At 64.7% G+C, this 57671-nt stretch carries 49 protein-coding genes, 1 tRNA gene and 2 pseudogenes (2 of these 52 cut by a window edge); 26 read left to right on the forward strand and 26 right to left on the reverse strand.

Going from position 1 to position 57671, the window contains the following annotated elements; all coding sequences use genetic code 11:
- The 5 genes and pseudogenes from GXH28_RS01700 to rnc form a co-directional block, all read left to right on the forward strand.
- Positions 1–962: the 3' portion of an MFS transporter gene (locus GXH28_RS01700; RefSeq protein ID WP_169237279.1), read on the forward strand. 403 nt of this gene lie to the left of the window's left edge; 962 of the gene's 1365 nt are visible here — the last part of the coding sequence; the start codon falls outside the window, past its left edge; it ends in the stop codon at positions 960–962.
- A gap of 128 nt (positions 963–1090) precedes the next feature.
- Positions 1091–1781: pseudogene (locus GXH28_RS01705) on the forward strand (transposase).
- A gap of 193 nt (positions 1782–1974) precedes the next feature.
- Positions 1975–2718, forward strand: coding sequence for a dolichyl-phosphate beta-glucosyltransferase (locus GXH28_RS01710; RefSeq protein WP_240550113.1), 744 nt, complete (start codon positions 1975–1977; stop codon positions 2716–2718).
- Positions 2719–2831: 113 nt separating this feature from the next.
- On the forward strand, positions 2832–4079 hold the full coding sequence (fabF, locus tag GXH28_RS01715) for a beta-ketoacyl-ACP synthase II (protein WP_169237281.1): 1248 nt from the start codon (positions 2832–2834) through the stop codon (positions 4077–4079).
- Positions 4069–4836, forward strand: a complete 768-nt coding sequence (gene rnc, locus GXH28_RS01720) for a ribonuclease III (RefSeq protein ID WP_169237282.1) — start codon at positions 4069–4071, stop codon at positions 4834–4836. The genes fabF and rnc overlap by 11 nt, the downstream gene beginning before the upstream one ends.
- 346 nt (positions 4837–5182) lie before the next feature.
- Here rnc and gatB read toward each other — a convergent pair whose 3' ends face one another.
- The 7 genes from gatB to GXH28_RS01755 form a co-directional block, all read right to left on the reverse strand.
- Complete coding sequence (gene gatB, locus GXH28_RS01725) at positions 5183–6667, reverse strand: Asp-tRNA(Asn)/Glu-tRNA(Gln) amidotransferase subunit GatB (RefSeq protein ID WP_169237453.1); 1485 nt, start codon at positions 6665–6667, stop codon at positions 5183–5185.
- A 75-nt stretch (positions 6668–6742) separates the two neighbouring features.
- Positions 6743–7822, reverse strand: a complete 1080-nt coding sequence (tsaD, locus tag GXH28_RS01730) for a tRNA (adenosine(37)-N6)-threonylcarbamoyltransferase complex transferase subunit TsaD (RefSeq protein WP_169237454.1) — start codon at positions 7820–7822, stop codon at positions 6743–6745.
- Between the two features lie 65 nt (positions 7823–7887).
- Complete coding sequence (locus tag GXH28_RS01735; RefSeq protein WP_240550114.1) at positions 7888–8463, reverse strand: Uma2 family endonuclease; 576 nt, start codon at positions 8461–8463, stop codon at positions 7888–7890.
- A gap of 40 nt (positions 8464–8503) precedes the next feature.
- Positions 8504–10504 carry an aldo/keto reductase gene (locus GXH28_RS01740; protein WP_169237283.1) on the reverse strand — a complete coding sequence of 667 codons (2001 nt, stop codon included), beginning with the start codon at positions 10502–10504 and terminating at the stop codon, positions 8504–8506.
- A gap of 181 nt (positions 10505–10685) precedes the next feature.
- Positions 10686–11267, reverse strand: coding sequence for a hypoxanthine phosphoribosyltransferase (gene hpt / locus GXH28_RS01745; RefSeq protein WP_169237284.1), 582 nt, complete (start codon positions 11265–11267; stop codon positions 10686–10688).
- A gap of 98 nt (positions 11268–11365) precedes the next feature.
- The gene (gene trxB / locus GXH28_RS01750) at positions 11366–12310 is read right to left on the reverse strand and encodes a thioredoxin-disulfide reductase (protein WP_169237285.1); all 945 of its coding nucleotides are present in this window, start codon (positions 12308–12310) and stop codon (positions 11366–11368) included.
- 137 nt (positions 12311–12447) lie between these two features.
- Complete coding sequence (locus tag GXH28_RS01755) at positions 12448–12663, reverse strand: hypothetical protein (protein WP_169237286.1); 216 nt, start codon at positions 12661–12663, stop codon at positions 12448–12450.
- Positions 12664–12914: 251 nt separating this feature from the next.
- On the opposite strand from GXH28_RS01755, the gene GXH28_RS01760 reads away from it, so the two are divergent.
- Positions 12915–14369 carry an ATP-binding protein gene (locus GXH28_RS01760; protein ID WP_169237287.1) on the forward strand — a complete coding sequence of 485 codons (1455 nt, stop codon included), beginning with the start codon at positions 12915–12917 and terminating at the stop codon, positions 14367–14369.
- On the opposite strand, the gene GXH28_RS01765 is transcribed toward GXH28_RS01760, so the two are convergent.
- Complete coding sequence (locus GXH28_RS01765; RefSeq protein ID WP_169237288.1) at positions 14355–14822, reverse strand: GNAT family N-acetyltransferase; 468 nt, start codon at positions 14820–14822, stop codon at positions 14355–14357. The genes GXH28_RS01760 and GXH28_RS01765 overlap by 15 nt on opposite strands.
- 104 nt (positions 14823–14926) lie before the next feature.
- Positions 14927–16324, reverse strand: a complete 1398-nt coding sequence (locus GXH28_RS01770) for a cystathionine beta-synthase (RefSeq protein ID WP_169237289.1) — start codon at positions 16322–16324, stop codon at positions 14927–14929.
- Positions 16325–16442: 118 nt separating this feature from the next.
- Here GXH28_RS01770 and GXH28_RS01775 point away from each other — a divergent pair, with 118 nt between their 5' ends.
- Positions 16443–17819, forward strand: a complete 1377-nt coding sequence (locus tag GXH28_RS01775) for an MATE family efflux transporter (protein WP_169237290.1) — start codon at positions 16443–16445, stop codon at positions 17817–17819.
- Positions 17820–17867: 48 nt separating this feature from the next.
- On the opposite strand, the gene GXH28_RS01780 is transcribed toward GXH28_RS01775, so the two are convergent.
- From GXH28_RS01780 to GXH28_RS01790, 3 genes are all read right to left on the reverse strand, one after another.
- Positions 17868–19535, reverse strand: coding sequence for an ABC transporter permease subunit (locus tag GXH28_RS01780; RefSeq protein ID WP_169237291.1), 1668 nt, complete (start codon positions 19533–19535; stop codon positions 17868–17870).
- Positions 19532–20602, reverse strand: coding sequence for a branched-chain amino acid ABC transporter permease (locus GXH28_RS01785; protein WP_320447892.1), 1071 nt, complete (start codon positions 20600–20602; stop codon positions 19532–19534). The genes GXH28_RS01780 and GXH28_RS01785 overlap by 4 nt, the downstream gene beginning before the upstream one ends.
- A gap of 90 nt (positions 20603–20692) precedes the next feature.
- Positions 20693–22018 carry an ABC transporter substrate-binding protein gene (locus GXH28_RS01790; RefSeq protein ID WP_169237293.1) on the reverse strand — a complete coding sequence of 442 codons (1326 nt, stop codon included), beginning with the start codon at positions 22016–22018 and terminating at the stop codon, positions 20693–20695.
- A 139-nt stretch (positions 22019–22157) separates the two neighbouring features.
- Between GXH28_RS01790 and GXH28_RS01795 the strand changes: the two are divergent.
- The 3 genes and pseudogenes from GXH28_RS01795 to GXH28_RS01800 form a co-directional block, all read left to right on the forward strand.
- A pseudogene (locus GXH28_RS01795) lies at positions 22158–23927 on the forward strand (propanediol/glycerol family dehydratase large subunit); the annotation flags it as partial.
- 99 nt (positions 23928–24026) lie between these two features.
- Complete coding sequence (locus tag GXH28_RS16145; protein ID WP_320447898.1) at positions 24027–24518, forward strand: glycerol dehydratase reactivase beta/small subunit family protein; 492 nt, start codon at positions 24027–24029, stop codon at positions 24516–24518.
- A gap of 56 nt (positions 24519–24574) precedes the next feature.
- Positions 24575–24886 carry a diol dehydratase small subunit gene (locus GXH28_RS01800; RefSeq protein WP_169237295.1) on the forward strand — a complete coding sequence of 104 codons (312 nt, stop codon included), beginning with the start codon at positions 24575–24577 and terminating at the stop codon, positions 24884–24886.
- Between the two features lie 74 nt (positions 24887–24960).
- Here the strand turns inward: GXH28_RS01800 and lepB are convergent, their stop codons facing one another.
- Entirely contained in the window at positions 24961–25545 is a 585-nt protein-coding gene (lepB, locus tag GXH28_RS01805; protein ID WP_169237296.1) for a signal peptidase I, read from the reverse strand.
- Between the two features lie 117 nt (positions 25546–25662).
- Here lepB and malQ point away from each other — a divergent pair, with 117 nt between their 5' ends.
- Complete coding sequence (malQ, locus tag GXH28_RS01810; RefSeq protein ID WP_169237297.1) at positions 25663–27144, forward strand: 4-alpha-glucanotransferase; 1482 nt, start codon at positions 25663–25665, stop codon at positions 27142–27144.
- Between the two features lie 52 nt (positions 27145–27196).
- Here malQ and GXH28_RS01815 read toward each other — a convergent pair whose 3' ends face one another.
- The 5 genes from GXH28_RS01815 to GXH28_RS01835 all read right to left on the reverse strand — a co-directional run bounded on the left by GXH28_RS01815 (position 27197) and on the right by GXH28_RS01835 (position 31480).
- The gene (locus GXH28_RS01815) at positions 27197–28546 is read right to left on the reverse strand and encodes an amidohydrolase (protein ID WP_169237298.1); all 1350 of its coding nucleotides are present in this window, start codon (positions 28544–28546) and stop codon (positions 27197–27199) included.
- Entirely contained in the window at positions 28546–29220 is a 675-nt protein-coding gene (locus GXH28_RS01820; protein ID WP_169237299.1) for a diacylglycerol/polyprenol kinase family protein, read from the reverse strand. The genes GXH28_RS01815 and GXH28_RS01820 overlap by 1 nt, the downstream gene beginning before the upstream one ends.
- A gap of 10 nt (positions 29221–29230) precedes the next feature.
- Positions 29231–30181, reverse strand: a complete 951-nt coding sequence (locus tag GXH28_RS01825) for a carbohydrate kinase family protein (protein ID WP_169237300.1) — start codon at positions 30179–30181, stop codon at positions 29231–29233.
- Positions 30182–30183: 2 nt separating this feature from the next.
- Positions 30184–31017, reverse strand: a complete 834-nt coding sequence (locus GXH28_RS01830; protein WP_169237301.1) for a DUF5656 family protein — start codon at positions 31015–31017, stop codon at positions 30184–30186.
- Between the two features lie 100 nt (positions 31018–31117).
- Complete coding sequence (locus tag GXH28_RS01835; RefSeq protein WP_169237302.1) at positions 31118–31480, reverse strand: hypothetical protein; 363 nt, start codon at positions 31478–31480, stop codon at positions 31118–31120.
- A 100-nt stretch (positions 31481–31580) separates the two neighbouring features.
- Between GXH28_RS01835 and GXH28_RS01840 the strand changes: the two genes are divergently transcribed.
- Genes GXH28_RS01840 through GXH28_RS01855 form a run of 4 tightly spaced genes read left to right on the forward strand, consistent with a single transcriptional unit; the run spans position 31581 to position 35835 of the window.
- Complete coding sequence (locus GXH28_RS01840; RefSeq protein ID WP_169237303.1) at positions 31581–32810, forward strand: YgeY family selenium metabolism-linked hydrolase; 1230 nt, start codon at positions 31581–31583, stop codon at positions 32808–32810.
- 43 nt (positions 32811–32853) lie between these two features.
- Positions 32854–33999, forward strand: coding sequence for a pyridoxamine 5'-phosphate oxidase family protein (locus GXH28_RS01845; RefSeq protein ID WP_169237304.1), 1146 nt, complete (start codon positions 32854–32856; stop codon positions 33997–33999).
- Positions 34000–34002: 3 nt separating this feature from the next.
- A complete protein-coding gene (locus GXH28_RS01850; protein WP_206156680.1) occupies positions 34003–34812 on the forward strand; it encodes an ABC transporter permease in 810 nt (269 codons plus the stop codon).
- 27 nt (positions 34813–34839) lie between these two features.
- The gene (locus GXH28_RS01855; protein WP_169237306.1) at positions 34840–35835 is read left to right on the forward strand and encodes an ABC transporter substrate-binding protein; all 996 of its coding nucleotides are present in this window, start codon (positions 34840–34842) and stop codon (positions 35833–35835) included.
- Between the two features lie 143 nt (positions 35836–35978).
- Here GXH28_RS01855 and GXH28_RS01860 read toward each other — a convergent pair whose 3' ends face one another.
- Complete coding sequence (locus tag GXH28_RS01860; RefSeq protein ID WP_169237307.1) at positions 35979–36461, reverse strand: methyltransferase family protein; 483 nt, start codon at positions 36459–36461, stop codon at positions 35979–35981.
- 67 nt (positions 36462–36528) lie between these two features.
- Here GXH28_RS01860 and GXH28_RS01865 point away from each other — a divergent pair, with 67 nt between their 5' ends.
- Positions 36529–37143 carry an IMPACT family protein gene (locus GXH28_RS01865; RefSeq protein WP_169237308.1) on the forward strand — a complete coding sequence of 205 codons (615 nt, stop codon included), beginning with the start codon at positions 36529–36531 and terminating at the stop codon, positions 37141–37143.
- A 45-nt stretch (positions 37144–37188) separates the two neighbouring features.
- A complete protein-coding gene (locus GXH28_RS01870) occupies positions 37189–38589 on the forward strand; it encodes an MFS transporter (RefSeq protein WP_169237309.1) in 1401 nt (466 codons plus the stop codon).
- On the opposite strand, the gene GXH28_RS01875 is transcribed toward GXH28_RS01870, so the two are convergent.
- Entirely contained in the window at positions 38586–39419 is an 834-nt protein-coding gene (locus GXH28_RS01875; RefSeq protein WP_169237310.1) for a DegV family protein, read from the reverse strand. The two genes, GXH28_RS01870 and GXH28_RS01875, sit on opposite strands and share 4 nt — an antisense overlap.
- A gap of 89 nt (positions 39420–39508) precedes the next feature.
- Between GXH28_RS01875 and GXH28_RS01880 the strand changes: the two genes are divergently transcribed.
- The 5 genes from GXH28_RS01880 to smpB all read left to right on the forward strand — a co-directional run bounded on the left by GXH28_RS01880 (position 39509) and on the right by smpB (position 48964).
- On the forward strand, positions 39509–41926 hold the full coding sequence (locus tag GXH28_RS01880) for a hypothetical protein (RefSeq protein ID WP_169237311.1): 2418 nt from the start codon (positions 39509–39511) through the stop codon (positions 41924–41926).
- Between the two features lie 12 nt (positions 41927–41938).
- Positions 41939–42670, forward strand: a complete 732-nt coding sequence (gene rlmB, locus GXH28_RS01885; protein WP_169237312.1) for a 23S rRNA (guanosine(2251)-2'-O)-methyltransferase RlmB — start codon at positions 41939–41941, stop codon at positions 42668–42670.
- A 290-nt stretch (positions 42671–42960) separates the two neighbouring features.
- Positions 42961–43032, forward strand: a tRNA-Met gene (locus GXH28_RS01890).
- A 112-nt stretch (positions 43033–43144) separates the two neighbouring features.
- Positions 43145–48322, forward strand: coding sequence for a DUF2298 domain-containing protein (locus GXH28_RS01895; protein ID WP_169237313.1), 5178 nt, complete (start codon positions 43145–43147; stop codon positions 48320–48322).
- A 156-nt stretch (positions 48323–48478) separates the two neighbouring features.
- The gene (gene smpB / locus GXH28_RS01900) at positions 48479–48964 is read left to right on the forward strand and encodes an SsrA-binding protein SmpB (RefSeq protein ID WP_169237314.1); all 486 of its coding nucleotides are present in this window, start codon (positions 48479–48481) and stop codon (positions 48962–48964) included.
- Between the two features lie 262 nt (positions 48965–49226).
- Here smpB and GXH28_RS01905 read toward each other — a convergent pair whose 3' ends face one another.
- Positions 49227–49730, reverse strand: coding sequence for a universal stress protein (locus tag GXH28_RS01905; protein ID WP_169237315.1), 504 nt, complete (start codon positions 49728–49730; stop codon positions 49227–49229).
- 233 nt (positions 49731–49963) lie between these two features.
- Between GXH28_RS01905 and GXH28_RS01910 the strand changes: the two genes are divergently transcribed.
- The 4 genes from GXH28_RS01910 (at position 49964) to GXH28_RS01925 (ending at position 53288) form a co-directional block, all read left to right on the forward strand.
- Positions 49964–50749 (forward strand): DUF309 domain-containing protein, encoded by a 786-nt coding sequence (locus GXH28_RS01910; protein ID WP_169237316.1) that lies wholly within the window; start codon positions 49964–49966, stop codon positions 50747–50749.
- A 66-nt stretch (positions 50750–50815) separates the two neighbouring features.
- On the forward strand, positions 50816–51595 hold the full coding sequence (gene fabL, locus GXH28_RS01915) for an enoyl-[acyl-carrier-protein] reductase FabL (RefSeq protein ID WP_169237317.1): 780 nt from the start codon (positions 50816–50818) through the stop codon (positions 51593–51595).
- Positions 51596–51607: 12 nt separating this feature from the next.
- Entirely contained in the window at positions 51608–52123 is a 516-nt protein-coding gene (gene cas4 / locus GXH28_RS01920) for a CRISPR-associated protein Cas4 (protein WP_169237318.1), read from the forward strand.
- A 157-nt stretch (positions 52124–52280) separates the two neighbouring features.
- Entirely contained in the window at positions 52281–53288 is a 1008-nt protein-coding gene (locus tag GXH28_RS01925) for a prenyltransferase (RefSeq protein WP_169237319.1), read from the forward strand.
- Between the two features lie 53 nt (positions 53289–53341).
- On the opposite strand, the gene GXH28_RS01930 is transcribed toward GXH28_RS01925, so the two are convergent.
- The 5 genes from GXH28_RS01930 to proB all read right to left on the reverse strand — a co-directional run.
- The gene (locus tag GXH28_RS01930) at positions 53342–54250 is read right to left on the reverse strand and encodes an SDR family oxidoreductase (RefSeq protein ID WP_320447893.1); all 909 of its coding nucleotides are present in this window, start codon (positions 54248–54250) and stop codon (positions 53342–53344) included.
- Positions 54222–55307 carry a histone deacetylase family protein gene (locus GXH28_RS01935; protein WP_169237457.1) on the reverse strand — a complete coding sequence of 362 codons (1086 nt, stop codon included), beginning with the start codon at positions 55305–55307 and terminating at the stop codon, positions 54222–54224. The genes GXH28_RS01930 and GXH28_RS01935 overlap by 29 nt, the downstream gene beginning before the upstream one ends.
- A gap of 34 nt (positions 55308–55341) precedes the next feature.
- A complete protein-coding gene (locus tag GXH28_RS01940) occupies positions 55342–55680 on the reverse strand; it encodes a hypothetical protein (RefSeq protein ID WP_169237320.1) in 339 nt (112 codons plus the stop codon).
- A gap of 294 nt (positions 55681–55974) precedes the next feature.
- Positions 55975–56655 (reverse strand): N-acetylmannosamine-6-phosphate 2-epimerase, encoded by a 681-nt coding sequence (locus GXH28_RS01945; RefSeq protein WP_169237321.1) that lies wholly within the window; start codon positions 56653–56655, stop codon positions 55975–55977.
- A protein-coding gene (proB, locus tag GXH28_RS01950; RefSeq protein ID WP_320447894.1) for a glutamate 5-kinase crosses the window boundary here: on the reverse strand, positions 56652–57671 show its 3' portion. Its footprint extends 96 nt past the window's final position; 1020 of the gene's 1116 nt are visible here — the last part of the coding sequence; its start codon lies beyond the right edge, outside the window; it ends in the stop codon at positions 56652–56654. Before proB ends, GXH28_RS01945 begins: the two co-directional genes overlap by 4 nt.

Raw genomic sequence — 57671 nt, forward strand, 5'->3', positions numbered from 1 at the left:
TGGTCGGGTGTCTGACCATCTTCAACGTGTGCGATGCGTTGGCCGGCGTGGCCTGGTTCGATATGATGAGCCGGGCGCTCTCGCCGCGCATGCGCGCGCGCAGCGTCTCGATCGGCCAGTTCATCGGCGGTCTCTTCGGCATGGGCGCCGGACTGATCGTGGAGCGCGTGTTACAGCCGGACGGATTGCCCTTCCCGCAAAACTACGCGTTCATTTTTGGCTGCACCTGGCTCTGCATGGCGATCTCGCTGGCCATCATCAGCCTGCTGCGAGAGAACCCGATGACCGAAACGGAACACGCCCACACACAAAACGCGGGTTTCATCGCCAGCTTGAAAGCAGCGATGCGCACCGATCCCGTCTTCCGGCGCGTCATGATCGTGCGTCTCCTTACCGGCATCGAGCTCATGGCGGCCTCGTTCTATCTGGTCTTCGCCAAGGATCAACTCGGCCTCGACGATTCAGCCACCGGCATCTTCAACATCGCGTTGATCATCGGCGGCATCGCCGGCATCGTTTTGTTCGGCTGGCTGGCCGACCGATTCACGGCGTTGAGCGTGGTGCGCGCAGCCGCGCTCATGCAGTTCGCTGCGCCCGTGCTGGCGCTGCTCTTCGCGCTGGCGGTTTTGCTGCGCGGCGCGCCGGCTCGTGACGTGGCGATTGCCGGTTTCATCGCGATCTTTGCGCTGCGCGGGGCGATCGAACATTCGCTGGTGCTCGGCGCGCTCGGCTATCTGCTGGATAGCGCATCGGAACGACACCGCGCCATGTACATCGGCGCCATCAACACGCTCGGCGGCGGAGTCGCTTTGTCGCCGGTCGTGGGTGGCGTCTGGATAGATACACTTGCAGCGCGCAGCCAGGCCGCAGTCGCCTATGCAGTCATGTTCGGCTTCATTGCTGTGCTGGTGGCTTGCGGTGCATGGTTGAGCTTCCGACTACCGCCGCTCAAGAAAGGTTAAGGCCTATCCTAAAACTGGGAAAACATGGGGCATGAGCAGTGAACACCCGCCCGAAGTGCAGCGCACGGCTAGCCAGCGCATACGATGCAGCGTAAAGCGGACCGCCGGTTACCGCCGTGCCCGATGACCTGTGGGAGCCGCTGATTCCCAGACATGTCAATACGCATCCCTTCGGCGACGGACGCCCGCAGGTGTCTGATCGGCAGTGTGCCGACGGCATCTATATTGTGCTGCGCACCGGTTGTCAGTGGAAGTCGCCGGATGAAACGGGGGTGTGTTCGGGTTCGGTAGCTCACCCACGCTTCTATGGCAGGCGGCGTTGGAACACCACGACGCGTTGAAAGGCTTGGACTGGGACTGGTTGAGTTTGGGCGGGGGAGAGGAGTGGCAAGAACCCGACCGACCGGGGCAAGCGGGGAGTCAAACGCAGCGCGCTGACCGAAGCCAACGGCATGCCGGTAGGTGTTGCCGTGGCCGGGGCGAACCGCCACGACGGGGTGCGCGCAACACCGGACAGCATCCCGGTGGCGCGTCCGACGCCGACGGCGGCCCGCCCGCAAGGGACGTGTGAAGCACGCAAGATGCTGGCGGAGTTCGGCTGTACGGCGCATATTCGTGCGCGGGATAAAGAAGCGCAGGCGATCAAGCGTGAGGCGGGGGTTCAAATCTCGACGGTGGGTGGGGGTGCGCACGCATCGCTGGCTGAATCGCTTTCGGGGTATTCTGATTTGTTGGGCGAAGCAAGCCGTGACCCATCCGGCACTGCTGCACATCGCGACGGCGGCCATTACCGCCCAAGCAGCAGGGTGTTCAGGATAGGCTCTAAGTTTAGGCCGGATTAATCTGGCCAGTAGCAGGCCGCCCGTTGTAGACGATCTTCGTTCGAGCGTGATAATTCCGCGGCGATGGACGCTTACTGAGCGGACGAGGACAGGTGCACAGCGCATCTCAGCAAGAGCGTTCTATGGCTATCAGTCAACCGTATCAGAAAGATATAATGGCCGTCGTTGCAATGGCCAATCCGATCGCCGCACAGTCGTCGAAGACGCTCGACGTCGTGATCCCCGTCTATAACGAAGAGCGTGACTTGGAGCCCAGCGTAACTAAGTTGCGTGACTTCCTGAAGCAGAACTGCCCATACCGGTGGCGCATCGTGGTTGCCGACAACGCCTCGACGGATCGCACGCTGGAGATTGCCAAAGCGCTGGCGCGCGAGTACCCCGGCGAGGTGACCTACATCCACCTTGACCAGAAGGGGCGCGGCCGAGCGCTCAAGCAGGCATGGCTGGTGTCGGATGCCGATGTGGTGTGTTACATGGACGTGGACTTGTCCACCAATTTGAACCACTTGATGCCGATGGTGGATCCGCTCTTCGCCGGCGAGTATCATGTCGCCACCGGCTCGCGACTGATGCCTGGCGCCCGCGTCACCCGCCAATTCAAGCGCGAGGTGATCTCACGCGCCTACAACCTGATCGTCAAGCTGATGTTCCCCCGCCGGCGCTTCTCCGACGCGCAGTGCGGCTTCAAAGCCCTTTCGCGCCAGGCGGTTAAGGACCTCGTCCCATATATTCAGGATAATTGCTGGTTCTTCGATTCGGAATTGCTCATACGCGCCGAGCAACAGGGTTATAAAATCTGGGAGGTGCCGGTAGAATGGATCGAAGACCTCGATTCCCGGGTGAAGATCATCCCCACGGCCATCGAAGACCTGAAGGGGCTGTGGCGCGTTCGAACGTCCAAGTTTCGGGAGTAGGCTGTCGGTTGGCGGTCGGAGAGATTGGAAGACGGGGCAGCGCTCTCCCGCGTTCCAAATTTCTGTTCTTCAACCCCCTTACGCCCGATTCGCCATAACCGCTGGGAGAAAGCATGCAGCATCATCGAAGAGTTGTCGTGACCGGCATCGGTGCGATTACGCCGCTCGGGTTAGACATGGAACGCACGTGGGAGGCGTTGATCAACGGCGAGTCCGGGGTCGCACCGATCACTCGGTTTGACCCTAACCTGTTGCCCGTGCACGTGGCATGTGAGGTCAAGCATTTTGACCCGGCCAACTTCATTGACCCGCGCGAGGTGCGCCGCACCGACTTGTTTGAGCAGTATGCCCTCGCTGCTGCGCGACAGGCCATCCATCAGGCGAACTTCATCATTACGCCCGACATCGCCGACGATGTCGGCGTGGTCGTTGGATCGTCGGTGGGGGGCTTCCACACTATGCTGGCCCAGTATGAAGTGCTGCGCGAGCAAGGGCCGCGCCGGATCAATCCATTCGCGATCCCAATGATCATGAGCAACGGCGCATCGGGCATGATCGCCATCGAACTGGGTGCACGCGGCCCGTCGTATTCACCCGCCTCGGCCTGCGCCACCAGCAACGATAGCCTGGGCCAGGCGTTCGAGATCATCCGGCGCGGGGCGGCGATTGCCATGATCGCCGGCGGCGCCGATGCTACGGTGAGCGCGCTGGGCATGGCTGGCTTCGACCGATTGGGCGCGCTCAGCCACGATAACGCGTTGCCGTCCACCTCGCCCAAGCCTTTCGACAAGCATCGGGACGGCGTGGTGATGGGCGAGGGGGCATGTGTCATGGTGCTGGAGGAGTTGGAATTTGCCCTCCGGCGCGGCGCGAACATCCTGGCGGAGATCGCCGGCTTCGGTCAGACCACCGACGCCTTCCATGTCATTGCGCCTGCCGAAGGCGGCACCGGCGCAGCCAAGGCCATTCGCCGCGCGATGGCGTGCGCCAACGTTCGCCCAGAGGACATTGACTACATCAATGCGCACGGCACAGCGACGCCGCTGAACGACATCGCAGAAACGCAGGCCGTCAAGACTGCGCTTGGCGACTACGCCTACAAAGTGCCCATGAGCAGCACAAAGAGCATGACCGGCCACATGATGGGCGCAACGGGCGCGCTGGAAGCCGCAGTGTGCATCTACGCCATCCAACGCGGCGTCATCCCCCCCACGCGCAACCTCGTCGAACCCGACCCGCTGTGCGATCTGGACTATGTGCCGGGCGAGGCCCGCCAGCACCGCGTGAACGTGGCGATGAACAACTCGTTCGGCTTCGGCGGACACAACAGCGTGCTGATCTTCAAGCGGTATGACGGTTGAACTACCAGCCTTCCGCGACCCAACGCTCCTCGAACGTGCGCTCACGCACACATCCTACGTCAACGAGCATCCCGAAGAACACGCTGCCGACAACGAGCGTCTGGAGTTCCTCGGCGATGCGGTGTTGGATTTCATCGCCGGGGCATGGCTGTTCGAGCAGTTCCCGGAGTATGACGAAGGTCGGCTGACTAGCGTCCGCGCGGCGCTGGTGCGCGTGAGCACACTGGCGAAGTTCGCCTATCAAGTGGGATTGCCGGAACGGCTGCGGCTGGGCAAAGGCGAGATTGACACCGGCGGCCGTGAACGCGCCAACATCCTCGGCGACGCCTTTGAGGCGCTGCTCGGCGCACTCTACCTCGATCAGGGCATCGAAGCTGTGCGCGACTTCGTCGTGCCCTTGCTTGCCCAGGCCACACCGGAAATCGTGCAGGCCAAACTCGACCGCGACGCCAAGAGCCGCTTGCAGGAGTGGAGCCAGGGCGTGTTGGGCGTCACACCGCGCTACAAGCTGGTGGCCGCCGAAGGGCCGGATCATGCGAAGGTGTTCACCGTCGAAGTGCGACTGGGTGACCGCGTGGCCGGCATGGGGCGAGGCTCCAGCAAACAGATGGCCGAGCAACTCGCGGCGAACGATGCGCTGGCGCGCGCGAGCGAGCTGGTGCCGCGCACGGAGAGCAGCGAAGCACAGAAGGGGAGCGAAGCGGAAGGGCAGGGCCGCGACGCCCGGCTGCCCTCCGCCTCCGCACCTATGGCTTGACCGTGACCGCCTTGAGTTCGGCGAAGGCATCCACGCCTGCCCAGCACCATCGCCAACTTCGCTTCAACCGTGCAGGAATTAAGAAATCGAAAGCCGCTTCTGCGACGTGCTGCGGGTGTGCGAAGCGATGAACCTGCTCGGCGGTGCGTCTCTCAACCGTTGACGGGTGTTGACGGGCGCAAAAAGGCATCTCAACTTTCAGGGCAAATGGTGACGTGTTGCCGGCGGAGGCCGACACGGCTGCTTTGGAGATTCTCCATCGCAACGCTGCGCGGCTGTACTTGGGCCAAGAACATATCGAGCCAGTTTAGGCGGAGTCGTCCTCGCACAATGGGCGACGCGCTTTTTAAGGCTGCAACGCCTCGCGCAGCAACTGATTGATCACCTGGGCGTTGCCTTTGCCTTTGGTCGCCTTCATCACCTGGCCGACGAGGAAGCCGAACACCTTCTCCTGCCCATTGCGGTATTGTTGTACTTGGCCAGGATGTGCCGCAATCACCTCGGCGACGACCCGGCGAAGCACGTCCACATCGCTCACCTGCGCCAACCCTTTGGCTTCGACGATGGCCCTGGGAGACGCGCCCGTGGCAAACATCTCCTCAAACACCTGGCGAGCCGTGTTGATGTTGACGACTTGCTCATCTACCAAGTTGATCAGCTCGGCCAATTGGCGCGGACTGGGCTTAATGCCAGCGATCTCGGCGTTGGGGATGCCGTTGGCCTTCATCAGGCGGAAGACCTCGGTCTGAATCCAGTTGGCAGCCGCCTTAGCGCGGGCGCGCAAGTCGGCCGCAGAGGCAGCCGCGATGACCTGCTCGAACCATTCGGCAACGGCGCGGTCGCTCGTCAACTGCACAGCGTCATAGGCGCTCAGCCCGAAGTCGCGGCGGTAACGGTCTTGACGCGCCAGCGCCAGCTCCGGCACGCGCCGACGCACGTCCTCTAACCAGGCGTCATCCACCTCCAACGGCGGCAAGTCCGGTTCGGGGAAGTAGCGGTAATCGTGCGCGCTCTCCTTCTCGCGCTGCACCACCGTCACGCCACGGCTCTCGTCCCACCCCAGCGTCACCTGCTGCACCGCTTCGCCGCGCTCGAGCAGCGCCGTCTGCCGACGAATTTCGTAGGCGATGGCATCGCGCACGGCGCGCAGGGAGTTGAGGTTCTTGATCTCGACCTTGACGCCAAACGCGTCGCTGCCTTTCGGGCGCAGGCTCATGTTCGGCTCGCAGCGCATGGCGCCCTTTTCCATGTCGCCCGTGCTCACGCCCAGGTAACGCACGATCTGCTGCAGCGCGCTGAGATAGGCATAGGCTTCGTCGGCGCTGCGGATGTCCGGCTCGGTCACGATCTCCAGCAACGGCACACCGCTGCGGTTGTAGTCCACATACGACTTATCGCCCACGTGGGTGAGCTTGCCGGTGTCCTCTTCCAAGTGGGCGCGTCGAATGCGGATGCGCCGGCGCGTGCTTTCCTCCGTCCAGTTGCCGGTGCTCAGGTCGCGCACGTCCACGTCCAGCCAGCCGTCGTAGGCCAGCGGACGCTGGTATTGTGAGATTTGGTAGCCCTTGGGCAGGTCGGGGTACCAATACGACTTACGCTCCCAGAAGGTGTGGCGGGCGATCTGGCAGTTCAGCGCGAGGCCCACCATCATGGCGAACTCGACGGCGCGCTTGTTGATCACCGGCAATGCGCCGGGCATCCCCAGGCACACGGGGCACACGTTCACGTTCGGCTCCGCGCCGAAGAAGCGCGCGCTGCATGCGCAGAACATTTTGCTGTTGGTGTCCAGCTCGACATGAGTCTCCATGCCGATGACGACTTCGTATTCCATTTCACCCTCTAGCTCGTCCTGTGTTTCGGGCGTGATGCGCTCCAATTGGGGAGCGACCGAGCCTTTCACGCGGAATCAGCCCAGCTTCAAATCCGGCGCAACGTCCATCGTCAGATCATCGCGCACGCCGCGCATGAAGGCATAGTAACCGGCCGCGCCGATCATCGCGGCGTTGTCGGTACACAGGGCCATCGGCGGAAAGGAGACCCGGTCGCCGAAGCGCGCCATCATCTTCTCGCGCAGCAGCTTGTTGGCCGAGACGCCGCCGCCCACCAGCACTGCTTTGACGTCGAAGGCTTCCGCCGCGCGCGCCGTCTTCTCCACCAGCCAGTCGGTCACGGCGTCCTGGAAGGAGGCGGCGATGTCGCTGACCGGCGCGCGAGGCGCGAGGTCGCCGTCTGCGTTGAGATAGTCCTGCACTAACCGCAGCGCGTGCGTCTTGGCCCCGCTGAACGAAAACATGTATGCGTCGCTGGTTGCGCGGACCGTCTTCGCCCCCAGCGACACGCGCGGGCGCGAGAACGTGAAGCGTTGTGGATCGCCGTCTTGAGCCGCCTTCTGAATGGCCGGGCCGCCGGGATAGCCCAAGTGAAGCAGGCGCGCCACTTTGTCGAACGCCTCGCCCACCGCATCGTCCACGGTATGACCGAGGAGCTGATATTGCCCGTGACCGCGCATCAGCACCAGCTCGGTATGCCCGCCGGAGACGATGAGCGCAAGCAACGGAAAAGGCGATGCCGAGCGCAGCAGGCGACGCACGAACGATGCGGGCTCACCGACGGTGTCCGTCTCCAACCAATGCGAGTAGATATGCCCTTCCAGATGGTTCACCCCGATCAGGGGCAGATCGCGCGCCAAGCAGATGCCCTTGGCGGTGTTGACGCCGACCACCAGCGCCCCCGGTAATCCCGGCCCTTTAGTCACGGCAACGGCGCTGAGCGAATCCCAGGCGGCCTGTGCGTCGGCCATCGCCGCATCAATCACCGGCGCAATCGCCTCGACATGCGCCCGCGATGCCATCTCCGGGAACACGCCGCCGTAGCGCCGATGCAGATCAGCCTGCGAAGCGACCACGTTGGAGCGGATGAAGCGACCGTCGTCAATCACGGCGGCCGCAGTTTCATCGCACGAGGTTTCAATGGCCAGGATGCGCATCGGCATGGCGCAGCGATTATAGGATGCGCGGCCAAACTGTCAGGAGAGCGGCCGATGCGGAAGCCTCAGCCGATGATCTCTTCGACGCGCACCGATAGATCGAGCGCAGGAGAGTGAAGCGTTTCGCCGCGCTGCAGCGTGACGACCTCGGCATATCGCCCATGCATCGGGCGGGCGTGTCGCTCGATCACATCATGATTCAGGTCCACCAGCCACGCCACGCCAATGCCGGCAGCCGCGTAGTGGGGCAGCTTCACTTCGCGGTCGAACCCAAGCGATGCATCGGCCACCTCGACGACCAGCAGCACATCCCGACCGCACGGCAGCGCGCCGGCGTAGAAATCGTCGCGCGGGCGCAACACGGTGATGTCGGCTTGTGGCTCGGTGTCGTCGGATAGGCGTATTGGGTCCTGCGCGCCAATGATGACCTGACGACCTAACCGCTCGGTCAAAACGGCGATCAATCGCTTGACGCAGGCGGCGTGTCTGCTGCCGATCGAGCTCATCGGGCGAATTTCTCCGTCAATCAGTTCCAGGCGCTCGTCCTCGGCCAGGATGCCGGCCGCGATCATGCGCTCGTATTCGTCGGCGCTGAACCGTCGGCGTACCGCCGGCGCGGTTGCTTGAAGAGACGTCATCATCGCCTCGTTCGCCCTCTACGCCCTGCATGGTAGCACAGGCTCATGCCTCCAGGTTCAACCACTTCACCTCGTCGGGGGTAAGCGTCACGTCCAGCGCCGGCAGCGACGTGCGCAGCTCATAGAGCGTGCGCGGGCCGATCAACGGGAAGGTGGGGAAGGGCTGATGCAGCACGTAGGCCAGCGCGATGTTGATCGGCAGCACGCCATACTTCTTCGCCAATTCGCGCGCCCGGCGCAGCCGCTCGAAGTTGTCGTCGCTGAACCAGCAGCGCACCCGCTCCGGGTCGGCCTTGAAGTCCGGCGCGGTGTCGTCCAGGAAGAAGCCGCGCGCCTGCGACGACCATGGAAACAGCGGCGTCTGCGTGCGCGTCAGCCATGCGCGGAACTCCGGCGTGCCCGCGCTCAGGCAGCCTTCCCATGGCGGCTCGACCATGCGCGCCAGGCTGAAGTTGTTGCTGATCGCGCTAAAGCCCTGCAAGCCATGCGCGGCGGCGTAGGCGTTCGCCGCCTCGATGCGCTCGATCGTCCAGTTCGACCCGCCGAAGGCGCGCATGCGGCCGGCGCGATAGTGCTCGTTCAGCGCCTCAACGAATTCGCCCACCGGCACCTGCGGGTTGTCGCGGTGCAGCATGTAGATGTCCACATAGTCGGTTTGCAGGCGCTCCAGGCTGATGGCGAACTGGCGGTTCAGATCCTCCGGCGTGCAGAACGGCGTGTGCGCGCCCTTGTCGAGGATGACCACTTCCTCGCGGATGCCCCGGTTGCGGATCCACTGGCCGAGCAGCGTCTCGTGCTTGCCGCTGCCGTAGATGAAAGCGGTGTCGAAGGCGTTGCCGCCGTGCTCGAAGAACGCGTCGAACATCACCGAGGCGTAGGCGATGTTCTCCTGGTTATCCACGCCCAGCACCAGGCGCGAGACCGGCTTGCCCACGCCGGCGATCTGGCCGTAGCGCATGCGAGGGTCGCTGCGCCGGGTCAGCGGCCGGCGGCTGACCGTCAGCTTCATCTCCGGCGCGTCCGGCTGCTCTTGGGCATAGGTCAGGCCGATGGCCTGTCGCCAGCGGTCAAGCGTATGCATGTTGCCCAGCGAGTCGTCCCAGCTCATCGCCGGCGGGGGCGCCTGGCGTCGCCCGATATTGCGCGCCACGGTGTCGGCCTCGATGGCGTAGAGCCATTCGTTGCATTCGACCTCGACGATGTGCTTCGGCTCGCTGCGGCGCTGCACGATGATGTCGGCCACGCCGCCGTGAAGCGCAGGGATCCAGGGTGAGGTGAGCAAGATATCCCCTTCTGTGCCGAAGATGTGGACGACGTTGCGCATGTTCAGCATCACGCCGGCCGCGATTTGCGCGACGATGCCGCCCGCGAATTCGAGCGTGCCAACGGCGTACTCATCCACACCGGTGGTCGGGTTCAGCCTGCCCGCGCCGAACACCCTGACCGGGTTGGCGAAGTCGCGCCCGAGCGCCACGCCGGCAATCAGGCGCGCCATCGAAACCGGATAACAGCCGACGTCGAGAATAGCGCCGCCGCCCAGCGCGTTGCTGAGCAAGCGATGTTCCGGGCCGACGCGCGCGTGAAAGCCGAACGCGGCTTGGATCATACGCACGTCGCCGATGACGCCCTGCCGGATCAGCTCGACCAGCTTGGCGGTCTGCGGATGGCAGCGATACATGAACGCTTCCATCAGGAAGACGTCGTGTTCGCGGGCCGCCTCGACCACGGCTTGCGCTTGCGGATGGTTCAACGCGAGCGGCTTCTCGCACAGGATGTGTTTGCCGGCCTCGGCCGCTTTGATCGCCCATTCCGCGTGCAGCGGGTGCGGCGTGGCGATGTACACGGCATCTACGTCCGGGTCGGCCAGCAGCGCCTCGTAACCGGCGTAGCGCTTGGGGATATCGAACGCATCGCCGAACTGATCGGCGGCTGCTTGCGACCGGCTGGCGACGGCGATCAGGACGCCCGTGGACGAACGTCGCACGCCGGCGGCGAAGGTTTTGGCGATATTACCGGTAGAGAGAATGCCCCAGCGGAGTGTCATCGGTTTGAGTTGTGAGTTTTGAGTTTTGAGTTTTGAGTTTTGAGTTGTGAGCTATGCGCTTTGCGCTTTGCGTTTTACGCCTTGCGTCTAGCGTCCTACGCCTTGTGTCCTTCGCCCAACTTCCGACTCCCTGAATCCCTAATCTCTAATCTCTAATCTCTAATCCCTAATCCCTGACCTCTCACTGATACTCCTTCTTCACCACGCCGATGAAGGGCAGGTTGCGGAAGTATTCGTCCAGATCGAGGCCGTAGCCGAACACGAATTCATCGGGGATCTCGAAGCCGAGGTAGCTGATCGGCACGTAGACCTCGCGGCGGGCCGGCTTGTTGAGCAGCGCGCACACGCGCAGGCTGGCCGGCTCGCGCGTCTGCAACAGGCGTAGCACGTGGTCAATCGTGTGGCCGCTGTCAATGATGTCTTCGACGAGTAACACGTGGCGCCCGCGCACGTCGGTGTTCAGGTCGAGCGTGATGCGCGGCTGACCGCGCGTCGCCCGCGCGCCGACGCCGTAGGACGATACCGCCATGAAGTCCACATGGTGCGGCGCACTGATGTGTTTCATCAGGTCGGCGAGGAACATCACGCCGCCGCGCAAGAGGCACACCAGCAGCGGCGTCTTGCCGGCGTAGTCTTGCGAGATTTGCGCGCCCAGTTCGGCGACGCGCCGGTTGAGCTGTTCCTCCGTAATCAGCACGCGGTCGAGCAGCGCTGAATAGCCGCCGCGCGCAATCGCATCTTCCAGGCGAGAGAGGTTGGCCATAGGCTGCTACGCAGCGAAATTGTAGCCGCGCCTGCCGAGCGGGAAAGCACGCCTCACCATCGTTGCGCTGCGCAGCGCCGGGCAAGACGTGCGTCGCCTCACCGCGCCGCAGCGCCGGTCCGCTCGCTTTCGAGGGCGGCCAGGAACTTCTCGGCTTCCATGGCAGCCATGCAGCCGAAGCCGGCGCTGGTGATCGCCTGTTTGAACCAGTTGTCATGCACCTCGCCAGCAGCGAATACGCCGGGCACGCTGGTGTGCAGGCGCTTATCCACGATCAGATAGCCGTCGTCGTCCATCGCCAACTGACCTTTGAACATCTGCGTGTTTGGCTCGTGGCCGATGAAGACGAAGAAGCCGTCCACCGGCTCCGTCCACGTCTCGCCGGTCTTCGTGCTCTTCAGCACCACTTCGCTCACCTTGCCGTTGCCGATGATGCGCTCCACGACGGCGCTCTTGATGAACTCGATCTTGGGGTTCTGCATGGCGCGCTGTTGCAGCACGGCGCCGGCGCGGAACTCGTCGCGGCGATGCACAATGCGCACGCGCCTGCCGAACTTGGTCAAGAACAGGCCTTCCTGGAAGGCGCTGTCGCCGCCGCCGACCACCATGATCTCCTTATCGCGGAAGAAGAAACCATCGCACGTGGCGCAGTAGCTCACGCCGCGCCCGATGAATTCTTCCTCGCCGGGGATGCCCAGCTTGCGCGGCGTGGCGCCCGTAGCCACGATGACGGCCTCGACTTCGTATTCACGGCTGGATGACCACAGCCTGAACGGCCGCCGCGAGAAGTCCACCTTTTCGATGGTTTCCTCGACCATGCGCGCGCCAAATTTCTCGGCCTGTTCGCGCATCAGCGCGGTCAGTTCCGGCCCTTGCAGGCCGTTGGGGAAGCCGGGAAAGTTCTCCACCTCGGTCGTCGTCGCGATCTGCCCGCCGAACGACGGGCCGACGAACACCAGCGGCTCGAGGAATGCGCGGCCGGCGTAGAGGGCCGCAGTCAACCCAGCCGGCCCAGCACCGATGATTGCTAATTTATCGGCCATCCTGCATGCTCCCTAGAATTGCAAATCACTCACCGTTATCCATTCTACCGAAGTAGCCGCTGACGGGTTGACCCCGCGCCCACGCATCAAGCAAAAAGCCCCCGCAGCACATGCGGGGGCTTTCACGCATCGAATCATCACTCGGCGGCCAGGCCCTTGCGCATGGCCGACACCGGCGCCGATTCGGCCGACGCGCGGTTAGGCGCAAAGACGCGCGCCAACGCAGCAAACGCGCGCTGCAGCGCGCCCGGATTCTGCGCGGTGGCCCGCGCGATCAGGCGGTGTTCCTCGGCCTCCTTCAACATCTCCTCGTAACGCAGCTTCGCGTATGTAGTGTCTAAGTAGGTAAACATGTCCTTACCTCCTGTTTTCGCTTTCAGGTGGGCGCGTATCGCCCACAACGCTTTTATAGGCGATTGCGCGCGCGAAAAGTTGACCTTTCCTGCCAGCGCCCTTGCCGGCGTCGGCGACAAGATTTGACAAGTCGGCTCGACGTGCGCCGATCAAGTCCGGCGTGCTAATCGAAGCGCTCATGCGCGCTCGTTCATAGGCCCTTCATGTGACGTCAGTAGAATGTGAGCGCTGCCTTGTTTACAATGCCAGCATGACGGAAACGCCGTCTCCCGCTGCATTCACCGTGTTCGGTGAATACTTGCGTTATTTGCGCCGCCGCGCCCGGTTGACCCAGCGCGAGCTGGGTGCTGCCGTCGGCTACTCCGAGGCGCACATCGCGCGACTGGAGGGCGGCCAACGCGTGCCTGATCCTGCGGTGGTCCGCGCTCAGTTCATCGAGGCGCTAGGATTGAAAGATGATCCAGAAGCGGCGCAGCAGTTGATCCGGCTGGCCGAGTCGGCACGCGAGACGCGCCATGCGCTCAAAGCGGGCGCGCCGGGCGCTGGACAGGGGCCGCCCACCAATCTGCGCACCCAATTGACCAGCTTCGTCGGTCGCGCCGAGGAAATCGCCGAAGTGAAAAGGCTGCTTGGCGAGGCACGCCTGTTGACGCTGACCGGGCCGGGGGGCGTGGGCAAAACGCGCCTCGCTGTGCAAGTCGCCTCTGAGGTGCTGTCGCTGTATCCAGACGGCGTATGGGTCGTGCCGCTGGCGTCGGTTCAGGATGGCGCGCGCGTGCCACATGCGGTAGCGGCTGCGCTCGGCTTGCCGGCTCAGGATGTCGTCACCGTCGAATCGCTGCGCAACCGGCTGCTGGACGCGCGCGCGCTGATCGTGCTGGACACATGCGAGCACCTGATCGGGGCATGCGCGACGTTGGCCGTGCGCCTGGTGCAGATGTGCCCCAACCTGACCGTGCTCGCCACCAGCCGCGAGCCGTTGAACGTGCCCGGCGAAGTTATCTGGCAGGTGCCGCCCATGCGTTGCGATGAGGCGATGCAATTGTTCGTCGAGCGGGCGCGGGCCGTCCGGCCGGAGTTCACGCTGGACGCGAACGACGAGGCGTTGCTCGTGCAGATGTGTCAGCAGCTCGACGGCCTGCCGCTGGCCATCGAGCTGGCGGCGGCACGGCTGCGCGTGCTGTCGCTGGAGCAGATCGCCGCACGGCTGGACGACCGCTTTGGCCTGCTCATTGGCGGCAACCGGCTCGCACCGCCTAAACAGCAGGCGCTGCGCACGATGATGGATTGGAGCTACGACCTGCTCTCCGAGGCCGAGCGCGCGCTGCTGCGCCGGCTTGCCATCTTCCCCGCCGACTGGACGCTGGAGCTGGCGGAGGCCGTGTGCGCTTGGGAGCCGGAGGGCGAAGCGACGACGTCGGTCATCTTGCGCAGGGAAGACGTGTTGGGCCTGCTCACACAACTGGTGAACAAGTCTCTGGTGGTTGTGGACGAGCGCGGCGGGCAACTGCACTACAGCCTGTCCAACACCATCCGGCAGTATGCGCATGAAAAGCTGGTCGAAGCCGGCGAGTTCGACGCCGTGTATCGGCGCTATCTGGCGTATCTGCCGCTCACGCCGCCGCGCGAGGCACCCGCAAACGCAGCGCCCAGGCGCGCCCGCCAGAAGCGGCCGTCGCAATCCCCCGCATCACACACCGCCTAGCCATTTCTCCATCACGAGGCCGTCTTCGCCATCGGGGTAATACCGGCGATAGGTGTTCACCCAGGCGTAGCCGCAGCGTTCATACAGCGCAAGCGCGCGTGTGTTGCTGCGCCGCACGGTCAGTTTGATGTGCGACGCGCCAAGCGCCTGCTCCGTCGCCAGCAAGAGCGCTGTGCCAATGCCCCGCCCCTGCGCGTGCGGATGCACGGCAATGGTGATGATCCAGCCGCAGCCCTCGCGCGCGTTGATCTCGCCGGCGACGAAGCCGACCACCCGCCCGCCGGCCGTCGCCTTCAGGCGCACCATGCGCGGCGTGAGCGCCAGGCCCAGCAGCGTGAGCAGGTCGTAGGCATCGCTGCCGAAGGCGGCCTGCTCCACGCGCCGAATCGCCCATAGGTCAAGCAGGCTGGCCGGCGCGATCGCAACGGGTTCGCTCGCGGCAATGGCGTTCATCGAAAGGTTTGAGTTTCAAGTTGTGAGTTTTGAGTTGTTGGTCATCCCCACTCAGAACTTAACACTCAAAACTCACAGCCCACACCTTACAGTTCACCGCCCACTCACGCCGCTAGAAAGTCAATCACGTCCATCATGGTGATCACGCCGTTCACGCGGCGCTGATCGTCCACCAGCACGGCGGCCTTGGCCTTTTGCAACACGTCGCTGAGGGTGTTGAGCGGGGTGCTCTCGTCCACGGTAGCCGCATCGCGAACCAGCGCGGCGATGGTCACCTCGTTGAACGACGCGTGCGAGTTGTCCAGCATGTAATTCAGGATGTCGCTCTCGCTCACCATGCCCTGCAGCTTGCCGTCGCCGTTGACGACCGGCAACTGCGAGAAGTCGTGCTGCTTCATGCGCTTGATCACCGCGCTCAGCGTCTCGTCGGCGTGCGCCGTGACCACCGGCCGCAGCGGGCTGGCCTGGATGAAGTCCCCTACCGTGCCCTGGTTCCAGTCGGTGTTCAAGAAGCCGTTCTCGCGCATCCAGTTGTCGTCGAAGAACTTGGTGAGGTAACGCGCGCCGTTGTCCGGCAGCAGCACCACCACGGTGTGGTCGGCAGTTAATCCAAGCTGGGGAATGGCCTTCAACGCGCCGGCGACTGCTGCGCCGCATGAGCCGCCGACGAAGATGCCCTCCTCACGCACGATGCGCCGGGCCATCAGGAACGATTCACGGTCGTTCACCTGCACCACTAGATCGCACACGCTCAAGTCGAGCGTGCTGGGGATGAAGTCTTCGCCGATGCCCTCCAGCTTGTAGGTCTTGAGGACGGGATGTTCGGGCACCTTGCCTTGCTTCCATGTGTCGAGCAGCAGCGAGCCGGCCACGTCCACGCCGACGATCTTGACGTCCGGCTTGCGCTCGCGCAGGTAGCGCGCCACGCCGGTGATGGTGCCGCCGGTGCCCATGCCGGCGACGAAGACATCAATCTGGCCGCCGGTCTGCTCCCAGATCTCCGGGCCGGTGGTGGCGTAGTGGATGGCCGGGTTGGCCGGGTTGTGATACTGGTTGCCGAGGATGGCGTTGGGCGTCTCGCGCACCAGGCGCTCGGCCACTTTGTAGTAGCTGCGCGGGTCGTCCTTGTCCACGGCCGTCGGGGTGATCACCACCTTGGCGCCATAGGCGCGCAGGGTGCGGATCTTCTCGTCGCTCATCTTGTCGGGCATGACGAAGATGCATTTGTAGCCCTTCACGGCTGCTGCGATGGCCAGGCCCACGCCGGTGTTGCCGCTGGTGGCCTCGACGATCGTGCCGCCCGGTTTGAGTTTGCCGGTGCGTTCGGCGTCCTCGATGATCGCGATGCCGATGCGATCCTTCACGCTGCCGCCGGGGTTGAAATACTCGACTTTCGCCAACACGTCCGGCGCGACGCCGCGGGTCACCTTGTGCAATCGCACGAGCGGCGTGCGGCCGATCGTGTCTACGATCGAATCGCGCACGTCGGGATAGGTCTTCATGCGCGGTATTCTAGAGCGAAATTAGGCGCCGAGAGCGCCAACAGGCCTGCAGACTGTTGATTTCTAGCGACGAGGCGCGGGGTATGATGCGCCCATCTCCCCTTTGAGGACGTAACCCTTGTCTGCCGTCGAAGAAACGATCGAAGTTCCTGCACGCGCCGGCGCAATCCAGGCGCGCCGGCGCGTGTTCGCCCTAGCCTGGCCGGTGATCGCCGAGAATTTCCTCGAAACGCTGCTCGGCATCGTGGATACCTGGCTGGTGGCCCAGCTCGCTATCAGCGCGCTGGCGCTGGCCGGCGTGGGCGCCGCCGTGCAGGTAATGCAGTTCCTGCTGGCGGCGCTGGCAGCGCTGTCTATCGGCGCGTCGGTGCTGGTAGCGCAATCGGTCGGCGCGCGCAACTTCTCGCGCGCCAATAATCTAGCCCGCCAGTCGCTCGTCTGGAGCCTGATCATCTCCATCCCGCTGGCCCTGGCCGGCTTCTGGGCTGCCGGGCCGGTCATCGGCCTGTTCGGCATGCAGCCGGCCGCCGCCGAGATCGGCGTGAGCTACATGCAGGTGACGATGGGCACGGTGGTCGTGCTGATCGGGCTATTCATCGGCAGCGGCGTGTTGCGCGGCGCGGGCGACTCGCGCACACCGCTGATCGTCACCACCATCGCCAACCTGATCAACATCCCGCTGACGTGGGCGTTGATCTTCGGGCGGCTGGGCTTGCCCGAACTCGGCCCGGTCGGCAGCGCGTGGGCGTCGTTCATCGCGCGCGCTGTCGCGCTGATGATTCTGCTGGCCGTGCTGTGGCGCGGGCGCAACGGTATTCGCATCGGCGGGCCGGGCGCGTGGCGGCCAGATGCCGCGGTCGCCAAAGGCGTGTTGTCCATCGGCGTGCCGGCGGCGTTGGAACAGATCCTGGCCAGCGGCGCGTTCTTCGTGCTCACCGTCGTGGTCGGGCAACTGGGCACGGCGATGCTGGCCGCCAACCGCATCGCCATCAACGCCCTGGCGCTGGCCTTCCTGCCCGGCTTCGGCTTCGCGATTGCAGCCACGGCGCTGGTCGGCCAGAGCGTGGGTGCGCGCAACATCCGCGAGGGCGAAGCCGCGACGCGCATCGCGGCAACGTGGGCGCTGATCTGGATGAGCGGCTTCGGGTTGATCCTGTTCATCTTCGCGCCGCAGGTGCTGCGGGCGTTCACCGCCGATCCGGCGGTGGTGGGCGCCGGCATGAACGCGCTGCGCGTGATGGCCTTCAGCATGCCGCCGCTGGCGATCTTGTTCGTGGCAGCCGGCGGCCTGCGCGGCATGGGCAACACGCGCATCCCATTGGTCATCTTCGGCGGCGGCTTGTGGACGATCACCGGCCTGGCTGCGCTGGCGGTGAACACGATCGGCGGCGGGCTGATCGCGGTGTGGAGCATGTTCGTGATCGGCACGCCGGTGATGGCCTGGCTGATGGTGCGCAGCTTCCGCAGCGCCGCGCGCGAGTTTCAGTATCCGTAGAGGTCAGCCGAGCAGGCCGGTGGTGATTGGGGACATGAATATGCCGGGCTAGGATGCCCGCTCCGCCGCGGCGTCAGCTTCGCCGTGCAGCTCCATGCGGCGCCGTTCGGAGGGCAGTAACCCTTCTGGGCGCGCGATCATCATCACGACGAGCAGCGCGGCGAAGAGGACAATGCGGTATTCGTCCACGCCGCGCAGCACTTCCGGCAAGCCTTTTAGGGTGATCGCGCCCAGCACCACGCCGGGGATGCTGCCCATGCCGCCCACGATGATTAACGCCAGCGCGTCAATCGAAACGAACAGCGAGAAGTTGTCGGGAAAGATGTTGACCTGGCGCGCGGCGTAGAGCTGGCCGGCCACGCCGGCGAAGGTCGCGCCGATGGCAAAGGCCATCAACTTGGTGCGCACCAAGTCAACGCCCATGGCCTGGGCAGCGTCTTCGTCCTCGCGGATCGCCACCCACGCGCGGCCGATGCGCGAGCGCTCCAACCGAAACGCCACGAAGGCAATGACCGCCGTGCCGAGCAGGGCCAGGATGAAGATGTCGCGCGGGTTGCCCAGGTTATAGCCGAACAGCGTCGGCGGCGCCAGGTTCAGCAGCCCACGCGGGCCGTTGGTCAGGTCGGCCAGGTTCAGCATGAACAGCCGGATGATCTCGCCGAAGCCGAGCGTGACGATGGCGAGGTAATCGCCGCGCAGCCGCAACACCGGCGTGCCCAGCAGGACGCCGCCGATCGCCGCCAGGATCATGACGATCGGGATGGATTGCCAGAAACTCAGCAGCGGCTGATCAGTGGGTAGTCCCAGCGCGCTCAGTTGTTGGCTGAACCACGGCGACGAGAACGGCGCGGAGAGGAAGGCGTATGCATACGCCCCGATGGCGAAGAAGGCTACATAGCCCAGGTCGAGCAAGCCGGCATAGCCCACCACGATGTTCAGCCCCAGCCCCATCATCACGAAGATGAACACGATGCCCATCACCGCGTTCTGGAACTGGTCGAGCATGAACGGCAGCGCCGCCAGTCCGGCCAGCAGTGCGAAGGAGACAGCCGTTCGCTCTTTGCCGGGGGTCGCTGCGCGCATGGCGAACAGCCCGGCAGCGACGGCCAGCATCACCAGCAACAAGCGAAGCGTGCCCTTTTGGGCGCCGCCGAAGGTCACAGCGGGTTGTCCAAGGACAAATACGGCCAGCAACAGGATGAAGGGCAACCCAATCACCACCCAGCGCGCCTGCGATGGCGCGGACCTGGCGGTAAAGCGCCGCAGGCCAATCGCCAACCCACCACCGGCGAGGCTGCCCAGCAGCACCAAGAGGGCCGGGCGCAAGAAGTCGAACGCGGCGAGCTGGCCGCGCGCGACGGCGAGCGTGGGCAGGCCATACCACGCAGCGACATTCGGCGGCGTGATCTTGTCGAGCACCGGCTGGATGCGCACCCCGCCGCCCAACAGCGCCGCGAAGACTCCTACCAGGATGGCGATGAGCGTCCCACCAATCACGCCGGCGATCAGCGCCTGACGCAAGACCGTCGCCGGCGGATGACGCTGCGCTTCGCTGCGCAACGCCAGCGCGACAATCGCCGCGGTCACAATCGCCATGACGAACGGGGCGCTTGCTTCAAAGCGACCGGGCAACCCGATCAGCGTCAGATAGGCCAGGATGCCGAACCCGATCAGCCCGATGCGAATGCCGCGTGGATCGCGCTCAACCGCAGTCATACTTTCTTCTCGGCGAGCGCTTCGCCCAGCAGACCCTGCGGCCGGAAGATCAGCACCAGCACCAGCAGGACGAAGGCGATGATGTCCTTGTACTCCGCCGGAATGCCGAGCGCGCTCGGCCCGATGGATTCGGCGATGCCCAGCACCAGCGCGCCGACCATCGCGCCGGGGATGTTGCCGATGCCGCCCATCACGGCGGCGGTAAAGGCTTTGAGGCCGGGGATGAAGCCGCTGTTGAATTTGATGACCGAGTTGTGGAAGCCCAGCATCACGCCCGCCGCGCCGGCCAGCGCCGAGCCGAGCAGGAAGGTGAAGGTGATGATCTGGTTCACGTCCACGCCCATCAACGCAGCGGTGTCGCGATCGGCGGCGACGGCGCGCATCGCCCGCCCCAGCCGCGTGCGTTGGACGATGACGAACAGCGCCCCCATCAGCGCCAGCGACGTCACGAAGATGATCAGGCCGGTGTAGGGGATGAAGACCGGCCCGATGCGGAAGCCGCCGGAGATGAGCGCCGGCCGCTGATACACAAGCGGGCTGACCCCGAAGATGAGCAGGACGGAGTACTGCAAGAACAGCGACGCGCCGATTGCACTGATCAGCGGCACCAGCCGAGGCGCATTGCGCAGCGGGCGATAGGCGATGCGCTCCAGCGCGACGCCAGTGAACATCGCGCCGATCATGCCGATCCCCATCACGATCAACAGCGCGGCCACCACCAGGCCGGCCGGGCCGCGCATCCACCCCAGCGCCTGGGCGAGCTGCAGCGCAAAGAAGCCGGCCACGCCGCCGATCATCATGACTTCGCCGTGCGCGAAGTTAATCATCAACAAGATGCCGTATACCAGCGTATAGCCCAGCGCCACTAATGCATACACGCCGCCCAACACCAGCCCGTTCACCAACTGCGACGCCCAAAACGTCAGGGGGTAGCTCTCGGCCAGGCTGACCGTAATGGCGCGCGCGACCACCAAGGCGCAGATCAGCAGCGCGATCGCGCGCGCGATCCAGCGCGTGGTCTGCGCGCGGCGCTGCAAACTGGTTGCAACGGCAAGGGATTGGGACACGATGTCGCTTTGAAACTGTCTTCCACAGTCACATGTCCCTCTCCGGCCTGTGCCGGAGAGGGACATTGAAGGGGGAGATGAAGGGCGGGCTTACTGCAAGCCGAAGCCGAAGACCTGCTTGAATGCACCGTTCTCGACGGTGAACACCTGCACGCCGCCGGCGCCGCACTCGCCGATCGGGTTGCAGGTCAGCGTGCCGGTGATGCCTTTCAGGCCGGACGTCCCGCGAATGGCCTTGATCAGCGCCTCGCGGTCAATCACCAGGTTGCCGGCCGAGTCGGTCTGCGCGACCTTCTTGATCGCCTCGACGATGAGCAGCACCGAATCGTACGACTGGCCGTGGAACGGGCCAAGCTTCTCCGGCTCGACGCCGAACTTGGCGATGTATTTCTCGCGGAAGACATCAAACTTATCCTTCTGCGTGTCGCCGGCAACGAAGGACATGTAGGCCCCTTCGGCAGCAGCGCCGGCCGTGTCGAGGTACTGCTGGGTGTAAGCGCCGTCCACGCCCATGAACTTGGCGTTCTCCAGGCCGGCCACTTCCTTCATCTGCTGGGTAATCAGCGCCGCCTCGGTGGCGTAGCCGCCGAAGAAAATCAATTCCGGCTGGCTGGACCCGATCTTGGTCAGCGGCGCGCGAAAGTCGGTGTCGCCCACTTTCGCCCCCTCAAACGCGACCACTTCGCCGCCCAACTTCTGGAAGGCATCCCGGAAGATTTCAGCGACGCCTTTGCCGTAGTCGGAGCTGTCGTGCATCACAGCGACTTTTCTGAAGCCCAGCTTGTTGTAGACGAAGTCTGCGTCCACCTCGCCCTGCAATCCATCGCTCAAGGCCACGCGGTTGCACACGTCGCAGTCTTCGCTGGTCACAGCCGGGTTGGTGGCGCTGGGCGAGACGAACGGGATGCGTGCCTTCTGCAGGATGGGCTTTAATCCGAAGGTCTCGCCGGAGCACGTGCCGCCGGTCACGGCGACGATGGTCGGATCGGCGGCGAATTTGTTACCCACCACCGTGCCCTGATCGCCCGAGCAGGCGCCGTCTTCGGCGACCAACTCGAAGAGGAAGCCGTTCACGCCGCCGGCAGCGTTGGCATCATCAATGGCGATCTCAGCGCCCTGGCGGATGTCCTTGCCGGGGTCGGGAATCGGGCCGGTGAGCGCAAACGAGCCGCCGATGCGGATCTTGCTGCCGGGCGGGATCACCACCGTGCCCGGGCTGGCGGCTGGCGCGGGTGCTTGCGTCGGTTCGGCCGGCGCCTGGGTCGGCTCGGCGGGTGGCTGGGTGGGCTGATCCGGTGCCGGTGTGAGCGCAGCGGGCTGCGCCGGTGCTGCCGGTTGTGCTGGCGCAGCGCACGCAGCCAACAAAGCGCAGGCCGTCAGGCTGGTCGCGAATAGAAGGAAGGATTGTCTTGTCATCGTTTTCTCTCCTAGGTGACGAATGTCCGAATCCGATTGTGCCTACAAGGACAGAAGTGTAATCGCAGTCGTCGCGGCGCACAAATGGATGAGCGGACGGCGCAACGCGCCTGCCGACTGCTCGTACACTACGCTTGCCATGACTCAGTCCAGACGCTTCGCTCTGCTGGCCGCGCGCGACATCAACAAAGAGACCTTTGTCGAAGCATGGCCCGACGCCGGCCTGATCGTCGCCGACGGGCCGAACGATCCCCAGCCGTCGTTGACCCTCGTCCCCACCTCTCGCCGAGAGAAAGTAGTGGTGGAGATGGATGGCAAACCACGCGCGCAGTTCGATGCGCTCGACACGTTCATCGCCGATCATTTCCTCGACCTGAGCGTCGCCGAGGAGGCCATGGCGACGCCGTCGCTGCACATCGCGCGCATGCTCGTGGATATCAACGTCTCCGCCGGCGCGGTGCGCCGTCTGGCCCTGGGCTGCACGCCGGCCAAGCTGTGCGAGATCGTGCGCCACATGAGCGTCCTGGAGATGATGATGGGCCTGGCCAAGACGCGCGTACGTAGGACGCCGGCCAATCAGGCGCACGTCACCAACCGACGCGAGCATCCCGCCTTGCTGGCCGCCGACGCTGCCGAGGCGGCGTTGCGCGGCTTCGCCGAGATCGAGACCACCGTTGGCATCGCGCGCATGGCGCCGCTGAACGCGTTGTGCGTGCTGGTCGGCTCACAGACCGGTCGGGGCGGCGTGCTCACCCAGTGCGCCATCGAGGAAAGCATGGGCCTACGGCTGGCGATGAAGGGACTGACCAGTTACGCCGAGACGCTGAGCGTGTACGGCACAGAACGCAGTTTCGTGGACGGCGACGATACGCCGTGGAGCAAGGCCTTCCTGGCCAGCGCCTATGCCTCGCGCGGTGTGAAGATTCGCTTCACCAGCGGCACCGGCAGCGAAGCATTGATGGGCAGCAGCGAGGGCAAGAGCATGTTGTATCTGGAGGCGCGCTGCCTATGCGTGGTGCGCGGCGCCGGCAGCCAAGGCGTCCAGAACGGCTCGATTTCGTGCATCGCGCTGCCGGAGAGCTTGCCGGGCGGGGTGCGCGCGGTGCTGGCCGAGAACCTGATCGCTGCGATGCTCGGCCTGGAGGTCGCCAGCGGCAACGACGCGTTGGCCAGCCACAGCGCCATTCGCAAAAGCGCCAAACTCATGCTGCAGTTCATCCCCGGCACGGACTTTATCTTCAGCGGCTACAGCGCTGTGCCGCGCCGCGATAACCTGTTCGGCGGCGGCAACTTCGACGCCGAAGACTTCGATGACTACAACGTGCTCCAGCGCGACATGCAGATAGACGGGGGGCTGCGGCCGGTGCGCGAGGCGGAGGTGCTGGCGGTGCGCCGCGAGGCCGCCCGCGCGGTGCAAGCTGTCTACGCCGAGTTGGGCTTCCCGGAGATCCGCGACGAGGAGGTCGAAGCGGCCGTCGTCGCCCACGGCAGCGATGACATGCCGCCGCGCGACATCGTCGCCGACCTGGTCGCTGCCGATCGCTTCCTGGAAGGGCCGCAGGACGTGCGCGATGTGATCGCCGCGCTGCGCCGGCGCGGGTTCGCGCGCATCGCCGCCAACTTGGCTGAGATGCTGCGCCAACGCGCATTGGGCGACTACCTGCAACCGGCGGCGATCTTCGTCTCCAGCCACCCCGGGCGCGCAGCAGGCGATGGGGTAAAGGCGTTCGAAGTGACCGTTGGCGCAAACGATGCGCTCGCTCACCCATCGCCCCCAGACTCCCCATGCCCGACTCCCTCGTTTCGCGTGCTCAGCGCCCTCACCGATCCGAACGACTATGCCGGCCCGGGCACGGGCTATCGCATGAGCGAGGAGCGGTGGCGCGAAATACAGCGGCTGCCGCAGGCCCGGTCGCCGCGTGACTTCATCGCCGACTGCATCGGCGCGCCGTTAGAAAATCTGCGCGAGATCGGCGAGGCCAAAGCGGGACGTTTCAACGAGGTGATCGTGTGCGTCGGCCCAGCCTTTGGCGCGGCGCTGACCAAGACGATTAACGGCCTTGACCATGAAGACGTGCTCAAAGCGATCTTCACCGGCGTGGCCAAGGAAGGCATGACCGCCCGGCTGATCAAGGCCTATCACACCAGCGACTGCGCGCAGCTCGGCTTCACTGCGTCGAGCTACAGCGGCAGCGGCATCGGCATTGGCCTGCAGAGTCGTGGCACGGCGGTCATCCACAAGCGCGGCATGCCCCGGCTGCACAATCTGGAGCTGTTTTCTTTTTCACCCAGCCTGACGCTCGAGACCTTCGAGCAAATCGGGCGGAACGCGGCGAAGTATGCGAAGGGCGAAGTGGTCAAGCCCGTGCCGGTGACGGTGGACAATTGGGCGCGCCTGCGCCTGATCGTCAAGACGGCGTTGATGCACCGCCGCGAAACCGAGGAAGTGCGAGACAAGCCGCCACAGGAGCTGTTCTTCGACTGGGAGCCGGATGTGTGAGCCGAGCCGATGAGCTGGAGCCGAGAAGAGCAAGGCGCGAGGCTTGAAGGCGAAAGATGAAAGACGAACGATGGGCTGACGACTGCCAGATTTCTCCCGACACGCTGCACCGGCAAGCCAGCGCAGCGCAGGCAGCCGGCTTCACCCAACTGGCCGACAACCTGCGCCGCGCTGCGGAATTGACCGCTGTGCCGAAGGAGGAGCTGCTGCGCATCTACGAAGCGCTGCGCCCTGGGCGCGCCACCGAGGCCGAGCTGCTCGCCATCGCCGAAGCGCTGGAGCGCGACTACGGCGCGCAACAGACGGCCGCCTTCATCCGCGAGGCGGCGGCGGAATACGCCAGGCGCCGGCTGTTCCGACCGAAGTGAACATTCTCTGGTCGCGGCTATATCGGGCGGCCGGGCGGCGCCCGCTGGTGGACTGAGCGGCGCTCGCGCGCCAATCAGGGCTCGCCGCGCGTCGGCGGTGTGTGGGCGACGGCAGCGAAGTCCTGCGGCGGCCAATAGATCAACCAGGCGCGACCGACGATCTGCTCGCGTGAGAACGCGCCGAACGAGCGGCTGTCGCCGAGGTCAGCACGATTGTCATTGAGCAGGAAATAGTCATCTGGGCCAAGACGATATCGCCCTACGGTTGTCGCGCTGAGGTTCAGGCGCTCACGCCCTTCGAGCAAGTAGGGCTCGCGCAGCGGCAACCCGTTCACCGACACCTGTGCGCCGCGAATGTCGAGCACATCCCCCGGCAAGCCGATCACCCGGTGCAACTGGATGCGAGCAGGGTCAATGCGGTTGCGCACGGCGACGACGTCGCCGCGCTGTGGCACGGTCAATCGGTAGGGCAGCCGGCTGACCAGCACGCGCTGGCCCGGGCGCAATGTGGGCGTCATGTGCTCATCCCTCACCTCGACGGAGGTCAAGAAGAAGCTGTAGAGCCACACAACGATGCCGGCGGCGATGAGGATCTCGAGCAAGCTGCGCCCCAGCGGCTGGCCGCGCGGCAAGACTGCCGCAGCGTCGTCGTCCGTCATTGCTATCGACGCGTAGGTGGAGCGTTGCACGGTGGGATTGTAGTGCGAAACCGTTGCGACAACCGTGGTTACAATAGCCGGGCGTCTCTTTGAAGCGCTGTAGTGATCAGGAGCATCATGGAAAGAGCAAGCGGCATTCTCCTTCATCCCACATCGTTGCCGGGTCGCTTCGGGATCGGCGAATTCAACGACGACGCCTATCGCTTCGTTGACGTGTTGGCCGAGATGGGTCAGAAGCTGTGGCAAGTGCTGCCGCTCGGCCCAACGGGTTACGGCGATTCGCCCTATCAGTGTTTCTCCGCCTTTGCCGGCAATCCGCTGCTCATCAGCTTAGAACACCTGGCGCGCGAGAACGCGCTGGCTTGGGACGATTTGAAGGATGTGCCGGCCTTCCCGGCCGACCGGGTGGAGTATGGCGATGTCATTGACTACAAGTTTGACCTTCTGCATCGCTCGTATATCCACTTCATGCAATATGCCTCCACGCAGCAGCACGAGGCGTTTGAAGCGTTCTGTGCGGCGAACGCCGCCTGGCTGGATGACTATGCGCTGTTCATCGCGCTGAAAGACGCTCACGCCGGCGACCCCTGGACGACCTGGCAGGACGACGTCGCTCGCCGCGCGCCCACCGCGCTCGCACGCTCGCGCAACCAACTGGCGAACGCAATACACAAGCAGAAGTACTACCAATTCCAGTTCTTCCAGCAATGGGCTGCCCTCAAACGCTACGCCAATGCGAAGGGCATCAAGATCATCGGCGACATTCCCATCTTTGTCGCTTTCGACAGCGCGGACGTATGGTCGCACCGCGAGTCTTTTCACCTCGACCAGCGCGGCAACCCGACGGTGATCGCCGGCGTGCCGCCGGACTACTTCAGCCCGACCGGCCAGCGTTGGGGCAACCCGCTCTACCGCTGGGAGGTGATGGCGCAGCAGGGTTACACTTGGTGGATCGAGCGCTGCCGCGCGGCGTTTGCCCTGTTCGACTACGTGCGCATTGACCACTTCCGCGGCTTCGAGTCTTACTGGGAAGTGCCGGCCGACGCGCCAACCGCCGAGAACGGGCGTTGGGTCAAGGGGCCGGGTAAAGCCCTGTTCCAGGCGATTAAAGCGGCGTTGGGCGATTTGCCTATCATCGCGGAAGACTTGGGCATCATCACGCCAGAAGTCAAAGCGCTGCGCGACGCGTTCGGCTTCCCCGGTATGCGCGTGTTGCAGTTTGCCTTCGTCGCCGATGCGTCATCGGAATTCCTGCCGCACAACTACGTGCGCAACACGGTGGCCTACGCCGGCACCCACGACAACGACACCACGCGGGGCTGGTTCGAGAAACTCGACCCACAGACGCGCCAGCAGGTGTTGGACTACACCGGCACCGACGGCAGCCAGATCACCTGGGACTTGATCCGCCTGCTGCTCATGTCGGTGGCCGACACGGTCATCCTCACGCTGCAGGACGTGATCGGGCTGGGCAGCGAAGCGCGCATGAACTTCCCCGGCCGCGCTGAGGGCAACTGGCAGTGGCGTTTCACCTGGGATCAGTTGACCCGCGAGGTGCAGGCGCGCTTGCGCAAGATGACAGCGACGTACGGCCGGTAAGCCGCGGATCACGCGGAGACTGCGCTGAGTTGCCGGGCAACATCGGCAGGTGCTACTCAATTCCCGCGCGACGTGCAAGGTGTCGGGCGCGGTCGCGACACTCGGCGATCAGCGCCGGTTCGTCCACCACAAGCACGCGCTTGCCCTGAATCAGCAGGCGACCATCCACGATGAGGGTATCCACGTCGCTGCCGCGCGCGTTGTAGACGATGGCAGCGAGCACATCATTGACCGGCTGGATGTGCGCGGCGTCGAAGTCCAGCAGGATCAAATCGGCTGGGTCGCCTGGGCGCAGCAATGGGCTCGCGGCGGCGCGCGCGCCGGCGACTGTCGCCATCTCGATCACCTGGCGCGGCGGCATGGCGCGCTCGTCCAGCGTGGTCACGCGCTGCAGATAAGCGGCCAGCCGCATCATCTCCAGCATGTCCTGGCCGTCGTTGCTGGCCGGGCCATCGGTGCCTAGCGCCACGTTGAGGGTGGGTTGGCCCAGTCTTTCCTGCGCGCACTTCATGGTCAGGAGCTTCCAGATCGGCGCGACGCCAGAAGCGAGGATCATGTTGGCGGCTGGGCAGTGCGTGACCGTTGCGCCGTGCTGCGCCAGCAGCGCTATCTCCTGGTCGCTGAGCCACACGCCGTGCACGGCGTGGAAGTCTGCGCCCAGCAGACCGAGCGCGGCGAACCACTCGACCGGCCGCAGGCCGGTCTCCTCCAGCGTCATCGCCACCTCGGCCCGCGTCTCGTTCATATGGCAGTGGGTGATCGCGCCGTAGCGACGGGCCAGTTCGGTCGTGCGTTGCAGCGTCTCGGCCGAGCAGCGCCATGGCACGAGCGGCCCGTTGGCGATGCGGATGCGGCCTTCCGCCGCGCCGTGCCATTCGTCGAACAGACGCCGCAAGTCGGCCAGGATGGCATCGGGCGATTCGGCGTCTGCGCCTCGGTCGGCCCACGCGCGCGCTAACACCAGCCGCGCGCCGAGCCTTTCCGCTGCCTCCAGCACGACATCGGTGTGGCGTTTGGAGAAAGGGACTTTGTGATGGTCAATGATCGTGGTCGCCCCGCCGCGCATGGCCTCGACCAAACCCAATGTGACCGCTAACCGGACATCCTCCGGCGTCATGGCGCCCTGGAGCTTCCAGATGTAGCGCTTCAGCCAATCCAGCAACGCGCGGCCGGCGCTGTAGCCGCGCATAAAGGTCTGCTCCAAATGGGTGTGCGCGTTGACCAGGCCGGCCAGCAGCACCCGGTGCGTCCCATCGAGGATGCGCTGCGCAGAAGCGACGAGCGCATCGGGCGGCGCGCCCTCGCCGATGGCTGCAACGCGTTTGTTCGCGATGAGCACATAGCCGGCCGGCGCGACGCGGTCGGCCAGGACCAGCGTGGCATTGCGGATGAGCAGCGCCATTAACTCGCGAGCGGGCCGAGCAGGGGGATGAGCAGCGGATAGACCAGCGCGCTCGATGCGGGCACCAGCAGGTTGTCCAGGCCGGCCGGGCTCACCGCTTCGACGAGGGTGGCGAAGAGCGCCATGAGCAGGGCGGCCGTCAGGGCAACGCCAAACGGTGTGCCGAAGGCCAGCAGGGCACCCCCGGCGCTGAGGAACGAGCAGCCGAACATGGCAGCCGAGCCTTCGATGCTGCGCTGCGCAAATCGGGCGTAACGCCGCCGGCCGTAGCGCCGGCCGATGATCGCGGCAAACGCATCGCCCCATGTCAACGGCATCAGCGCGGCGACCATGAACGGCTTGCTGACGTCGAAGAACAACACGATGATCGCTGCGAAGGCGATGGGGAAATACACCGTGCCGAGGTTGGATTTGTCGCCGGTTTCCATCGCGGTAAACAGCGCGCGGCGATACGAGAGGTAGTTCAGCGCAACGAAAACGAGCGGCGGGGTAATCGCGAACCATTTGTCGCTGAACAGCGCCGCGGTGCCGAAGGCCCACATCCCTACGCCGATGTGCACAACCTTGCGGGTGAACTCGACCGGCAGCCGGAACACGCGGCGCAGGGCTTCGGCGATCCCAAGCGCCGCAAAGACATAGACGAACGAGATGACGATGGCAAGCCCGTTGTTCATGCGATGTGTGTCAGGGAGATGCCTGGTCGTCCGAATGCGCATCCTCGCCGAAGCCATAGAGGCGATCGAGGCTCAATTCGGGCGCGACTGTTTCGTTGGAGCGCAGCGTGAGCGCAGCAGCGCGCAGGCCGAGCTGCAGCGTATCGCTCATCGGCAGATCGTTCAGGTAGCCGAAGATCACCACAGCCGTCAGCGCGTCGCCGGCCCCCGTGGTATCTACGATGTCCACGCGCAACGCGGGGAATTGACCGCTTTCTTCCTCGGTGGCATAGCATGCACCGCGTTCGGCTTGTGTAATCACGGCGACTTCCACACCCTGGCTCACCAGCCGGCGTGCGGCGTTGAGCGCCTCGATGGGCGTACGAATCGGGTCGCAACGCAGCAACGCCTCGGCCTCGGCGAGGTTGGGCGTGATGATGTTGATCATCGGCAGGTGCGGTCGCAGGCGGCCGGCCAGCACGCTCGAAGTGGGGTCCACACAGATCGGCTTGCGATACTCGTGCGCGAGGTGGATCGCCGTCAGCATCGCTGCCTCGCTGAGATTGAGGTCGAGGGCGACGATGTCGCATTCGCGAAAGGCGTCTTTGTGCAGGCGCAGGTAGTCCGGCGTGATGTGTCGCAGCACGCGCAGATCATCCAACCCGAGGTAGAGGTCGCCGCTTGCGTCAAGCGCAGCCAGGTAGGTGCCGGTCGTCTCGTTCTCGACGATCAGCGCACGCGATACGTCCACCCCCACGTCGTCTGCGCTGCTCAGGATATCTTCGCCGGCGTAGTCGTCGCCGACTGCGGTGAGCAACGTGACCGGCGCGCCGAGTCGCGCCAGGTTCTCGGCGACGTTACGCGCAACGCCACCGAAGCTGGTGCGGATCGCCGATGCGTTCGACGAGGCGAGCACCGGCCGATGCAACATCCGCCCTTTGATGTCGAAGTTCGCTGCGCCGATGACCAGAGCGCCTTTCACCGCTATCGCACCCCCGCCAGTTGCCAGGCCACGATCAGCGCAATGCACGTGACGACTGCGAATTCGATCAGCACGCTGCGCGAGAGCCGGCCTTGGAAGTGTTGCTGCGCAACGCCGGCGGATACGTAGAACACCGTCAACAACACCACGCCGGCGCTCCAGTTCGAGACGTTCCAATAGTTCAGCGCCCACGTCGCCTGGCCGACCAGCCAGCTCACGATGACAGCGAACAAGGTTGCTTGGCGCAGGCCGATGATGTGCGGCGCAAGCAAATCCAGCGCCAGCGCCAAGGCCACGAGCGACGCGCTAGTGGCTGTAATCACGCTGCGCTCGCGCGTGCTGTAGATGAGGGTAAATAGGCTGAACGCGATGAGATAGCTCAGACCGGTCACGGCCAGGCGCGCAATCGGATAGGTCGGCGTATTCGGCGTGATGGTGTAGTACTCGGCCACGATCAGCACACCCAGGACGACGACGCCGCCCAGCAGCGCGCCGATCCACACCGGCCAGCTTGTCAGCCGGGTAAGTAACAGGGCTAAGGCAAAGGCGGTGAGTCCGGGCGCCATCCAGAACGGGAAGAGGAAGGGCACCTCGCCGGCCTGCACGTCAGGGTGGTCGCGCAGCGCCCAGTCCACGCCGGCGATGGTGAGCACCGGCAGAAACAGGATCAGCAGCGAGTCCGCGTTGAGGTTAATCGAGAGGGGGGAGCCGAGGAAGGTCAACGACGCATTGCGCGAGGGCAGCTCGACCACAAGCAACAGCACCGGCGTGAGCGCCAACAGCGCCACCAGCACCAGGATGCGATTGGCGACGGAAGTGTGAAGCGATTGCGTCATCGGTTGGTCGTTGCGTTGTCAATGCTGACTCGCCAGCCGGAGCCACGCCCGGCGTCAAGGCGCTCGCTGCCCGCGCATCAGCACACGCCGTGCCGCGCCCCTACGTTGGTGAACGGCGGCGCATCGCCCACGGCCCATTCGATGCTGGGGTCAACGAAGGTGAGATTGGCATCGAATTCGGAGGTGATTGTACCCTTGCCAGCAATTTTGTAGCGGTGCCATCGTCCATGCGGAGGTGCGCCCACAGCGCCTCTACGTCGCGCACGGGCTTGCCTTCCAGGCTCGGCAGCCACAGCATGACGCATCGCACTGGCTGCGCGCCCATCTCGCCGTCCAGCACGAACGTCCCCACCGATGGCGTCTTGCGAATGACTTCGACGATGCGCGCCACGCACAGGCACGGGAAGGCCGCATGGGCAGAGGGACGCAGCAGAGCGGTGCACGTCAAAAACTGTAGCGCCAAGGCTAGAATTGGCACCGTAGTCTAGGCGGCGACTTACCCTCGAACGGCCATGCCGGGGACGCCGATCCCGATTCGAACGACCAATGACGCCGGAGGCAGAATGAACCCCATCGCTGAGCAACTGACCGAACTGCGCGCTCGCGTCGAAGCTCACCGCGCCGACATCACGCGCTTCATGCGTGAACTGTGCGCCATCCCCAGCATGGATTCGCAAATCCGGTCCGTAGGTGAGCGCTGCGCTCAAGAGATGCGCCGGCTCGGCTTCGCCGAAGTGCGCTTTGACGTCATGGGCAATGTCCTGGGACGCATCGGCCAAGGCCCTCGCATCATCGTCTTCGACTCGCACATTGACACGGTCGGCATAGGCGATCCGGCGCAGTGGGCTTGGGACCCGTTTGTGGGCAAAGTGGAGGATGGCGTGCTCTATGCGCGCGGCGCGTGCGACGAAAAGGGCAGCACGCCCGGCATGATCTACGGCCTCGCCCTGGCCCGCGACCTGGGCTGGCTCGACGGCTGGACGGCTTACTATTTTGGCAACATGGAAGAGGCCTGCGATGGCATTGCCCCTCGCGTGTTCGTCGAGCACGATCCGAAGGTGCGGCCGGATTTCGTTGTGATCGGCGAGCCGACGCGCATGCAGGTCTATCGCGGCCACAAAGGGCGCGTCGAAATGAAGGTGACGGCCAAAGGACGCAGCGCACACGCCGCCAGCAACTGGCTGGGCGACAACGCTATCTACAAACTGCTGCCCGTCATCGCCGGCATCCGCGACCTGGACCCGCGCCTACGCGCCCACGATTTCCTCGGCAAAGGCACGATCACCGTCAGCGATATGCGCGTGAGCACCCCCAGCATCAACGCTGTGCCGGACGAGGCGACCCTCTTCATTGACCGGCGCATCACCTTCGGCGACACGCTGGAGAGCGCACTGGCCGAGGTGCAGGCCATCGTGGATGCGGCGCAGGCCGATGCTCCGCGCGCCGACGCGATTCGGCTTGAGTTGCTGCAATACGACACGCCCAGCTACACCGGCTTCTCGTTGGTCGTGGATAAATACTTTCCTGCCTGGGCGCTGGACGAGTCCCACCCGTTGACCCAAGCGGCGCTCGCCGCCACCGAGCTGGCCTTCGGACAGCGCGCTGCGACCGACAAGTGGGACTTCTCCACCAATGGCACATACTGGGCCGGCATTGCCGGCATTCCCGCCATCGGCTTTGGCCCCGGCGACGAGCGCCATGCACACAGCGTGCTCGACCAGGTGCGCCTAGACGACGTGGTGCAGGCCACGCAGTTCTACGCCCTGCTGCCCGCGATGCTTGAGGCTGCGTGACAGTTATCCATGAATAGATTAGAATACTGGACTACAGTCCAGTATGAAAGACTATGAAGGTGACCTCGATTTCATCGGCAGCGCCAGGCGCGTGCTGCGGTTAATCGAGGCGGTGCTGGCTCACCCCGAAGGATTAACTCCGAACGCGCTCGCTCAGGCAGCAGACCTCCCGCGTTCCTCGCTCTTTGCCTTGCTCAGGGGGCTCAAGGCGTTGGGGTACTTAGAGCAATCTGAGCGGCGGGGGCGCTACTTCGCCGGCCCGCGCCTTTCGTCATGGCGCGCGCGCCCCGCTTCGATCCACCGCGAGCTGATCGCGGCGTTTTACCAGGAAGCCGTCACAAAAACCTGGCCGGAGACCGTGGCGCTCGTCGTTCCCGTCGCCGATGGGCTATTGGTGTTGGCCCAGGTGGAGGGCAGCCCGGAGACGCGCCGCGTCTTCCAGATCGGTCAGACGTATCGCCAGATTGACGCCGCACAGGCGCTGTTTGCGCCGTCCACCCAGCCGACAAACCTCGTGAACGGGCTCTCGCTCGCCGCTGCGACGGAGACGCTCGACCTGGCGGCGCCGATCTGCCCCGACGGCGCTGAAGCGCGCGCGGCGGTTGTGCTGAGCGCGCTGGCCTATCGCTGGGAATCGCCGACGCTATACGAACAGCTCGGGCCTGAGTTGCGGAACTTGGCGGCGCATATCTCCTACCGCCTCGGCGCCTTGACTTACGCACCGTTTGCTCCCGATTCGACGGCCGAACTGCAACCCTTGGAGGCGCTCACCCCCAGACAAGTCGAGACCTTTCTACATCAGCCGGTCTCGGCACGCCTGGCTTGCGTGCGTCCCGATGGGCGCCCGCACGTCATCCCGCTCTGGCAGGAGTGGGACGGACATGCCTTCACGGTGATCGCCTGGCAAGGGTCGCGTTGGCCGGATTACGTCTTTCAGAATCCGCTCGTCTCGCTAACGGTGGATGAACCCTGGCCGCCGTTGCGCCGCGTGGTGGCGCGAGGCAAAGCCCGCCCGGTCAGCAACCTCGGCGAGGACGAGCGGCGACGCCTGCTCGCGCGGCTCACCCAGCGCTATCTGGGACATCCTCTGGCGCCGTCCTATGCCCGGCAGGTTGCGCAGATTTTCAGAGTCGAGGTGGAGCATCTGCGCGGCTGGCGCGGTTTGGCTGCGCCACAGCCGGCTGCCTGAACCATGGTCTCTCGGACACCACGCGCTGCCACCTTGCGCCGCTCGACGCATCCTGCGCAGCCGCTCCCGCGACGCGATCGTGGGACTACTGCCGGAGCGCTCGTCGTTGCGCTTGCGAGTTGGGAGGTGCTCGTCCGCGTGAGCAACACGCCGGTTTATCTGTTGCCGGCCCCCAGCCTGGTATTCCATACGCTGGCCCAGCACCTGCCGACTTATCTCCAGGCCGCGTTGATCACCTTTGGCGAGGCGTGGCTGGGGTTGTTGCTGGGCGCCGGCGTGGCCCTGTGCACGGCCATCTTAGTCACCTTGTGGCCGCGCGTCGAGCAGGGGGTGATGAGCCTGGCGATCCTGGTGAAATCCACACCGCTGGTGGTGATTGCGCCGCTGCTGACCATTTGGCTCGGCTTTGGCTGGCAACCCAAGGTGATCATCACCGCGCTGGTGACCTTCTTCCCCATCTTGGTAAACGCCCTGGTGGGCCTCCAAACCATCACGCCGAGCCTGCACGATCTCTTTCGCGTCTGGCGCGCCAGTCGCTGGGAAGCGCTGTGGCACTTGCGGCTGCCGCATAGCCTGCCGCACCTGTTCGCCGGCCTGAAGGTGAGCGCGCCCCTGGCCCTCATCGGCGCGATCGTCGCAGAGTGGACCGGCGCCTCGGGCGGGCTGGGGCGCACCATGTGGCTGGCCTACACCAACCTGAATTTGCCCTTCTTGTTCGCCGCCATTTTCGTCGTCACAGCGGCCGGCATTGCGCTCTATCAAATCATCAGCCATGTCGAACGCCGCATGGCCTACTGGCGGCCTATCCCTTGAATCCAACACATGTGGAGGTACACAATCATGCTACTTCGTCATTTGCTGTTTGTCTCACTCACGCTGCTGGTCGCGGCATGCCAAGCCTTGCCTGCGCCGCCGCCTCGAACCTCGCCGATCCAGCTCACCTTTATGGCCGGCTATAAGCCGCAGGCCAATTTGCCCTTCGTCGGGGCCTATGTTGCCCAAGAGAAGGGCTACTTTCAGGCTGAAGGGCTGGAGGTGACCATTGAGCATTCGCCTGGCCAAGGCCAGCACTTGCAATTGCTGGTCGCTGGCAAGGTGCATGTCACCACTCAGGACGCCGCGACGCTGTTGCAGCGCCGCGCTGATCCGGGTCTTCCCCTGGTCTCGATCGCGCTCATCGGTCAGCGCGGCCAACAAGCCTTTGCCGCGCTCAAAGGCTCCGGGATCAACAGCCCGAAGGACTGGGAAGGGCGCTTGGTGGGCTACAAAGGCACGCCGCCCCCCGACCTATTCGCGCTGTTGTCCGCCGCCGGCGCCGACGTGAACAAGGTCAAGCTCGTCAACGTCGGCTTCGACCCGCGCGTGTTGGTCGAGGGCAAGGTGGACGTTTACCCGCTCTTCAAATCGAACGAGCCGTTCCTGCTGCGCAGCCTGGGCCATGAGATCACGCTGTGGGACGCAGCGGACTACGGCGTGCCGACCCTAGGGCTGACCTATACCACCAGCGAGTCGCTGCTGCGCGAACAACCGGAGATGTTGGCGCGCTTTCTGCGGGCTGCCTTGCGCGGCATTGCATACGCGGCGGAGCACCCCGATGAAGCTGTGCAGATCGTGTTGAAATACGCCGGCCCGGAGACCAACCCCGACCACATGCGCTACATGTTGCTCACCGAGCTGCGAGACGCACAGAGCAATGTGACTGAGGGGCGCGGTTGGGGTTGGCAGACCAAAGAGCAGTGGCAGGCCCTGGCCGATATGCTCTACCGCTACAACGCGCTGCCTTCGCTCGACGTCGCCGGCGCCTTCACCACCCAGATCCTCGAGCTGGCCAAGTAGCGCGGATAGTCAGATCGAAAGTTATAGATTGGGTAGGCGAGGGCAATACCTTCGCCTACCCCGGGATTTGGCCTTTTTGCCGCGCGGGGTGACGCAGCAGGGCCGGACATTGCTTTCCCCAAGGCCCGCGATGTTGCCGCACGTCAGTAGACGAATGGGATGAGCTTGCGCGTCCGCCGGCAATAGTCGGCATATTCAGGATATTTCTCCCGTAGCCAGCGTTCCTCACGGCGCGACTTCAGGTCGAAGAAGATGAACAAGACGACCGACGAAAGCAAGCCGACGATGCTGTTGAGGAAGAGGCCGATGGCCAACATGCCAAAGATCACCCCCGCGTAGATCGGGTGGCGCACCAACGCATATGCGCCGGTGCGCACCAGATGACCATCCTCCAGCGGCTTGGGATTGGGGGTGAGGTTGCGCCCCAGCGCCGCTACGCCCCAGGTGAACAAGCCGGCTGCGCCGACGGCGATGATTGCCCCTAAGCCGCGCGCAAGCCAGCCAAGCGCCAACGGCCAGGGCGCGCCGCTCGGCGCCAGCCATGTCGCCGCCAGCAGGAGGGGCAGCAAGGTAAACTGCACGACGACCCACCCTTCCCCGCGCGACCCAAAAGCGGTGCGTTTCATGCATCGGGATGATACCCTGCTACATGTCGTGTTGCGCGTTTTCAGGTAGACTTCCCTTCGGCCGAAGATGTCCGCGCGCTATCCCATCCCGGCGGCCGAAACGCGCGTCGAGACCCGCGTGCTGAATTCGCGTTTCATTTGCACAGTGGCCGAAGCGCGCACTGTAGCGGAGGCGCTGGCGTTCATTCGTCGCGTCAAGACGGAGCTGTCCGATGCCAACTCGCACGCTTACGCCTATCGCATCGGCTTTGGCGCCAGCGTGATGGATGGTTGCAATGACGGCGGCGAGCCGGGCGGCACAGCCGGCCGCCCGATGCTGGCCGTGCTGCAGGGCAGCGGGCTGGGCGATGTCGTCGCCGTCGTCTCGCGCTACTTCGGCGGAACCAAACTCGGCACCGGCGGATTGGTGCGCGCGTTCGGCGGCGCGCTACAGGCGGCGCTGGATGCCCTGCCGCGCGCGGAACGCGTCGAGCGTCGGCAGTGCCTGCTCGAAGTCCCCTATCCACTCTACGAGCGCGTCAAACGGCTCATTGCTGCGCGCGACGATGTATTGCCCGAAGATGAAACGTTCGGCGCATGCGTGCTGCTCACGATGAGCGTCGCCGAGGAGAGCATCGCGGATCTGCGACGCGCACTGAGCGACCTCAGCGCCGGCGCGTTAACGCTCGTGATAGCCGCATGAGCACACGAACGAAGGACTCAGCATATCGCTTGAAGCGCACTCCCCATGAACGCCCCAACATCTCCCACCCCTGAAAAGGTCCCTTTGCTCACCAAGTTGGCCTTCGGCAGCGGCGACGTCGGTCCGGCTATCGCCACGGCCATCATGAGCTTCTTTCTGCTCTACTTCTTCACCGACGTCGCACGGCTCGCACCCGCTGCAGCCAGCGTCATCCTGCTGGTGACCAAGACCTGGGATGCGGTGAATGACCCATTGATCGGCTTGCTCTCCGACCGCATCAACACGCGTTGGGGGCGGCGGCGACCGTGGTTGCTGTTCGGCGCCGTGCCGTTCGGCTTGGCCTTCTTCCTACTGTTCCAGACCCCGCAGCTCGGCGACGCCGGCAAATTCGCCTATTACCTGGTCGTGTCGTTGCTGCTGGATACGATGTTCACCGTGGTCAATGTGCCCTACACGGCGCTGACGCCGGAACTCAGCCGCGACTACGACGAGCGCACCAGCCTGAACTCATACCGCTTCGCCTTCAGCATCGCCGCCGGATTGATCGCCGCAGTGACTCACCCGATCATTGTGGATGCCGTCGCGGCCAACTCGGATGTGCAGACCGGTTATGCGGTCTCGGCGTTGATCTGGGCCGTGGTGTGCGCGGCGCCGTTCTTCTTCGCCTTTTGGGGCACCTATGAACGTCACACCCCCGAAGAAGCCGAATCGCTGCCTGTCCTCGAGAGCCTGAAGCGGACCGTTCGCAACCGCGCCTTCCGATATGCTGCTGGCATCTACTTGCTCTCCTGGCTGGTGGTGCAGACGGTGAGCACGTTGATCGTATATTACTTGACCTACTGGCTGCGCCGGCCAGAGATTACGCCGTTGGTGCTGCTGGCGGTGCAAGGCAGCGCGTTGATCTGGCTGTTCATCTGGAACGTGATCAGCCGACGCGTCGGCAAGAAGGGCGTGTACTTCATCGGCATGTCGGCCTGGGTAGCGACGTCGCTCGCGTTATTCGCCGTGCAGCCCGACTGGCCGACATGGAGTGTGATTGCACTGGCGGCGCTCGCCGGCGTTGGCGTCGCCGTAGCGTATCTGATCCCATGGGCCATGCTGCCGGATGTGATCGAGCTGGACGAACTGGAGACCGGTCGCCGGCGCGAAGGCGCGTTCTATGGGCTTTTCGTGCTCCTGCAAAAGCTCGGCCTGGCGCTGGGATTGTTCGCCGTCGGCCAGGTGCTGAGCGCAACGGGCTACATCACCCCACCACCCGGCGCGACGGCGCCGATCACTCAGCCGGATAGCGCATTGCTTGCCATCCGGCTGATGATGGGGCCGGTCGCCGCCGTGATTCTGCTCGCGGGCATGGTGTTGGTCGCGCGCTTTCCGATCACCAAAGCCAGCCACGAACAGACGCTGCGCGAGCTGGAAGCGCGCCGCGCCGCATCGGAACCGGCTTAGATGATGTAGCCGACGCCCACCGCGCCAGGGCCGGCATGCGTGGCGATGGTGGGGCCGGCTTCCAGGATCACTGGCGACTGGATGCCCAACGGTCCACTCACCTCTTGCGCTAGTTGTTCGGCCAGTTGCGGCGCTGCGGAATGCATGAAGAACACTTTGGGATCGCGCGAAGCGCCCAGCTCGTGCAGCACGATCTCCTTAAGGCGCGCGACGGCCTTGCTGAAAGTCCGCACGCGCTCGAGCGGCTCGACCCTGCCGTCCTTGATGGTCAGGATCGGCTTCATTTGCAACACGCCGCCGATGAGCGCCTGCGCGCCGCCGATGCGCCCGCCGCGCTTCAGGTTCTCCAGCGTCTCCAACACAAAGTGCATGCGCGTGCGCGGGATGAGCGACTCGATGTGCGCCTTGATCTCCGCCGGCTTCGCGCCTTCCTTCGCCAGTCGCGCGCCTTCCGCGACGAGCAAAGCCATCGCGGCGCTCACCATGCGCGTGTCCACCAACGTCACCGACGGGTCGCCGCCCATCGTCATCGCTGCCGATTCGGCGCTGGCATAGGTGCCGCTCAAGTCGCGCGAGATGTGGATGGAGACGACCTCTTCGCCCTTGAAGCGTTGGTAAATCTCCACAAAATCGCCCACCGAGGGTTGCGAGGTCTTCGGAAAGTTCGGGTCACTCTTCAGCATGGCGTGGAACTGTGCGGGCGATAGTTCCATGCTGCGGAAGCTCTTGTCTCCGAAGATGACGTAAGTAGAGGCGATGGCAGCGATTCCCAGATCGCGAGCCAATTCAAGGGTCAGATCAGCGTTTGAGTCGGTGACGATGTGCACCATGGAATTCCGGGTCTCCTTCCTTACGCAGCTTACGTAATAAGTAACACCGAAACCGGTTTGACGATGCTGCGCCTGCGCTATTATATGAAATGAGGTTTATTTTGCAGCGCATCACTCACTGGACGCTCGTTGCCATCTTAGCCCTCTACATCGCCGCCGGCGTGATCTACGCTGTGTCCGCGCCTCTGCTTGATGTATCGGACGAGGTGCGCCACTACGCCATGATCGAGCATCTTGCGCAGGGGCGCGGACTGCCGGTGCAGGATGAGGCGTACAATCGGCAGATTACCGAGCAGGAGCGCCGGGCGTTGCGCCCGCTGACCTACTACGCCCAAGAGGGCAGCCAGCCGCCGCTCTACTACGCACTCATGGCCCTGGTGGCGCTGCCGTTCGACCGGAGCGATCACGCCGACCTAGTTTGGCCTAACCCACATGCTCGGCTGGGGCGCGCCGACGCGACGAACAACTGGAATCAGCTCGTCCACACGCCGGCGGAAGCCTTCCCCTGGCGTGGGACGACCTTGGCGGTGATGGTGATGCGCTTGATCGGCGTCACGCTGGGCGCGATAACCGTGGCCTGCACGTACGCGCTGGCGCTAACGCTATGCGCAAGCCGCCGGGCCAGCAACCGGAAGGCGGATGAGGCGGAAGCACCCTGCAACCAGTCTCCCCTTTTGACGCCCCTGGCAGCCGCCTTCGTCGCGTTCAACCCGATGTTTGTACACATCATGGCGTCGGTGAACAACGACACGCTGGCGACGACGCTGGCCACGTTGGCCCTGCTTTTCAGCGCGCGAATGATTCGCCATGGCGCACGCATGGGCCAGGCGATCGTGCTCGGCGTGATCTTGGGTGGGGCGGCGCTGACGAAGGCCTCCGGCCTGGCACTGGCCATCGTTGCGCCGTTTTTCGTGCTGGTCAGCGAGTTTGTGCGCCGAGCCCGGCCAACGGCGATGGCGGCGCAACCGGATCCCCGCTCGCTCGCTCGCGCCCTACCCTTGCTGCTCGGCATGGCGCTGCCGGCGCTCGCCGTCGCCGGGTGGTGGTACTGGCGCAACCAGATGCTCTACGGCGACTTTACCGGCACGACGATGATGGCGCGCATCGCCGGGCCGCGCGAGGTCACGCCGTCGGCGCTTGAGCTGATCGGCGAGTGGGACGGCTTCTTCAAATCGTACTGGGGGCTGTTCGGCGCGGTGAACATCCCGATGGACGTATGGATCTACGCTGCGCTCCAGTTTTTGCTCATCCTCGCCGGCTTCGGGCTGTTATTCGCACTCCTCGGATGGCTGCGCAGGATGCGAGATGTTGCGCGCCTGTCCGCTATCCTCGACGCGCGCGCTTTGATGCTGCTCATGCTGTTCAGTGCCTTCTTGGTGGCCTTCGTGGCGCTGGTGCGCTGGACTTCGCTTACCCTGGCCAGCCAGGGGCGCTTGCTCTTCCCCGTCATCGCGCCGATCTCGATCTTCCTAGCGCTGGGGTTGCTGAGCGTGGCGGCGCGCGCATCGCGCGTTGCGCAGATGCGCCATGCGCCACGCACTCTCGCTATAGCCATCCCAACTGCCCTTGCGGCTCTCACGCTGCTTGCACCGTTCGTTTACATCCGGCCCGCCTACGCCTTGCCGCAGCGGCTGTCCCCCGACGCGCCGCTTGCGCTGGATCGTCAGACCGAGCTGATCTTCGAGGACAAAATCCGCTATCTGGGCTTTCAGGTACACAATCCCAAGCAGCGCGTCGCGCCGGGCGAAGTGCTTGACGTGACCCTGTACTGGCAGGCGCTTCGCCCCCTCGACCACAACTACAGCGCATTCATCCGCGTATATGCCAAGGGCGAGCAACTCGCGCACGTGCTCGACACTTATCCGGGCGGCGGCATGTGGCAGACAACGCTCTGGCAACCCGGCGAGATCATCGCCGACCGCTATCGCCTGCGCCTGGAGGACACTTTGACGACGACCCGGCTCGCGCCCAGCACGTTGTGGCTCGATGTGGGCTTCTGGGACTTCACCGCGCAGCGATTCCTGCCCACATTTGATCCGGCCGGACAACCGACGGGGCGGCAGCGTTACGAGGCGGCCAGCCTAAACCTGGCAAGGCTCACGCCGAACCTCCGCATGAAGGCGCGCTTTGAGAAAGTCGCGCTCACCGCTATCCGCGCCGAACAGGCCGGGCGCGTAGTCCTACTCAACTTGGACTGGCTGGCGACCGACGACTTCACCGAGGATTACACCACGTTCGTTCAGCTCTTCGACGCGGCGGGCAACAAGCTGCCCCCGCAAGCTGACGGGCGCGCCAAGGGCGGCGACTTTGCGCCGCGCTGGTGGCGAGCAGGCGACTTGATCTTGAACGACGTGTACTCGGTCAACCTGCCGGAAGACTTCCCACCTGGCCAATACACGATCAAGTTCGGCCTGTATAACGCCGACGGCGCGCGCATGCCCGCATTTGATGAAGCCGGACGCGCGATCCCCGAGGCCGCACTGAGCGTGCCGATCGCAATCCGGTGAGGACGTCGCCCGATGGAATATTTGTACAGCCGTCAAGCCGTCCGTGAATGCCTGCGCGCGCGCCGGCGGCCCATCTACCGTCTATTGGTCGGCGAGGGCGTGGAGGACGCGCCGATCATCCGCGAAATCCGTGCGTTGGCGCAACAACAGCGCGTCCCGCTCAGCGCGGTCCGGCGTGATGCGCTGAATGCAATCTCCGCGCATGCGCAGGGGGTCGCGCTGGAGGTGGGCGATTACCCCTACGCCAGCCTGGACGAGATCTTTGGCGCAGCCCAGATGCGCAACGAGCCGCCCTTCATCCTCATCCTGGATTCGCTACAGGACCCACAGAACTTCGGCAATTTGATTCGCACAGCGGAGGCTGCCGGCCTGCACGGGGTGGTGATCGGCACGCGTCGCAGCGTGGGGGTGACGCCCGCCGTGGTCAATGCCTCATCTGGCGCCGCCGAGCACATGCGCGTGGCTCAAGTGGTCAACCTAGCCCGTGCGGTCGAGGCGATCCAGGCGCGCGATGTGTGGGTGGCTGCCCTGCACGGCGAAGCGCAACGCGCGATCTACGAGGCCGATCTGCGCGGCGCGCTGGCCCTCATCGTCGGCAGCGAAGGCGAAGGCGTGAGCCGGCTGCTGCGCGAGCGCGCCGATTTCGTGTTGCGTGTGCCGATGCGGGGCCAGGTGGCTTCGTTGAATGCTGCCGTAGCCGGCGCGGTGGCGATCTACGAAGCGTTGCGTCAGCGTCATGCGTGACGATCCCACTTGGCTCTAGCGCCGGGGCAACGCGCCCACACCTGCCGCGACCCGAGCGCTCGCGTGCCGCAGAGCATCGCCGCCGCTGTCCGCACCTCGGGCATCGTGTATAGTCCGCGCCGATCAAGCTGCCCCCGCGTGTGGAGGCGACAGGAGGCCGAGCGCCGGGGTGTAACTTACCGGACGGCAGTCCGGCGCGACCTGTTTAGGATCAGGCCGCACTGATGACGGGCGATGTCATCATTTACCCTTGACCAAAATTCAGTTGTGCATATAATCACAAACACCGATGCGGGATAGAGCAGTGGCAGCTCGTCAGGCTCATAACCTGAAGGTCGTAGGTTCGAATCCTACTCCCGCTACCTCGTAAAACCGAAGCCTGTCAGGGCTTCGGTTTTTATTTTGGCGTCTATCCGATTGTTCGTTTGAGTTCCGATTTTGACTGCTGCCTGCGCAATATAATCGCGCGCAGTGATGTCTGCGGAGCGGACTAAGGCCGCGATCTCCGAATCCAGCCCCACCTCCTCAAGCGACCGGCGCGTCCCTGTGCGGCGATACCTGCACCCGGCCGCCTGGTTCGTCATCCTCGTTGTTGCTGCGGCGCTGCGCTTCCACGACCTCAACTGGGACCAGAGCCAATACAACCACCCGGACGAGCGCCACGTGACGAACGTCATCTCGGCATTACAGATGCCGAGCAGTCTAGGGGAATACCTCGATCCGGCTCAGTCGCCGCTCAACCCCTACAACAATCGGCAGAGTTGGGTGTATGGCACGCTGCCGCTGTTCGGCGGACGGGCGGTTGCTGAGTTCCTCGATCAGGGCTGTGCGCCGACAAAAGCTGCTGTCCCTGCGCTGCTGGGGCGGTTGCTCTTCGGCGCGGCTGCCGCCGATTGTTCGCAGGGCTTCTTCACCGGCTATGAGCACATCCGGCTGGTTGGGCGCTTGCTCTCCATGCTGGCCGATACGCTTACCGTGCTGATTGTGTACCTCACGGGCCGGCGACTGTTCGGCTGGCGCGTCGGCCTGCTGGCTGCGGCGTTCAGCGCCCTGGCCGTGCTGCAAATCCAGCACAGCAAATTCTTCGTCGTCGAGAGCGCGTTGACGATGTTCGTCGCGGCGTGCCTCTATTTCTGCGCGCGGCTTGCGACGATGCAGATCAATTCCCGGCGCAGGGCGTATGCGCTATGGGCCAACGCTGCGCTGGCCGGCCTGTGCTCTGGCCTAGCCGTCGCCAGCAAGATCAGCGCCTGGCCGACGGCGGCGCTGACCGTGGTCGCCATCGCAGTAGCCATGATGCGCGATCGTCGCGCTACCGGCCCGGCCGTGCTCACCGCGCTGGCCGCCGTGGCGATAGCGGGATCGACCGCCTTTGCCGGCTTTCGGCTGACGCAGCCCTACGGCTTTGTTGGCAACAGCGAGGTCGAGTGGGCCTATACCATCCGCGCCTGCGAAACGCTGACCGATCCCGAACAGTTCCACATTTGCCAGCAGACGCCGCCGATGCCCGAAACCCTGGCGCGCCTTGTCGAGCGCATCCCGGCGTTCCTTCGCCCGATCATCGCGCCGTCGGCGCGCTGGATCGCCGAGTTGCAGTTTGCCGCAGCGCAATCCTCAGGCGCTGCCGATCCGCCGTGGGGCTGGCAGTGGGCCAATCGCGCGCCGATCCTCTTTCCGCTCACCAACATCGTGTTCTATGGGCTGGGCGTGCCGCTGGGGGCGACCGCCGTGATCGGCGCGTTCTACCTGCTCAGCCGGCTGCTGCGCGGCCGGCGCCGGTATGCCTATCTTGTGCCGGCGCTGTGGATCTTCGGTTTCTTTCTGTATCAGGGCACGCAGTTCGTCAAATCCCTCCGCTACCAATTGCCGATCTACCCCATGCTTTGCATCGCCGCCGCAGTCGTCTTGGTGGCGCTGTGGAGAAGCCAGGGGGCGGGGGCCGGGGAGCGGGAGTTGGGAGTCGGGGGTCGGAAGTGGGCGTTGCCGAGTCCCCTTTCTCGATTCCCGATTCTCAACTCTCAATTCCTCATCGCGCTCGTGCTCGCCGGCGCGCTGACGTGGGCCCTGGCGTTCATGCGCATCTACGATGGCGAACTGACGCGCACCGAGGCGTCGCGCTGGATCTATGCGCACGTGCCGACGGCGCTGACGCTCTCGGGGGACGCCGCCGGCCAACCGCGCCAGGTGCAACTGCCGATCAAGGACATCGCGCTGCAGCCGGGCGAGCCTTTCGTCGCGACGGTTCGTGTGAGCGCGCAGGCCGATGGCGTCGGCGCACCGTTGCAGCGGCCGCGTTTCACGCTGAACTACGTGGAGGGCGAGGGATTAGTCCAGGTGCGGCTGTTGGAAGCGCCGACTCAGGCCGAGCTGGGCGTAGCCCGGCAACACATCGGCCCCGCTGCGTCCACCATCGCGTTCAATGGCGTCGCGATCGAGCCTGACGCCGACTACACGCTCGAGCTGACGCTGCTGGACGGCGACAGCATACGCGCGCGCACCAGCGTCATCGCCAACCAGCACTTCGACGAAGGCATCCCCTTCCGCATCGAGGGCAAGGACGGCTTCGGCTGGTATTACCGCGGGCTGAGCAGCACCCCGTGGGGCGATATGCCGGTGTACAACGAAGACGATCCGGCCAAGTATGAGATGTTCCTGCGCGCCCTCGACGAGGCAGATTACATCGTGCTGAACAGCAACCGGCACTACGGGTCGGTGGCGCGCTTGCCCTGGCGCTTCCCGATGACGAACGCCTACTACCGCGCGCTGATGGGTGGTGAGCTGGGCTTCGCGCTAGTCGCCGATTTCTACCGCTTCCCGCGCATCGGCCCATTCGTCTTCAACGACCAGGAGATGCCGCAGCGACTGGTGCGCCCGGAGGGCGTGCAGGGCACACCGCCGGGCATCGAAGTGCCTTATCCGAAGGCTGAGGAGGCGTTCTCGGTCTACGACCACCCACGGGTGTTGATCTTCCAGAAGACGCCGGCGTATTCCTCTGCGCTCGTCGCGCGCGCCCTCAGCCCCTACGTGGATGTGCGCACGGTGCGCCAGACCGCCTTTCAGGCCAGCAATACGCCAGGCGGCCTGCTGCTCGACCAGCACATGCGCGAAGCGCAACAGGCCGGCGGCACATGGCGCGAACTCTTCCCACGCGCTTCGCCGCTGAATCAGTCGCCGTTGCTCGCCATCTTGGCCTGGCTGGCGCTGATCGAGGCGCTGGGCGTCGCGGGGTTCATGGTGCTGGCGGCGGTGACGAAGAGGCCAGAGTCAAGAGGCCAGGGGCCAGACGCAGGACGCAGGACGCAGGACGATCCTGCCTCTCACGTCTGGCGTCTTGCGTCGCTCGTGGACGGCGGCTATGCGTTCGCGAAGGTCTTCGGCCTGTTGATCACTTCGTTCGTCGCCTGGTGGCTGGCCGGCTTGCGCATCGCGCCGTTTACTTCGAGCATGATCTGGGCGATCGTCGTCGCTTTTGTGGCGGTCGCGTTGACGGTCGGCCATCTCAACCGCAACGCCATCATCACGCTGGTGCGCGCGCGGTGGTCGGTGCTGCTCGTCGGCGAAGCGCTGTTCGTGACCGCCTTCGTGCTCTTCTTGCTTGTGCGCATAGGTAACCCTGACCTGTGGCATCCGTTCTTCGGCGGCGAGAAGCCGATGGACTTCGCCTACCTCAATTCAGTGTTGAAGGCGACGTACTTCCCGCCGCAAGACCCGTGGTTTGCCGGCGGGGCGATTAACTACTACTACTATGGCTTCGTCATGGTCGGCGCGCCGATCAAGGCGCTGGGCATTGACCCGGCCGTCGCGTATAACCTCGTCATCCCTACGCTATTCGCCATGACTGCCTGCGGCGCGTTCGGCCTGGGCGCGTCGTTTTACGCGGCGCGCAGCAATGGCGATGCGCCCGCGCTCCGGCGCGCCGTCGCTGCCGGTCTGATCGCCGCGACCTTCGCCGTCTTCATCGGCAACGGCGACCAGATTCGCGTGGTCGGCCCGGCGTGGCAAAAGCTGGGCGGGATCGAGCAGGGCGTCGCTGCGCCGGTGGCTTTTGCGACCGGCCTGCTCAAGTGGCTGGGGGGAGCGCCGCTGCCCATTGCGCCTTGGTGGCCATATTGGAACCCGACTCGTCCGGCGCCCGAGGTGATGATCGCCGAGTTCCCGCTCTTCACCTTCCTCTATGCTGACCTGCACGCGCACATGATGGCGATGCCTCTGGCCTATCTGGCGCTGGCATTTGGGCTGGCGTTCGCCGCCGGCGCGCGCCATAGGTCGGCCATCGTCCTCGGCGCAGTATCGGTGGGCATGCTGTGGCCGACGAATTCATGGGACTATCCCCCCTACCTGCTGCTGGTCGGCGCCGGCTTGGTGTTGGGGCGGATTGAATCCGATGAAGGCGAGAGACTCGGCTGGCGCCGGCCGCTGCGCGCGGCCGGCCAGGCGCTGCCGACTGTCGTCGCCTTCGTCGCGCTCACCCGTCTGGCGATGGCGCCGTATTTGGTGAACTACGGCTCGGCCTACAACGAGGTTGATCCCTGGAGCGGCGACCGCACGCGGCTGGAGACCTACATCACGATCTACGGCCTGTTCCTCATCCCGATCGGCTTCTACTTGCTGCGTGGGCTATTCGTCGAGGGACGGACGCCGCGCATCATACTGGGCGCAGCGACGGTCTTCGGCTGCGCGATCGGCGCGTTGCTGGCGCTTGGTGAAGCGCCGATCGCCCTGATCGCTGCGCCCGTGATGTTGCTGGCGTTGGCATCCGCCTGGCTGCCGGGTCGCTCGTCGCCCACGCGCCTGCTGTGGCTGATGACGGCGGGCGCCTTCGCGCTCACCCTCTTCGTCGAGCTGTTCACGCTGCGCGGCGACATCGGGCGCATGAACACGCAGTTCAAGTTCTACATCCAGGCCTGGCTGATGTTGAGCGTCTCAGCAGCAATTGCGCTGGTCTGGTCGGTTGAGGCGCTGTTTGCCGGCGGACGGGCAACCGCACACCCTCTCCCACAGGCCTTCTGGCGGGTGGCTTTCACAGCAGCCTTCGCCGTCGCGTTCTTCCTGGCGATGCTCTACCCGGTCTTCGCCATCCCGGCCAAGGTGGACGACCGCTACGTGCGCACGGCGCCGCGCGGCTTGGACGGCATGGCCTACATGCCATACGCGATGCGCAACGAGGAGTTCGCCGGCCGTCAGGCCGAGTTCCCGTTGCGGCATGACTACGATGCCATCCGCTGGATGCAGGACAACGTCGCAGGCTCGCCGACGATCATCGAGGAAGGCGCCGCCGGCGGGAATCAGTATCGCTGGAGCGCGCGCTTCTCGATCTACACCGGTCTGCCGACCGTCGTCGGCTGGGAATGGCACCAGCGACAGCAACGCGCAGCGCTTGGCGCGCCGGTCGTCGAAGACCGCGTTGCCGACGTGCGCGAGTTCTACAGCACGACCGACATCGAGCGGGCGCGTCTGCTGCTGCGCCGCTACGATGTGCGCTACGTGATCGTGGGCGAGATGGAGCGGCTGTACAACGACTCGGCCGGCTTCGACAAGTTCGAGGCGATGGTCGAGGCCGGTGACCTGCGTATCGCTTATCAGAATCCGGGAGTCGCGATCTACGAAGTTGTGCCGCACACTATCCCGATGATGGGAGCAAGTGCGCGCTAGTCCGGCCAGTTGGCGCGCCGGCGCTGGGCCTTGCGCCCCGCAGAGGCGAGGCGAAGCCATCTGCGATCGTCTATGCTTAGCGATGCGTATGCGCCATGGGCGGGTCAGGCTCGCGCGCGTGATGGGCAGATCGTCGCCTGCGAAGGTGGAATCACGATGAGCACAGCCAATGACAACTCGATCAAAATCGTCGCGTCCAATCGTCGGGCGACCTTCGACTATGCGCTCGAGGAGCGGTTCGAGGCGGGGATCGTCTTGACCGGAGGGGAGATCAAGTCGGTGCGGGCGGGCAAAATGGATTTGCGCGATGCGTTCGTGCAAATCCGCGACGGCGAAGCGTGGTTGCTCAACGCTTACATTCCGACCTACGATCTCGCCACCGGCTTTGCGCGCACAGCAGCGCAGGACGGCGAACGCCGCGACCGCAAGTTGCTGTTGCACAAAAAGGAGATCCTCGAACTGGCGCGCGGCATCGAGCGCAAAGGCTACACCGCCATCGCCACCAAAGTGTATCTCAAGCGCGGACGCGCAAAAGTCGAAGTCGCGCTGGCGAAGGGCAAGAAGCTGTATGACAAGCGACAAGCCGTGGCCAAACGCGACGCCGACCGGGATATTCAACGCGCTCTGCGCGAGCGATACTAAGCCTGTTCTGGGAAGAAACCAGCCTCTCGCAAGCCGTTGACCCGCGACCTGCCACTGGCGCGGCGACGGCGAACGCGGCTGCCAACCTGACGCCGCCGGTATATGCGCTGATCGCGAGCGCTGTCCAGCCATCCGGCGCCGACGCTCCCCAGGCGGTGGTATGTGTCGCGCCGAAGACCCGCTCGCGGCTGCAGCGACTACATCGCCCCGCACAGCCGCCTCCGCGTCAGGGCGTGTATAGGTCAGCGTGACCGCGCAAGCCTTACTGCGGCGCGGCCGTTGCTGGCGCCGACGTCGCCGGTGCGCCGGTCTGCTGAGGACGGATGAGCATCACCGGGGTCTTCGCGCCGCGCACGACCTTTTCGGCCACGCTGCCGAGCAACCAACGCTCCATGCCGCTGCGGCCATGTGTGGACATGACGATTAGGTCGGCGCCCACTTCCTCTGCGCGGTCGAGGATCGCATCGGCGACCGGCCCTTCGCGCACTGCCGTCGTCACTGTGACCGAGGTGGCTGCCTGTAACCCGGTGGCTACTTTTTGCAGATACTCCTCACAGTGCGCGCGGTCGCTATCGTAGAGGCTGGCGAGCGTGGCCGGATCGTTGACGTAGACGTAGCTCGACGGATGCACGGCGATGCGCAACAGCTCGATGTGCCCGCCGGAGCATTCGGCCAGCATCTGCGCATAGGGTAGAGCGCCTTCGGCGAAGCGCGAGCCGTCCAGCGGCACCAGGATCTTCTTGAAGGCCAGAGGGGCGTTTGACATATCTGCCTCCTAACAGGCGCGCAAGCGCGCTGCCCATTGTTTGTAGCTTAAACGAAGTCAACAATCGGCGCAACGGATAAAAGAGCAGGCCGGCCCTGTGCGAGCAGTCAGGTCGCCGGCCTCAGCTCAGGTAGCTGTTCAACTTCCCCAGTCTTCCTAAAGTGGCAGCCGCGGCTAGCAGTGCGGGAGAGTGTATGGGCGGTGAGCTTTACCACTCCGTATAATCGCCGCGTATGACGAAGCGCATCGTGGCGCTGGTGGATGATTTGTTCTTTCAACAGCCCATTGCGTCGGCAGCACAGCGGCTGGGCTATGCGGTCGAGTTCGCTGAGCCGACGAATGACGTGGTGGCCTACCTCGTCGCGCGGCAGCCGCGGCTCATCGTTGTTGACCTGAACGTGAAATCGTTAGACTGGGAGGGCTGGGTGATGGCGGCCAAGACCAGTCCGGCGACGCGCAAGATGCCCGTCCTCGCCTTCGGCTCGCATACCGACGCAGCTCGCATCGCGCGGGCGCGCAAGGCCGGCTGCGATGCCGTGGTCAGCAACGGCGCATTCATGGCTCACCTGGCCGACATGATTCAAACGCACGCTCGGCCGGACGAGAGCGAGGCGCTGCTCCGCCAGGCCCAGGAGCCGTTGCCCGAACTCGCGCGGCAGGCCATCGCGCAATTCAATGCCGGCGAGTTCTGGGAGCAGCACGAGACGTTCGAGACGGTCTGGCGGGCCGAACCCGGGCCGGTGCGGCAGATGTATCAGGGCATCCTGCAGGTCGGTGTGGCCTACTACCAGATTCAGCGCCGCAACTACGACGGTGCGCGCAAGCTCTTTCAACGCGCCTGGCAGTACCTCAGTGTGCTGCCCGATGTGTGCCAGGGCGTGGACATCGCCCAACTGCGCGCCGATGCGCAAGCCGCGCTGGCCGAATTGGAGCGGCTGGGGCCGGCGCGCATCGCCGAATTCGATCCGGCGCTCTTTAAGCCCATCCGCCTGGTCTCACTCGGCCATCCCGTTTCTTAGCCAAGCAGGGAGCGCCGAAATCCACCGCCGAGGCGCTTCCCACAATCTACTTTGGAATCGTTCCACATGCCCTACGACTTCTCGAACAAGATCGCCCTCATCACCGGCAGCGGCCGCGGCATCGGCAAGGCCACGGCGCTGCACTTCGCCCGCCTAGGGGCCGACATCGTCGTGAATTACCTGCGTAAGCAAAGCGCCGCCGAGGAAACCGCGCAGGAGATCGAGGCACTCGGCCGGCGTGCATTGGTCGTCAAGGCCGATGTTGGCGATCCCGACGACATCGAGCGCCTGTTCGACGTCGTCGAGCGGGAATGGGGCGGCCTCGATTTCCTCATCAACAACGCGGCGTCGGGATATATCAGGCCGATTGCCGAGCAGAAGGTGAAGGGCTGGGACTGGACGATGAACATCAACGCGCGGGCGGCGCTGTTCACCGCGCAGCGCGCCGCGCCGTTGATGCACAAACGCGGCGGCGGCGCCATCGTCAACGTCAGCAGCATCGGCAGCGGGCGCACCTTGCCCGACTACGTGGTGATCGGCGCGTCGAAGGGCGCGCTGGAAGCCGTCACACGCTACTGCGCCGTCGAGTTCTCGCCGCTGAACATCGTGGTGAACTGCGTCGCGCCGGGCATCATTCACACCGACGCGTTGCAGTTCTTCAAAGACAGCGACCTGATGCTGAAGCTGGCGCGCGAGCGCACGCCCGCCGGCCGGCTGGTTGAGCCGGAGGACGTCGCCAAGCTGATCGCCTTCCTGTGCAGCCCCGATGCATTCATGATCCGTGGCCAGGTGATCTGGATTGACGGCGGCTGGAGCATTGACGTCGGCCGCCAGTGGACGAGTTGACGTTGCCGCGCCATGTCAGGCGTGCCGATTGCGTTTGCGCTCATCCTCGTCGCGATCGCGTTGCTGGTCATCGCCCGCCGGCTGCGCCTCCGCAGCGGCCTGCCCGCCGGCCGGGTGATCTACAGCGACATCGGCGCCTGGCAGCGCAATGAACGGGTGTTGTTGTCGCCCACATACGGCATCGCCGGCAAGCCTGACTATTTGGTGCGCGCCGGCAATGACATTGTGCCGGTCGAGGTGAAATCGTCGCCTGCGCCGGCCCGGCCATGGCCTTCGCACGTGTTGCAACTGGCCGCCTACTGCCTGCTGGTCGAGGAAGCGCTCGACGCGCGCGTCACGCAAGGCATCATCCAGTATGCCGACAAGCGATTTATCGTGGACTATACGCCGGCGCTCAAGGCCGAGTTGCTGCGCGTGGTGGGCGAAATGCGCTGCGCCTTGCGTGAAGGCGACGCGCATCGCAGTCACGACGAGCCGAGCCGCTGCGCCCGCTGTGGCGCGCGCACGGCATGCGATGAGCGGTTGTGAACCCCATCGCTGCCGGCAGACGAGCATCGTGGATATCGCGGATACAGAAGGGGGTAAGCGCCTGGCTAGTGGGGGCGTTGGTATCATCCTACTCTCAGCGAAGTGCTTACAATCACAGAAGATGATCCTTCGATGATCTGGTGAGGAGCGGACGGCTATGAACACGACGATTTGGATGCGCGCCCTGCGTGGCGTACCGAGACTTGGCCGTGATGAGTGGCGCGCGCTGGACGCAGTCGCAAAATGGCTGATCGCCACGCGCTCGGCCGTGCTGATCATGACGTTGATCTCGTCGGCCATCGCCGGCATTTTCGCCGTGCGCGCCGGCAAATTTGACTTTTGGCTGTGGGCGTTGGTGACGGTCGGCTTAATGATGGCGCATGCGACCAACAACCTGCTGAACGATATGACCGACTACGCCAAGGGCGTGGACAAGGGCAACTATTACCGCGCGCAGTACGGCGTGCAGCCGCTGGAGGCCGGCTTCTGGACGATGAAAGATGCCTGGCGCTACGCGATCGTCACCGGCAGCATCGCCGCGCTGTGCGGCCTGGCCTGTGTGCTCATGCGCGGCGGGTTGACGTTGCCGCTGATGCTGGCCGGCGCATTCTTTGTGCTGGCCTACACCTGGCCGCTCAAGTATGTCGGCCTGGGCGAGATCGCCGTGCTGCTGGTGTGGGGGCCATTGATGATCGGCGGCGGCTACTACGTGATCGCTGGTGAATGGGATTGGAACGTCGTGCTGGGCGGACTGCCCTATGCGCTGGGCACGACCATGGTGATCTTCGGCAAGCACATTGACAAGCGCGCGTCGGATAAAGAAAAGCGCATCTTTACGCTGCCGGTGATCCTGGGCGACCGCCTGTCGCGCGCCGTCGCCATCGGCTGCATGGTGCTGCAGTATGTGCTGGTGATCGGGCTGATCATCGCCGGCTTCTTTACCCCCCTCATGCTGGTGGTGTTGTTGGCGCTGCGGGTGTTCGCGCTGACCTTCCGCATGTTCCAGAAGCCCAAGCCAGCGGAGAAGCCGGACTGGTTCCCCGCCGACGCCTGGCCGACCTGGCTGGCGGCTTTCGCCTTCTACCACAACCGGACGTTCGGCCTGCTATTCCTGCTCGGCTTGATCGTCGAGACGGCGCTGCGCGCAGCCGGCATCATCGCTTAATCAGCCTATCGGGTGGGCAAAAGCGCATCGCCCTCGCCCACCCACGCACAGCCTCACATCGAGATCCGCTCGCCGCCGTCCACGACGATCACGGCGCCGTTGATGCGCTCGATCTCCGGGTCGCACAGCGCGCGGATGGTGACGGCGACATCGCGCGGGGTGGTGAGCCGACCGGTGGGGTTGCGGCGCATAGCGATAGCCACGATTTCATCGTTGCCAGGGATCTTGCGCAGCGCCGGCGTATCGGTCACGCCGGCCATAATGCAGTTCACCATCACGCCGTGTTTGCCCAACTCTAGGGCGAGCTGGCGGGTGTGGCTCTCCAGCGCGCTCTTGGCCGCGCTCACCGCGCCGTAGGTTCGGAACACCTCTTCGCTGCCGGCGCTGGTCATGCTGAACACCCGGCTGCCCCGACCCAGCAAGTTGGCGTGCCACAAATCCTGCACCCAATACACCAGGCTATTGGCCATCACATCCAGCGTCATCTCCAGTTGCGTCTGCGTGAGCTGATGTTCGGCGTCGGGGCCGATAAACGGCTGCAGCGAGCCGAAGGCGACCGAGTGCATCACCATATGCAACTTGTCTTCGCCAAGCCATGCCTTGATCTGCGCGACAGCGTCGCTGCGCTTTTCGGCGTTGGCGATGTTCATGTTCAGGTAGTGCACTTGCACGCCGCATGACTCGATCTGCCCGACCAGCTCCTTCACCGCTTCCAATGCCGGCCCACGGTCGAGGTGCAAGCCGATGATGTTGACGCCGTACCTCGCCAGCTCCAGCGCCGTCGCCGCGCCGAAGCCCGACGACGCACCTAAGATCAGCGCCCATTTGCCTTTCAAATCTTCTTGTGCCATGGCTTTCTTCCGTGAAGTGAATTCAGAAGACGCGCGGCGCGGCTTTGCCTTCAGCCCCTGCGCGTCTTTGTCGTTGCAGCATTCAGCCTTTCGCAAAACCGCCGAGCACACCGGCGACGTTCGCCCCGAGCGACTCAATCGCGTAGCCGCCCTCCATGATAAACACCGTGGGCAGCCGCAGTTGCGCCAGGCGCGCGCCGATGCGCGGGAAGGCATCGCCGGTTAGCGCGAAGTCGCCTAGCGGATCGTCGCCGAAGGTGTCCACGCCAAGCGAGACGACGAGGTAACGCGGCGCAAAATCGGCGATGCGCGCGCACGCTTCGTCGAGCGTCGCCAGGTAGCGCGCGTCGTCCGTGCCTGCCGGCAACGGATAGTTCCAGTTGAAGCCTTCCCCTTCCCCTTCGCCGCGTTCGTCGCTGCCGCCCATGAAGTAGGGATATTGCCGGTCAGGGTCGGCGTGCAGCGAGACGAAGAGCACATCGCTGCGTCGGTAGAAGATCGCCTGAGTGCCGTTGCCGTGGTGAAAGTCCACGTCGAGGATGGCGATCCGACGGCTCCCCACGCCCTGCGCTTGGCTCTCGGCTTTGGAAGCCGGGGGGCAGGAGTCGGGCGCAGGATGTTGAACTAAATATTCTGCTGCGATGGCGGCGTTGTTCAGGAAGCAGTAGCCGCCGCACAGATCGGCATGGGCGTGGTGGCCAGGCGGGCGACACAAGGCAAAGGCTGCGTGCGCCCCCTCGCGCACCAGCCGCGCGGCGGTCAACGCGCTCTGCGCCGACCAGTACGCCGCCGACCAGGTGTGCGCCGTGATCGGCGCGCTGAGGTCGAAGGCGTAGGCGCCGGCCTGTCCGCCAATCCCACTCGACCGGCGCAAGAAGCCGGGCTTATAGAACGTGTCGGGATATACGCCGTCGCGCGAACGTCCGGCGGCTACCCACTGTGCATAGGCTGACTGAAGATAGTCCAGGTAGCAGTCGGCGTGCACGGCGCGAATCGGGGCCAAGCCGAAGTCGTCCGGCGTGATTACCGGGCCGAGCTGCGTTTGGGCCAGCGCGTCGAGGATCATGCGCGGGCGGCGCGGACTCTCTAGGTAATCTACCCAAGCGCCATCGAGGAACTCGCGGGCCGGAGCATGTTCGAGCTGAGTCGGATGGAAGACGATCTGCATTTGCGCTGCTACGGCGCCCATAGCGGGCTAGAGTTTACCCATCTTGCCGGCCCAGCACCCGCGCCACTTCTTCGTGGCAGCGGCCGCAGCCGACTTCTGGCGCGCTCACCTCGGTGAGGTGCTTGGTGCATACGGCATAGACCACGACGCGCTCGCGCAACCCAAGCAACGACCGCGCCACTCTGCCTTCCAACGCCAAATGCGGACAGGCATTCTGGCGCAGGATGTCAGGGACAGGGCATACGTTGCAGTGGCTGGGGTGCCATTGTCCCCCTTCTGGATTACGGCCGATCAACCGGCACTCTTGCTTTTCGTTGCCGCGATGATAATCGGCGTAGTAGAACCGGCATTCTTTGCCGGCTGGCGTTTTCATTGGTGCGATTCTATACGTTGCCAAAGGTCGAACCCCGCTTCGAACGCGCGTTGCCACAAAGGGCGCACGTTAGCCGGCGCGCATGGCGGGCCAGCCGCCGGGGCGACGACGCCGTCGCAGTGGGCAGCCTCCATCGGCCAGCCGGCCGAATCTACCCGCCGCGCGAGGCCGGCGCTTCGTTTCGGGGAGTGTGCCGTCCACGCGATCTATGCGCCGGCGATTGCAGTGCTCTACGCCGGATCGCGCGTGTTGGCCGGGTGACTCATCGAGCGGAGGCCGGGCCACGCGCATAGGTCACAGCACTTGACAGATGCTGTCAACGAACCGCCGCGCGATGTCTTGCGGCCGGGTGATCGCGCCGCCGATGCACACGGCATGCGCGCCGAGCGTCATCGCGCGCGCTGCCTGATCGGGCAGATAGAAGCGCCCTTCGGCGATGATCGGCTTCGTCACGCGGCCGGCCAATTCGGCCACGAAGTCGAGGTCTGGGCCATCGGTCATCGGACGTCCGTGTGGCCAGGCATAGCCGGCCAGCGTCGTGCCGATGTAGTCCGCGCCGAGTGATTCAGCCAACAAGGCATCCGCGAGGCATGAGCAATCGGCCATCACCGGCTTGCCTAAGACGTTGCGAATGAAGGGGATCAAATCATCGAGCGTCGCACCGTCGGGACGAGGCCGCGGTGTAGCGTCCACGGCGATCACATCACAGCCGGCCTGGGCGATTGCCTCGGCGGCGGCGCGGTGTGGCGTGATGGACACCGGGCTATCCGACGTGCGTAGCTTCCACAGGCCGATGATCGGCAGACCCACCACTTGCCGAATGGCGGCGATGTCCTCCGGCCCGTTGGCGCGGATGGCCACGGCGCCGCCGACTTCGGCGGCGCGCGCCATGGCCGCCATCATCGGCGCGCCGAACAAGGGTTCTCCCGCCGAGGCCTGGCAAGAGACAATCAGCCCACGAGGGATCGCCGTCATAGCACGACCAGGTCATCCGCATGGATGAGCATCGGGGCATAGTTGTAGCCGAGGATCTTCTCGATTTGATCGGAACGCTTGCCGGCGATGCGGGAAGCGTCGCGCGCGCTGTAGCGCGTGATGCCGCGGGCGACCTCGCGCCCCTGCGCGTCGCGCACAGCGACGAACTCGCCGCGCTCGAACTCGCCCACGACGGTCTTCACGCCCACCGGCAGCAGGCTTTTGCCGCTCTTCAGGGCGCGTACCGCACCGTCGTCAGCCACGAAAGCGCCGCTGGTGCGCTCCGATAGGATCCAACGTTTGCGGCTCTCGATCTGCGTGACGACCGGCAAGAAGCGCGTGCCGACCGGCCGGCCGCCGATCGCATCCAGGATGACGTTCGGGCGTGCGCCCTGCGCGACGATCATGCTCGCCCCGGCGCGCGTCACCAACTCGGCGGCCTGGATCTTGGTGCTCATGCCGCCCACGCCCAGGCCGGTCTTGCTTCCGCCGGCCAGCGCGCGAATGCGGTCGTCAATCTCGCGCACTTCGCCGATCAGCGTCGCGCGCTTGTCCTTGCGCGGATCGGCGGTGAACAGCCCGTCTATATCGCTGAGGATCAGCAGCAGGTCAGCGTCCAGCACGTTCGTCACTAGTGCGGACAGGTTGTCATTGTCGCCCACGCGGATTTCCTCGGTCGTAACAGCGTCGTTCTCGTTGATGATGGGCAGAATGTCATGGTCGAGAATGGCCCGCAGCGTGTCGCGGGCGTTCAGATAGCGCCGCCGATCGCTGAGGTCGGCGCGCGTGAGCAGCACCTGCGCCACGCGCACATCGAACATGCCAAAGATTTGCTCCCAGAGCGCCATCAGGTGCGTCTGGCCGACGGCAGCCAGCATCTGTTTCTCCGGCAGCGGCAGTCGGCCGTTGCGCTTCTCCAGCCCCAGCCGCTCGCGCCCGGCAGCCATCGCGCCGGATGACACCAGCGCTACGCGCACCCCCTGTTCGCGCGCGCACACAATCTGCTGGGCGATCTC

Origin of the sequence: Candidatus Roseilinea sp. NK_OTU-006 (assembly GCF_012931985.1) — a bacterium.
GTDB lineage: Bacteria > Chloroflexota > Anaerolineae > J036 > Brachytrichaceae > JAAFGM01.

Bases quoted from the DNA above. Each gene is read 5' to 3' on its own strand.
- fabL (WP_169237317.1), top strand. From the start codon at position 50,816: ATGCCCTACGACTTCTCGAACAAGATCGCCCTCATCACCGGCAGCGGC.
- GXH28_RS01815 (WP_169237298.1), bottom strand. From the start codon at position 28,546: ATGGCGCTGCTCATCCGCAATGCCACGCTGGTCCTGGCCGACCGCGTC.
- GXH28_RS01925 (WP_169237319.1), top strand. From the start codon at position 52,281: ATGAACACGACGATTTGGATGCGCGCCCTGCGTGGCGTACCGAGACTT.
- GXH28_RS01740 (WP_169237283.1), bottom strand. From the start codon at position 10,504: ATGACACTCCGCTGGGGCATTCTCTCTACCGGTAATATCGCCAAAACC.
- GXH28_RS01870 (WP_169237309.1), top strand. From the start codon at position 37,189: ATGAACGCCCCAACATCTCCCACCCCTGAAAAGGTCCCTTTGCTCACC.
- GXH28_RS01710 (WP_240550113.1), top strand. From the start codon at position 1,975: ATGGCCAATCCGATCGCCGCACAGTCGTCGAAGACGCTCGACGTCGTG.
- rlmB (WP_169237312.1), top strand. From the start codon at position 41,939: ATGGAATATTTGTACAGCCGTCAAGCCGTCCGTGAATGCCTGCGCGCG.
- GXH28_RS01755 (WP_169237286.1), bottom strand. From the start codon at position 12,663: ATGTTTACCTACTTAGACACTACATACGCGAAGCTGCGTTACGAGGAG.
- GXH28_RS01830 (WP_169237301.1), bottom strand. From the start codon at position 31,017: ATGACGCAATCGCTTCACACTTCCGTCGCCAATCGCATCCTGGTGCTG.
- GXH28_RS01855 (WP_169237306.1), top strand. From the start codon at position 34,840: ATGCTACTTCGTCATTTGCTGTTTGTCTCACTCACGCTGCTGGTCGCG.
- GXH28_RS01875 (WP_169237310.1), bottom strand. From the start codon at position 39,419: ATGGTGCACATCGTCACCGACTCAAACGCTGATCTGACCCTTGAATTG.
- GXH28_RS01820 (WP_169237299.1), bottom strand. From the start codon at position 29,220: ATGAACAACGGGCTTGCCATCGTCATCTCGTTCGTCTATGTCTTTGCG.
- tsaD (WP_169237454.1), bottom strand. From the start codon at position 7,822: ATGCGCATCCTGGCCATTGAAACCTCGTGCGATGAAACTGCGGCCGCC.
- lepB (WP_169237296.1), bottom strand. From the start codon at position 25,545: ATGACGGACGACGACGCTGCGGCAGTCTTGCCGCGCGGCCAGCCGCTG.
- GXH28_RS01935 (WP_169237457.1), bottom strand. From the start codon at position 55,307: ATGCAGATCGTCTTCCATCCGACTCAGCTCGAACATGCTCCGGCCCGC.
- GXH28_RS01940 (WP_169237320.1), bottom strand. From the start codon at position 55,680: ATGAAAACGCCAGCCGGCAAAGAATGCCGGTTCTACTACGCCGATTAT.
- GXH28_RS01895 (WP_169237313.1), top strand. From the start codon at position 43,145: ATGTCTGCGGAGCGGACTAAGGCCGCGATCTCCGAATCCAGCCCCACC.
- GXH28_RS01735 (WP_240550114.1), bottom strand. From the start codon at position 8,463: ATGATGACGTCTCTTCAAGCAACCGCGCCGGCGGTACGCCGACGGTTC.
- GXH28_RS01910 (WP_169237316.1), top strand. From the start codon at position 49,964: ATGACGAAGCGCATCGTGGCGCTGGTGGATGATTTGTTCTTTCAACAG.
- GXH28_RS01780 (WP_169237291.1), bottom strand. From the start codon at position 19,535: ATGACTGCGGTTGAGCGCGATCCACGCGGCATTCGCATCGGGCTGATC.
- GXH28_RS01800 (WP_169237295.1), top strand. From the start codon at position 24,575: ATGAAAGACGAACGATGGGCTGACGACTGCCAGATTTCTCCCGACACG.
- GXH28_RS01880 (WP_169237311.1), top strand. From the start codon at position 39,509: ATGAGGTTTATTTTGCAGCGCATCACTCACTGGACGCTCGTTGCCATC.
- hpt (WP_169237284.1), bottom strand. From the start codon at position 11,267: ATGGCCAACCTCTCTCGCCTGGAAGATGCGATTGCGCGCGGCGGCTAT.
- fabF (WP_169237281.1), top strand. From the start codon at position 2,832: ATGCAGCATCATCGAAGAGTTGTCGTGACCGGCATCGGTGCGATTACG.
- malQ (WP_169237297.1), top strand. From the start codon at position 25,663: ATGGAAAGAGCAAGCGGCATTCTCCTTCATCCCACATCGTTGCCGGGT.
- GXH28_RS01945 (WP_169237321.1), bottom strand. From the start codon at position 56,655: ATGACGGCGATCCCTCGTGGGCTGATTGTCTCTTGCCAGGCCTCGGCG.
- smpB (WP_169237314.1), top strand. From the start codon at position 48,479: ATGAGCACAGCCAATGACAACTCGATCAAAATCGTCGCGTCCAATCGT.
- cas4 (WP_169237318.1), top strand. From the start codon at position 51,608: ATGTCAGGCGTGCCGATTGCGTTTGCGCTCATCCTCGTCGCGATCGCG.
- GXH28_RS01850 (WP_206156680.1), top strand. From the start codon at position 34,003: ATGGTCTCTCGGACACCACGCGCTGCCACCTTGCGCCGCTCGACGCAT.
- GXH28_RS01905 (WP_169237315.1), bottom strand. From the start codon at position 49,730: ATGTCAAACGCCCCTCTGGCCTTCAAGAAGATCCTGGTGCCGCTGGAC.
- gatB (WP_169237453.1), bottom strand. From the start codon at position 6,667: ATGGAATACGAAGTCGTCATCGGCATGGAGACTCATGTCGAGCTGGAC.
- GXH28_RS01865 (WP_169237308.1), top strand. From the start codon at position 36,529: ATGTCCGCGCGCTATCCCATCCCGGCGGCCGAAACGCGCGTCGAGACC.
- GXH28_RS01765 (WP_169237288.1), bottom strand. From the start codon at position 14,822: ATGAACGCCATTGCCGCGAGCGAACCCGTTGCGATCGCGCCGGCCAGC.
- GXH28_RS01770 (WP_169237289.1), bottom strand. From the start codon at position 16,324: ATGAAGACCTATCCCGACGTGCGCGATTCGATCGTAGACACGATCGGC.
- GXH28_RS01845 (WP_169237304.1), top strand. From the start codon at position 32,854: ATGAAAGACTATGAAGGTGACCTCGATTTCATCGGCAGCGCCAGGCGC.
- GXH28_RS01760 (WP_169237287.1), top strand. From the start codon at position 12,915: ATGACGGAAACGCCGTCTCCCGCTGCATTCACCGTGTTCGGTGAATAC.
- rnc (WP_169237282.1), top strand. From the start codon at position 4,069: ATGACGGTTGAACTACCAGCCTTCCGCGACCCAACGCTCCTCGAACGT.
- trxB (WP_169237285.1), bottom strand. From the start codon at position 12,310: ATGGCCGATAAATTAGCAATCATCGGTGCTGGGCCGGCTGGGTTGACT.
- GXH28_RS01790 (WP_169237293.1), bottom strand. From the start codon at position 22,018: ATGACAAGACAATCCTTCCTTCTATTCGCGACCAGCCTGACGGCCTGC.
- GXH28_RS01860 (WP_169237307.1), bottom strand. From the start codon at position 36,461: ATGAAACGCACCGCTTTTGGGTCGCGCGGGGAAGGGTGGGTCGTCGTG.
- GXH28_RS01840 (WP_169237303.1), top strand. From the start codon at position 31,581: ATGAACCCCATCGCTGAGCAACTGACCGAACTGCGCGCTCGCGTCGAA.